Origin of the sequence: Fervidicella metallireducens AeB, assembly GCF_000601455.1 — a bacterium.
Lineage (GTDB): Bacteria > Bacillota > Clostridia > Clostridiales > Caloramatoraceae > Fervidicella > Fervidicella metallireducens.
The window spans coordinates 1-53,565 of sequence record NZ_AZQP01000016.1 but is presented as its reverse complement, the minus strand read 5'-3'; the positions used below and the strand labels follow the sequence as shown (position 1 = coordinate 53,565).

Here is a 53,565-nt window from a genome sequence, read left to right as displayed (position 1 = left end):
TTTTTAAATGATTAATGCTGCTGATATAGCAAAGGTAAAGCAAAGTATATTATACTCTTATCCCTCTGTTAAATATTTTAATGAATTTTTTAATATGAGATCCCTGCTACTAAACAGCCTGGATGAAAAAGGAATTGAAAACATTTTAAGTAACGAAAAAAGCGGGGTTCAATCTGAATTAAATAAGGTTATAAAAAACCTTATGGGTGATAGAGAAGTAATAGATGGTTTAAAAGAGGAACATAAAGTTCTGCCAGATTTTGCACAGGAAATTGTCTCAAACATAAAGGTTGAAGAAGTTTTAGAATGTATATACGCTTCATTCCCATTATCAGGACTATTTGATATTGTTCAAAAGGGTTATAGAAGCTGCTGTATTGAAACAGTATCAGTTACTGTTTCTCCTGATTCCCGTTTTCAATTTAAAAATGATTTATTAACCTACGGTAAAGAAAAATATTCTATAGCCTTTAAGGGCAAAGATTTTTGGATAGCCTTTTCCTTGGTTCCTTCTGATGAAGGTAGAAAGGGTACCAGTAAATTCGTGGTTATATATGTAGATAATAATTCTTACATTGTGGATGATGTGGATAAATATATAGACGCATCCTTATTTAAAAAGAATACTTCTGTTTAAACAAATAAACCAAGCCTTAGGACTTGGTTTATTTGTTAGTATATAAAGATGTTTCTAATCTGGAGCTGGAAAAGGGACTTGAACCCTCGACCTACGCATTACGAGTGCGTCGCTCTGCCAACTGAGCTATTCCAGCTTAAATCATAATTGAATAGTTTTATCTAATTCCATATTATCACGCTTTCATTTTATGTCAATATTGTATTTTTATGTATTTTATATGATGTTTCTGATTATTATGCTATAATGTTTTATTATTAACATAGTTTTGGGGGATATTCGATGGAAAATAAGATTAATTTTGAATTATACTCCTTTTACAATCTTGCTAGATACTTATTTTTGAAGCTAGAATACACACATAACTTAGACATTGAGGAACACGGATTAACTCTTCCCCAGTTAAGGGTTTTATGGATTTTAAAGTGTTTTCCTGGTATATCTCAGGAAAACATCTCAAAAATAGGCTGTTGGTCACCACCTACAGTATCAAGTATTATAAAACTATTAATGCAAAAAGGTTATATATATAATGAAGAAACAATTAACAAAAAAACTTATAATTTAAAACTTACCACCCTTGGAGAAAATAAACTTTCAGATGTAAAGATAACTAGAACTTCTTCAGCAGCAATTTTGAAGTTATTAAACCAAATTTCATATGATGACATAAATTTACTGGTTAAAACCTTAAAGAAGCTTATTATTTCAGGAGAAAACAATTATGTTCCTGAATATATTGATAAACTCAATCAGTATGAGCTAAAATTTGATTTTAATGAGTTTAATTTTAGTGACTCTAACTACATTAAAACTCTCACTACGGTATATAATCTTTTAAGAATTTTCGTGCTTACTGTTGAACGCAAACACTCTAATATGCTTGCAAATGTTGGACTTACTTATCCTCAGCTTAGAGCACTTAATATAATAAAGGCATTCCCTGGAATAAATTCAGCAGAGCTTAGCACTTTAGGATTTTGGTCCCGTTCAACTGCCAATCTTATTGTTAATAATTTACATAAAAAAGGTTTTCTATTAAAAGAGAGGGGAAATATAAAAAATTCAATAAATTTATTTGTTACCAGCACTGGGGAATCTATACTAAGTTACGATATTAAAAATAATCTTCGAAACATCGATATGCTAAATACACTAAAAGCAAATACCTATGAAAATTTAGTTTATATTAATTCTATCCTTTATAAAATGAATTTATTAGTAGGAAATGACATTATTGATATCTTTATTAACAAAACCTACGAAAGTATAAATAATAACCCATGATTATACATGGGTTATTATTTATATTCTATCTATTAATTTTAACAGTCCAAAAATTATTGCCTGTGGTGAAGGAGGGCATCCAGGAATAACTAAATCAACTGGGACTATATCCTTCAAGCTTTTAAAGTTTCCATACCCATCTTTAAATACTCCTCCATCATAAGCACAACTACCAAGGGCAATTACAATTCTTGGCTGAGGCATAGCATAATACGTTTTTATTAATGCTTCTTTCATGTTTATAGTTACTGGACCTGTAATAACTAATCCATCTGCATGTCTTGGAGATGCAGCAAAATTAATTCCGTACCTTGATAAGGAATAATATGTGTTTGTTGTTGCTGACAATTCTAACATACAGGCATTACATGAACCAGTGTCAACGGATCTTAAAATCAAAGATCTATTGAATCTCTTAAAGATTTTATTTTTAAGCTCCTCTCCTGCCGTTTCAATTTCGCTAAGTTTATAATCGTTATTCATTTTTATTGCTCCTGCCTCGCAGCTATTTAAACATTCCCTGCAATATATACATTTTTTATTGGCAATTTCTATTTTTTCATGGAAAGTTATAGCCCCTACAAGGCATTGCTTTAAACAATTTTTGCAACCAATACACTTATTCATGTCAACTGTAACTTTCCCATATGAATATCCATTTTCGTAAAAAGGATCTTTTATCGTTTCATTTCCATTTTTTATCCTGTCTATTAAAAATTTCATATTAATCCCTACCTATCATTTTCAGAATATGACATGTTAAAACTCTTGTTGCAAAGTGGAAAATCCGGCACAATTTCTCCTAAAACAGCATAGGTCAGCCCATTCCAATTGGTAAATGAAGGAGTTTTAAAATACACCCTGTCCATCTTGTTGTTTTCACCCGTCCTGGCAAAAACAATTAATTCTCCTTTCACCGTTTCAACAACTGCAAAGCCTTCTTTACCTGACTCAATATCTATCCATTGTTTTTTCTTTTCTACATCTCCCTTTATTAAAGTCAGGGATGTTTTTATATATTTGAAAGCATCCCTTATTTCTGCAATTTTGACATTATATCTTTCAAAAACTCCGCCAATTTCTTCAAAGTTTATAGATTTTTTTAATTGTCTGTATACTTCATAAGGAAAACTTTTTCTAACATCGTACTGTATCCCGCTTGCCCTTGCAACTACACCTGTCATGTTAAGCTCTTTAGCTATTGCTTTTTCAACTATACCAGTATGCTCAACCCTATCTAAAAAGGAAACTGTATTCAATGTCATTTCAACAATTTCATTAAACCTTTTTTCTACTATATCTATTGTTTTAACTACATCTTCCCTTTGAATTTCAGTAAAATCAATATTACTTCCATATGGAATTATAGCATTCCTTAAAAATCTGCTTCCTGTTATTCTCTCACAAAGCTGATGTATTAACTCTGACATATAACCAAATTTTTTAGCGGGATAACTAAACCCAACGTCTACACAAATTCCTGCTATGTCATCAAGGAAATTATATATCCTTTCAAGTTCTAAAAGAATAACCCTCAGTGCCATAATACTCTCACAAACTTTGAAATCACTTATCTTTTCAATAAGCTGTGCAAAAGCTTCGCCATAAGCTGCAGAGGATTCCCCTGCCACCCTTTCAAATATTAAATTTAATTTATTTAAATCTACGTTTTCGCAAATTTTTTCTATACCTCTATGCTTATACATTAGTCTTATTTCTAAATTTTCTATTAACTCCCCTATAACACTGAATCTGAAATGTCCTGGCTCAATTATTCCTGCATGAACTGGGCCTACTGGTATCTGAAAACCGCCATCTGTAATAACTTCTTTAAACTTGTATTCTTCAGTCTCACATAAGTCCTTAACTCTCTGTCCATATAAAAAATCCTTTCTGAGTGGATGTATACCATTTTCCCATATTTCGTGCTTAACTATATTTCTTTTATCTTCTCCATCAGCTATTTCAAGACCAAACAAATCACTTATTTCTCTTTCAAACAAATTGCTTTGATTAGCAATTCCCTGTAATGATACTATCTCATTTTCAGTTTTATATCTTAAAATTATAAGGTACCCATTTTTTCTATCCGTTAAAATAACATTTATTATAAAATCTTTGTCCTGGAGACAAAACTGACCTGAAAAATATAATTTATATTTTTTAAACATTGTCTCAAGTATTTTTTTTACATCATCCTTGTCAATGTCAACATACAGTTCATTTTTATTTTTTATTTCTATTTTTATAGGGAAACCAAGTTTTTCAATATCCTTTTTTAAATCTTCTATTTTCATTTTTTCACTTCCTTAAATACCTATTATTAAAACTGCCTTGCTAAGTATTGGGTAAAGGATGTTATTAAATGTTAATGTTACAAATACAACATAAATTAAAGAAATGATTACTGGTACAATATTTTCACTATCCTTATCAAATCTTTTATATTCCTCTTCATCTCCCTTAACAAAAATCATTCTTATAAACACATTTAATAAAGCTGCAAATGCTATTAAAATACATAAAGCATACAAGGTTACTGCAAAGTAATATCCCTTATTTATTCCTTCCATTAAAATATTAAATTCACTAAAGAAAGAGCCAAATGGAGGTGCTCCAGTTACAATCAGCATCCCCAATATTAGAAACACACCATTCATTGGCATAGTTTTAATCAGTTTATGAATTTTATCAATTCGCTTAGTTCTATAAACCGACACTAGATTACCAGCCACCAAGAACAGTAAGGTTTTTCCAAAGGAATGTATTATTGAGTGAAGCAATCCACCAAAAATTCCAAGATGACCTCCAAAACCAATTCCTAGTGATATTATCCCCATGTTTTCAATAGAAGAAAAAGCAAGAAGTCTTTTGTAGTTAGTTTGTTTCAGCATAGTAAATGCAGAAACCAGTAAAGATATCATTGCAAAAATAATAAATAAATATTTAACATTCTCTATTCCTGAAACCATTTTTATAATTATATAAAATCTGACAATAACATATAGAGCAATGTTTAAAAGTATTCCAGATACCATGGCACTAACTGGTGATGGGGCTTCGCTATGGCCATCTGAAAACCATGCATGCATAGGAACAAAACCAGCCTTTGTTCCAATTCCTATAAATATTAGCGTAAATGCAATTTTTGCCATATCAATATTTATTGGTTTATATGAATTCAATAAATTTGTCCAATTTAATGATAGAACAGTTGTTTCTTGTCCTGCTGAATACAGCATAAGTATTATACCTATGAACCCAATTCCTATACCGATTGAACATAGGATTACATATTTCCATGCAGCCTCTAAAGATAATTTGTTTTTTTCAAGACCAATAAGAAATGTTGTGGCAATGGTTGTCCCCTCTAATCCTATCCACATACCCATAATGTTATTACTTATACATATTATTAATAAAGATATTACAAAGGCGTTAAATAAAGTAAAAAACACCCTGGCTCTTCTTTCTGATATAATTTCATCCCTTAATTCATTCAATACATATCTATATGAATATATAGCTGTTATGAATGTAACTCCCGAACCGACGAACATCTGTATTATGCTTAATGAATCTATATATATTGAATTATTCATGTAAGAAAGAAAACCTATGGAATTTATACGGAACATTAAATATATAACTACTGCAACATTTATTACTGAGGAAATAATATTTATTATTGCAGTTTTCTTAATATCTTTTGTAAAAATAGAAAAAATCATTGTTGTTATTAAAAGCGAAAACATCAGGATAAATTCCATCATATCACCTGCTATTCTTTTATATTTGAAAGATAATCAGTATTAACTGTGTCAAAGGCCTTATTGATATAGAAAACCATAACTCCCATTATTACTGAAAGCATTAACACTTCTAAAATAATAAGTATTTCAATAATCAATGTCATTTTAATCATTGATATTTCAAATAACACTAGCCCGTTTTCCATAACCAAAAATCCAATCATCTGGCTTATTGCTTTTTTTCTTCCTATAAGTATAATTCCTCCAAGAACCATTAAAACGAATCCTGCTTTTACAAAGTCATTGTTAAAATTATCGAGAAATACATAGGTAGTAGCAATTGAAAGAGCTGTTAAAATACTTGACCAATATCCATCTATTATAAGTTTCATTTCTCTATTTATCTTTAATTCCCTGACAGATTTGCTTGCTACAATAGGAATTATAAGGGTTTTTACCAAAAGAGTTAATGCACCAATTATATAATAATGTACCTCCCCTGTTTTAAATCCTAATGTAAAACATACAAGAGAAATTGCTAAAGATTGGACTGAAAATCCCCTGATTAATAAGTTTACCCTTCTTAAACTGGACATTATTATTGCAGATATTAAAATTACTGCTGACAATATTTCAAGCATAAACTCACCACCTAACTGAAGTACATCATTGATATTGCTGCAATAGCAAAGGAGAACGAAGCTGCAATAAGTTCTGGAACCCTGAATAATCTAAACTTTGCAATGGAAATCTCTACTATAGCAATTATAAGCAAAAATACAAGCATCTTTATTAAATATAAAATAACTGCCTTTATTAATGCTGCTGCTGACAAACTTACTGCCATTCCAAAGGGTAAAAATATGTTAATAAATATTGTTAGAAAAATAGCCAATTTTATTGCTGATGCAAGTTCTATATAAGCTAAGTCTCTTCCCGAAATATCAAGAATCATTGCTTCATGAACCATTGTAAGTTCTAAATGAGTTTCAGGATTATCAACTGGCATTCTGGCATTCTCTGCAATCAACCATATTAGAAAAGCTATAGCTGCAACTATATGAGCTGATGATATATCAGTTCTAACAGCATTTAATTTTGCAATCTTATATATATTAAAGCTCTTTGTTTCAAAATATACAAAAGCAAGAATTAAAAAAACAACTGGCTCTGCAAACATATATATAAACATTTCCCTGCTACTTCCCATTCCACCAAAGGTGCATGCACAATCAAGACCTATTAAGGTATTGAAGAATTTGATTATGGATAGTATAAAGATTAATATAAACATATTTCCAATTAATTCATTTCCTGCTGTAAAGAAAACAGGAGTTAAAAAGGCTGAAAGGATAGCTGCTGAAAGGATTATTATTGGTCCAACTGTTGTAATGAATGAACTGCTTTTTGATATAACCCTTTCTTTGGATAAAAGCTTTTTAATGTCAAAGTATGGTTGAAGCACAGGTGCACCTTCATATCCTCTTAATATTGCCTTTATTCTTTTAAGTATTCCTGAAAATAAAGGTGCTGCAATTATTAATATCATGCTTTGAATAATATTTATAATCATTCACTCACCCCCTAAACAAGCTTTAGAACAAGTATTACTGATATAATCAGTGTAATAAATATATAAGATATATATATCTGTATTTTTCCGTAATGTATTTTAACAATCCTGCCCGAAATAAATGTAATAAAATCAACCACAGGATTATATAATTGTCTTTCTATGACATCATGAACTCTTTGCTTAAGTGTAATTGTATCTTTAATAATTACTTCTTTTTTATATCCACCAACAAATCCAAAATATCTTGCTGCTGGCTGACTATAACCATCTCCTGAATACTGCATATTAGGCTTAAAATTATTAAAACCACAAGCCCAGGTTTCATAAGTTTCGGTTTTATTTTTTCTATCTAAAATTCTGGATACAATGGTTATTAAGGTAATAATTACAATAAACATAATAGAGATAAAAATAGTCTCATATCCTATGAAATTTAATCTATATTCTTTTATAAATATATATTGGGCTGTATATTTAGAAATAAAATTTATAATAAATGGTGAAAAAACTCCTAAAATAATAGAATAAAGAGATAAAATCGCCATACCAACATTCATAGATATTGGTATTCTGTGAATGTTTTCAGCTTTTTTGCTTCTCGCCTCACCAAGATATGTTATCCCATATGCTTTTACAGCAGAATATATAGCTCCTCCTGCAACTAAAGCAAGGGCAGTACCACAAATTACAATCATTAAAACAAAAGCCTTACTTTTAATAGCTATAACAGATTTTATAAAGGACATAAATATAAGACTTTCACTAGCAAAACCATTTAATGGTGGTATTGCTGCTATTGCTGCGGTTCCAATTAAAACACATATAGATGTAAATTTTATCTTTCTATGAAGACCACCTAATTCATTCATGTTTTTAGTTCCAGTAGCATAAAGGACACTTCCTGCCCCTGTAAACAATAAACTTTTGAAGACTCCATGGTTTAAGCAGTGAAAAAGTCCTGCTGTTAAAGCCATTATTGATGATTCATACAGTTTAAGACTGTTTAGTATAATAGATAATCCTAGTATAGAAAAAATTAATCCTATATTTTCAGCACTTGAATATGCTAATAATTTCTTTATATCATTTTGAAGAAGAGCATTAATTATGGTATACAGAGCTGTTAATGTTCCTGTAAATAAAAGTATAAAACCATATTTATAAGAAACTCCCCCTAACAAAACAAAAACTACCCTTATAAATCCGTAAACCGCTACTTTAAGCATTACCCCTGACATCAAAGCTGAAATGTTTGATGGAGCTGATGGATGTGCCTTTGGTAGCCATGGATGAAGTGGAACAAGACCAGCTTTGGCACCAAACCCTAATAAAGCAAATATAAATATTATTCCCTTGTGTGTCTCTAGATTACTATACATTTGGGTTATTTTTATAAAATTTGTCTGACCTGTATATTTATATATAAATCCAAACATAAACATTAAAAATAAACCGCTAATATGTGTCATCACAAAATAAAGGATTCCTGATTTTAAATTTTCCTTATTTTTATATTCATATATAACAAGAAAAAAGGATGTTATAGACATGATTTCCCAAAATACCATAAATAATATGCTGTTTGATGATAATACTACCCCTATCATTGAAAGTAAAAATAAGATAAGCATAGACCAATGGTATTTTACTGAATAATTTTTTCTATATTCTCCTATATATCCCCCAGAATAAATAAGCACTGGAATAGAAATAAATATAATTATAAAAATGAAAAACAAAGACAAGAAGTCCTTCATAATACCAAAGGAAAAATCCAAAAACATAAAACCAATTCAACTCCATTCTTAAATTATTAGTATTCGAATATTAAAATTACACATTAATTTTATCAAACTAACCTTATCTAATCAACAATTCTACGGAAAATTCAGCAAATATTTACAAACTTATGATAGAACATAGGTACTAATGATTTATTTCTAGAAAATGTAAAAATGTATTGTAGCCCTAGCTATTATATGCTAGGGCTACAATACATTAAACATTGTGATATCTGTCTAAATTACCAAACTTAGTGAATTGTCCAAGCCAAGCCAGCTCAACTGTACCAGTAGGGCCATTTCTCTGCTTAGCTATTATTACTTCTGCAATATTTTTCTTTTCAGTTTCCTTGTTGTAATATTCATCTCTATATAAAAACATTACAAGGTCAGCGTCCTGCTCAATTGACCCTGATTCTCTAAGGTCAGATAGAATTGGTCTGTGGTCTGCCCTCTGTTCAGGAGCACGTGACAACTGAGACAATGCTATAACAGGAGCTTCCATTTCCTTGGCAATAGCTTTAAGGACCTTGAAATCTCTGCAACTTCCTGCTGCCTACTGTCTGACCTTCCACTTCCAGACATAAGCTGCAGGTAGTCTATCATTATTAAATCAAGGCCTTTTTCTATTTTTAGCCTTCTACACTTTGAACGAAGCTCTGAAACTGAGACACCAGGTGTATCATCAATAAATATTTTTGAATTTGCCATAGGACCTGCTGCCCTGGCAAGTCTTACCCAATCTTCATCATCAAGATCTCCTGTTCTAAGCTTCTGCATATCTACATTTGCTTCGGAACATATCATTCTGTATGCTAACTGTTCCTTTGACATTTCTAAACTGAATATAGCAACACTTTTTCCTGCTCTTAATGCCGCATGGAGGGCAAGGTTCAATGTAAATGCAGTCTTTCCCATTGATGGTCTTGCTGCAACAAGAACCATATCTCCCTTTTGAAAACCAGAGGTTTTTCTATCGAGATCAGTAAATCCTGAAGGAATTCCCGTAACCTGTCCCTTATTCTTGTAAAGATTTTCAAAATCCTCAAAACTCTTTGTTATGGTTACACTTATATGCTCAAAATCCTGCTTGTTTTTCTTCTGAGATATGTCAAATATCTTTTTTTCAGCATCACCAATTACAGCTTCAACTTCTTCCTGTTCTGTATAGCATTTGTCAATTATTTCACTGGAAGAAATTATCAACCTTCTTAATGTAAACTTTTCATCTACAATTTTTGCATGGGCCTTAACATTTGAAGTTGTAGCAACTGAGGCAACTAATGAGGATATATAAGAAACCCCTCCAACAGCTTCAAGATGATTTTTATTTTTAAGAAGTTCCACTAAAGTTATCATATCAACGGGTTCATCATTATCATAAAGCTCTTTTATTGCATCAAAAAGAATTTTATGAGACTCTTTATAAAATTCTACCCCCACTAAAACTTCCATTACCTCGGCAATTGCATTTCTATCAAGCATCATTGCTCCTAAAACCGATTGTTCTGCTTCAATATTGTGAGGGGGAACTCTTATAGCACCTTCCATTACATCACCTCCTAAAATACCAATTCAAGAACTTCATTTATGTGTGAAACCGGTATTATTTCTATTCCTTCTACACAGGATGGAATGTCTTTTTTATTTTTTTCAGGAATTAAAACAGTTTTAATTCCTGCCTGTATAGCTCCATGTATCTTTTCAATAATTCCACCAACGGGCTTTATATTTCCTGTTAAGGATATTTCTCCTGTTACAGCTACATCCTGTCTTACTGGTTTTCCAGTTACTGCACTCAGCATTGCCACGGTTATTGCTGCTCCTGCTGATGGTCCATCAACATTTCCTCCACCGACTATATTAACATGAATATCGTATGCTGATATATCTTCATCAATAATTTTTCTAATTACTGATGAAGCATTAAATACAGAGTCCTTTGCCATAGAACCTGCTGTATCGTTAAATCTTATCTTACCGTCGTTATTTTTATTTCTAAAAGCTACAGCTTCTATTTCAAGGGTTGAACCAATAAACCCGTTGACTCCTAGTCCAAAGATACTTCCTGTTTCTTTTTTATTAAAAGCTTTTTTTATACAATGTGGTATAAGTCTTGATAAGGCAAGTGCATTAAATGCATCCTTTTCTGTTATGTTAATATTATCATTTCCCCTATTGTATACTACATAGCCGTAAATATCTGCAAGTATATTAACAGCCTTTCTTCCTTCCATAGTATATTGACTTATAATTTCAGGAACATTCTCATCCATTGTTATTTTTAACTTCTCTGCAGCATTTTTAACTATCTGTATTATATCCTTTTTACTCAATGGCTGAAAATATACTTCCATGCATCTTGAACGCAAAGCTGGATTTATTTCCTCTGGTGAACGTGTTGTTGCACCTATTAAAATAAAATCTGCAGGTGCACCTTCATTAAACAGTTTTTTTATATAAGCAGGGACATTTTCATCATCTGGGTCATAGTATGATGAAGAAAAATTAACTCTCTTGTCCTCTAAAACTTTTAAAAGTTTGTTCTGAAGCATAATATCCAATTCACCTATTTCGTCAATAAACAAGACACCTCCATGGGCATCAGTAACTAAACCTGTTTTGGGTTCTGGTATTCCACCCTCAGCCAGATCTCTCTTAGCTCCCATATATATAGGATCGTGTACTGATCCTAACAAAGGATTCATAATCTCCCTTGGATCCCATCTTAATGTTGTTCCATCAACCTCTATAAAAGGTGAGTTTTTTCTAAAGGGCGTATATTTTATTTTTTTAGTTATATCAAGTGCTAATCTTGCTGCCGTTGTTTTTCCTACCCCTGGAGGTCCATAAAGCAGAATGTGTTGTGGGTAGGGGGAAGCAAGTTTCGATAAAATGCATTTCACTGCAATATCTTGTCCAATAATTTCATTTAACCTTGCAGGCCTCATAATTTCCATTATAGATTTTGAAAGCTTTACTTTTTCTAATTTTTGAAGTTCCTCTAATTTTTTAATGGTTTTTGAGTTTTCGCCGCCTCTTTGTTTTTTTATAATATTTAATCTAATCTCGTCTATAAATTTTTCTTGTTTTTCCTCAAGATATCTTTCAACATCTTCTTCTATCTTGTTTTCTATATGGGTTCTGGCAACTAATAAAGCTATTTCCTTTTCTATTCTGTTTAGAGCATCTATTGGATCATCAATATAATTATCCTCATCAAGTATCATTTTTTGTAAAGCATAAATTTTATCCTCAATAGAGTCACTTTCTATTTCTTTTGATAAATCCTTCTCTTCTACAGTTTTTTCTATAAATTCTTCTCCCCATATTTTCTTAACTAACTCAATTATTGCATCTATTTGAATTGAAATCTCTTTGTAACATTTATCGATATTTTCCTCTTCATATACTGCCGCATTGTTTACTACTTTTTTCACTAATATACTCCTCTCTTAAAGGGGTTGAATCATTACTTTAAGTTTAGCTGAAACTTCTGGATAGACCTTAACATCAACCATGAATGTACCTGCTACTTTTATTGCTTCGTTTAATGCAATCTTTTTCTTATCTATATCAATTCCATGCTGCTTCTTTAGTTCTTCTGCTATATCCTTTGAAGTAATTGAACCAAATAATTTACCATTTTCCCCTGATTTAACTTTTAAGCTGACACTAACTTCAGATATTTTATTGGCAAGTTCCTTTGCATTTTTAAGTTCCTCTTCTTTTTTCTTTGCCTGACTTGCTTTTTGTGCTTCATATATCTTCATATTTCCTTCATTTGCCTCAATAGCAAGACCTCTTGGAAATAAAAAGTTTCTTGCATACCCATCTGAAGCATTTATTATTTCACCTTTTTTTCCAACACCTTTAATATCTGCCTTTAAAATTACTTTCATTTCTTGTCACTCTCCTCCAAGTATTTGTTTATAGAATCTATCAATATACTCTTTGCTTCATTTATAGAAATATTGGAAAGTCTAGCTCCTGCTATAGTCATGTGACCTCCTCCGCCAATACTCTCAAGAATCAGTTGTACATTTATATCACCAAAGGACCTCCCACTTATCATTATATCATTTTCTACTGTGGCAAGTACAAATGATGCTTCAATTCCATTTATTTTCAGAAGCTCGTCTGCAGCTTGTGGAACAATTAAAGTATTTTTAATCTCTCCTTCATGAAGGGCAATAGCAATGTTATTGTTGTAAATTTCTGCTTTGCTTACAAGGGTTGTTCTTTCTATATAGGTTTCAAGGTCATCTGAAAATAATTTTTTAATCTCAATTAAATCCGCTCCAAGCCTTCTTAAAAAACCTGCTGCTTCAAAAGTTCTTACACCTGTTTTAAAGGTAAAGTTCTTTGTATCTACATATATTCCAGCCATAAGTGCCTGAGCTTCTATTTCGTGAAGTTTCGGTTTTTCAATTAAATACTGAAGTATTTCTGTTACCAGTTCACAGGTTGAAGATGCATATGTCTCTATATAAGAAATAGTTGCATTATCTATAAAATCAGCACTTTTTCTATGATGATCTATTATTACTTTATTTGTTATTTTATCTACTAAGTCGGGAAATTCAACAAAATTTCGCCTGTGAACATCAAGGATTACTAAGAGAGGATTTCTTTGAATTTTCTGCATTGCAGTTTCATTATTTATGAATATACCTTGATGTTCCTCACTTTTGTTTATCTTATCAACTATTTTTTCAATTGATTTATTAGTTTTATTCAGAAGTATATAGGCATTTTTCTGTTTAAGCCTGCAGCCTCTATATATACCTAAAGCTGCACCTAAACAGTCTATATCTGGTACATCATGTCCCATAATTATAACTTCACTGCTTTGGTCAATTAAATCACCTATTGCATGGGCAATTACCCTTGCCTTTACCTTAGTTCTCTTCTCCACTTCCTTGGATTTACCACCAAAAAATGAGAGTCTGTCGCCATCCTTTATTACCGCCTGATCACCACCTCTACCTAGGGCTAAATCTTTAGCAGCAATTGCATATTGATGTAGTTTATATAGGTTCTCACTATTTTTACCTATTCCTATGCTTAAAGTAACAGGAAGCTTGTTACCTACGTCTATATCCCTTAAGTTGTCAAGTATATCAAATTTCTTCTCAATCAAATGATTTAGATTTTTATTTTCAAATATAACTATATATTTATTATCATCGTATTTTCTTATAACACCCTCAAGTTCAGTTGCAAAGGTGTTTATCCTTCTATCCACCTCTGCTATCAGTAATGGTCTGTTTGCTTCTTCAGTACTTTTGATTACATCATCATAATTATCTACTTCTATAAGAGCTGTTATTGGCTTTTTATCGTTATACATCTCATAAAGAGTATGATAATCTGTTTTGTTTATGAAATACAGTATTATAATGTATTTCTTATCTTGCTTTTTAACATTGTTTTCAATGGGGCTTACTAAAACATTATATATTTCTCCGTTTATCTCTACTTTTTCAAAACTGTTTATCTTTTTTTCAATTATCTTCTGTATGGAAAAATCCTTAATTATCGTATTTATTTCTTTACCATACATATTTTGATTAACTATACTGTTAAATAAATTGTTCAGCCATATTATTTTGCCTGAATTATTTATTATAACCAGTGGCATGGGTATCTTTGATATTGTATTTCTTCCTGCAACATCAAGATTTTCTGATAAATCACCAACTAACCTATCCCATTCGTCTTTTCTCATTCTATTGTTTCTAATGTTATACCATACAAGATAAATGAATATAAAAAGACCGAAAATTCCAATATATAGGTTATAATAAAATGTAACCCCTATAAGTGATGCTATTATCAGCATATAAATCTTTGTGTTGGGAAAGAAAATTTTAAATCTACTATCCATTTTAAACCCTCCATCTGAGGTATTAATAGTATTTTTCTATTTTTTTAAAAGTGGCCTCCTTGTTTTATCTAGACCCCTGAAATTAAATAGATAATCAAATAAACCTACAAAAAATAAAATTCTTTCTAGTCCAGGATTAATACAGAAAAATATTATAAGTATTCTTAATCCCTTTGCAACTTCTTTCTTTTTCAGGAAACTATCTAAAGCCGCTATACCGTTTATGAAAAATATCGTCATGAACATATATTGTGCATTTATTATATAAGCCTTTGTTTCCGGTCTATACATATACAAGATTATAGAAATTATATATATTATCATTATAGGCATTGCCAGCTGTGCTGATACATACCATTGTGATAATGTTTTTACTTTTTCTAAATTATATCCAAACCTCTGTAATATTTTTCTTGAAATTATATAACTGATAAAAGCTTGAAATACAGCACTAAAAATTAAAGCTGTAGGTATTATTACCTTCATCATTGGAATACTTTTTATGAAATTATCTATGACTTCCAATGATTGTTTAGGTATTCCCATTTTAACATAGGTTTCCCTTGCAAATTTAAAGTTTGATTCCATTACCTTCATCATCTGTTCAATTGAGTCCTGTCCAATTAACAAAGATGTAAGCTTTATCCCTATAATTAATGCAATAAAAATAACAACTGACATATATAATATTGTTGTTGTTGAGCCCTTTTGTTTCTTTATACAATACCCCATTACTAATCCTATCATACTGAATATCACTGCTAATGATATACCACCTAATGGATCTATAGTTATTGCTGATACAGCTGCCACAACGAAGGAAGACATTAGGGCAAATTTAAAACCACTTCTTAAATATATTAACGTAATGGGTAACATACCCATAAATAAGCCTACGAAATAAAAGATAGGTAAATTAATGCTGATAATAACTAATATTACAGCTATTGCAGATAACAGTGCAGACTCCACCATAGCTCTAGTTGAACTTCTTCTGTCCATCCAAAAACCCCCTTTGTACACTTTAAATTATACCCTTATATTTCTTTTCTATCTCTGATGTATGAAATTAATTTTGCATAATCCTGATATTCTCTGTTTATTTTATCATCTTTAGCAGCTCCAACTTTTAATTTTTTAATGATTTTTTCATCTAAGGATGAAAATTTATACCAAGTTTTTTAGCCAATAAATATGATAATATAATAATTTCAGATAGCTCATCACTTATTTCATCCATATTTGATTTACTTTCCTTTGACATAGTCATAAATAAGTCAGCAACTGCAGAAAGCATAAAAGTTTTATAGTTTTCTATAAGTTTAATATTTCCCATTATATCAAAATCCTCATTGTTAAACATCTATTTCCCCCCATGTCTTTTATAATTATAATCCTTAATCAAAATTCCAAAATAATTCCTTTTAATGTAATGCTACAACATAGAAGGACAATTATCAAGTTAAAATAGGACTTGTATAAGCAAAAAAGTGCCTTTCGGCACTTTTATTCAGCGTTATTCTGTTGTGTATGGAAGTAACGCAATATTTCTTGCTCTCTTTATAGCTATAGTAAGCTCTCTTTGGTGCTTAGCACAGTTTCCTGAAATTCTTCTTGGTAAAATCTTACCTCTTTCAGTTATAAACTTCTTAAGCTTAGCTATATCTTTGTAATCGATAGTTTCGGATTTATCCATGCAGAAAGCGCAAACTCTTTTCTTTGCCCTTCTTTGCTTGTTCATTCCGCCCTTTTTTACGTTTGACATCTCTTTCCCTCCTTACCTTAAAGATTAAAATGGAATATCATCATCTCCATCAACTTCGAAGAAACCTGATTCCTGCTCTCTAGAATCTTCAGGGATTGTCGCTCCACCTCTATAGGAAGAACTTCCCTCCTTTGGCCAGTCAAGGAACTTAACTTCGTCTGCCACTACCTCAGTAACATATCTCTTTGAACCGTCCTGGGCTTGATAACTTCTAGTCTCAATTCTTCCAGCAACAGCTACAAGCCTTCCTTTACCAAGGTTGTTAGCAACATGTTCTGCAAGTTTTCTCCAGCATACTATGTTGATAAAATCAGCTTCCCTTTGACCGCTTTGACCAACATAATTCCTGTCAACCGCTAATGAAAAGGTGGCCACAGCATTCCCCGTTCCTGGAGTAAACTTAAGCTCTGGATCACGAGTTAATCTGCCTATTAGAAAAACTTTGTTCATAAATACACCACCTTAAAATTAGTCAAGGTTAACTATAATGTGTCTCATTACGTTGTCAGAGATTCTAAGAACTCTATCTAATTCTTTAGGTAATTCTGGGTTTGATGTGAAGTTGCAAAGAACGTAGTATCCTTCGTTGATCTTGTTGATTTCATAAGCAAGTCTTCTCTTACCCCATTCATCAACGTTATCAACAACACCACCATTGCCTTCAATAACACCCTTAACTCTTTCGATTGCTGCCTTAACTTCTTCTTCAGTTAAAGAAGGAATTAAAACAAATAGTGCTTCGTATCTATTCACGTTGTTCACCTCCTCCCCTCGGACTAACGGCTCATTACTGAGCAGGGATATAACATTAAAATTCTATCACATTATGTTTAATCGGGCAATATTTTTATTTTATTGTTCCTCTGTTTTTTTGATTATTTTTTTAACAGATTTCTCAAATTTTGATCTTTCAAGCATTATTATCCTTCCACATCCACAGCATTTAATTTTTATATCTGCTCCAAGCCTTATTATTTCCCAATTTTTACTGCCACAAGGATGTTGTTTTCTTGTTTCAACTATGTCGCCTAAATTAAAACTCATTATCATATTCATCTCTCCCTGTTTTTATGTATTATTACATTTCTAGGATAAGGTATCTCTATACCTTCCTTATCTAAAGCATATTTTATTCTTCTTCTCAGTTCCATTTCAACATCCCATTGTTTCATTGGAACTGTTTTTGCTATAACTCTTAAGGTTATTCCTGAAGTACCAAGGTTAGTTACTCCTGATACATCCGGTCCTTCAACTATTATATCCTGGTAATCCTTCTTTATTTCCTGACATGTTTCTTTTATTACCTTTACAGCATGATCTATATCCTCTTCATATGCTATGTCCACGTTAACTAAGGCTCTCATATTTCCCCTTGATTTATTTGTAACTTTAACTATTGAACCATTAGGTATGATATGTAAATCTCCTGTAAAATCCCTGAGTTTTGTTACCCTTAAACCAACAACTTCAACAACTCCAGACATATTATCTACGATTATATAATCTCCAACAGCAAATTGATCTTCAAATAAAATAAAAAAACCAGCAATTACATCCTTTACAACGCTCTGTGCACCAAAACCTATAGCAACACCTGCAACACTTGTTAATGTTAAAATTGTCTTTGTACTGTTAGGAAGAATCTGTTCAGCTATCCATAGTATGGAGACAAAATACAGTGCATATCTTACAACACTTTTTAATAACTCACTTAATGTGTCAGCCTTCTTTTCATTTATTGGAAACCTTGAGTTCTTCTGTGTATGAAAGAATTTTTCTATTAATTTATTTACTACTTTTATCAATATTTTTGTTGCAAATATTATAAAAATTATCGTTGCAAACTTAATTATAATATTTATAATTTCATCCTGAGTTATAGTCAAATCCAATACATTAATTCTACCCTTTAAAAAATCTATCCCCTTCAATCTAAAACCTCCTTTTTACTGATTTTAACCATATTATAAAGCTTTTAACGTAAAATGATAAGTTTTTATTATTTAATTTTATATTTTATTTACATAATGGTATGCTTGTCCAATTTTTATCTTCAATAAAAACGGTTATCTTTTTAATTTTTTAGAATTCCATTTTAACTTCTTATTTTAAAAAATTACGCATACTGTTTCATAAACTCATATGTAATGTTTTTATAAAAGCTTCTCATTAAAAGTAAAGGTAAATCCTTTGACTAAAAATCCTTGGCATAATAATACATCTCTCTTCAAAGTTTATTTTGCAATTAGCTTTTCCTTTGAAGAGAGATGTTATTTATTTGTTTATAACACTACTTTAATTTCTCTTTTTAACTGCTGTGAGACGAGCTTTGGATTTTCTGCTGCCATAATTGAAGACATTACCGCTATCCCATCCGCTCCAGCATTCATCACTTTTTTTGCATTTTCTTTATTTATGCCGCCTAGTGCTATTACTGGTATATTAACATTAGATTTAATTGTTTTTATAAAATCTAGTCCCTTAGGTTCTAAACCTTTTTTGCAATCTGTCCAAAAAATATGACTTACCATTATATAATCAGCACCTTTGCGTTGTGCCTCAATAGACTCCTCAAGGTATGTACTGAAACCCCTATAAATCCGCAAAATTTTGGTCTTTCTCTTATGAAAACTTCAAAGCTGCAGTGATATCCCTCTGCATTTACAATCTTTGCTGCTTCAAAATTGCTGTTTATAATCAGTTTTGCTCCTGTATCTTTTATTCTATTTTTTATATCATATACCATTGGTAGAAGTTCTTCTGTTGAAAGATCCTTTTCCCTTAGTATTACTGCATCTACTCCACCTTTAACAGCCTCTTCAATAACATCAGTTAAACTGCCATTTTTAATTAAATTCCTATTGGTTATTAAGTAGAGCATTTTGCTCTCTCCCCTTCATCATTATCTAATATCTTTGATTAATTGTCCTCTCTTAAAATATTTATGTTCTTTCCATTCATTATTTTATTCATATTTCTCATTGAGCACATTTTTCCACACATTGTACAACTATCCTCATGTTCCGGTAAAGATTCTTTTCTATATCTTCTTGCTTTTTCTGGATCCATAGCAAGATTAAACATTTTTTCCCAGTTAAGTTCCTGTCTTGCTTTACTCATTTCATTATCCCATTCTCTTGCCCCATTAACTTTTTTGGCAATATCTGCTGCATGGGCAGCTATTTTAGATGCAATTATTCCTTCTTTCATATCCTCTAGGCTGGGAAGTCTTAAATGCTCAGCTGGAGTAACATAACAAAGGAAATCCGCTCCATTTGCTGCTGCCACTGCTCCTCCTATTGCACTAGTTATATGATCATATCCCGGGGCTACATCTGTAACTATTGGCCCTAATACATAAAAGGGAGCTCCATGACAAAGTCTCTTTTCAAGTATCATATTTGCTGCAATTTCATTTAACGCCATATGTCCCGGTCCTTCAATCATAACCTGAACGTTTCTTCTCCATGCCCTAAGTGTAAGTTCTCCAAGTATCATGAGTTCCTTTATTTGACAGGCATCTGTTGAGTCATTTATACTTCCAGGTCTGCATGCATCTCCAAGACTTAGAGTCAAATCATATTTTTCACATATATCAAGAAGTCTGTCGTAGTGCTCAAAAAATGGATTTTCTGCATTGTTTAGCTCCATCCATGCATACATCAAAGATCCACCTCTTGAAACTATATTTGTTATCCTCTTATTTCTCTTAAAAACTTCTATTGTTTCTCTGTTTAATCCTGCATGTATTGTTACAAAATCAACACCATCCTCAGCATGTTTTTCTACTACATCAAAAAACTCATCAACTGTTATGTCAGATAGTTCTTTATCATAAAATCCAACTGCGTCATATACCGGAACCGTACCTATCATTGCAGGTGACATATCTATAAGATTTTTTCTAAATTCTGATGTTTTACCATAGGAACTTAGATCCATTATTGACTCTACCTTCATTTCAAGTGCAACTTTAACCTTTTTCATTTCTTTTTCAAAACTTTTACAATCCTTTGAAACTCCAAGATTTACATTTATCTTTGTTCTTAATCCTTCCCCAATCCCTTCTGGACTTAATGATTTGTGATTCTTATTTGCGGGTATAACCACCTTACCCTCTGCTAAGAGCTTTCTTAAAATTTCTTTATCAATATTTTCCTTCTCTGCTACTATCTTCATTTCATTTGTTATTATACCTTTTCTCGCTGCATCCATTTGAGTTGTATAATTCATTTTGTCATCCTCCTCTTATAATCTAAACCAATCCTTAAATATAGGTTGATATCCCATTTTTATAATTGCTTCTTTTATTTGATTAACACTTCTTTTATCAGATATTTCAAATTGCCCATTTCCATTATTTGAAGAAGTATGTCCTCCAACCTCCGTTGAAACACCTGCTGACATTTTTGTGACTCCTAAAGGAATTAACTTATCCCTGAATTCATCTCTTTCTCGGGTTGAAACATTTATACCTGAATATGGTAAAAATATTCTATATGCAAGCATTACTTGTACCAGGTCTTTATCACTAACAGGATAAACATCCTGAAATATTCCTACATGGGGTCTTATCCTTGGAATTGCCATGGCTATCTCAACATCTGTATATCTATCCTGAAGATATTTTCCATGAAGACCTGACATAAAAGCCTCTATTCTCCAATTATTCAAACCTAAAAGAGCACCAATGCTTATACTTTTAAATTTTGCTTTGCAACCCCTTTCTGGAGCATCAAGTCTGAACTTGTAATTTTTCTTTGGACCAGCAATGTGAACCCTATCGTATACAGACTCATCATATACTTCTTGATATATTGTCAACCCATCTGCCCCTGATTCCACTATTTCTTTATACTCATTTTCTGTTAATGGATAAATTTCAATGGTAATTGATTCAAAATATTTTTTTAATATATTTATAGCATCTTTTATATATGAAATTGGGGTTTCCTTTTTTGACTCACCAGTTAATAAAAGAATATGTCTAAGTCCTGTTTTTGCTATAGTATTTGCTTCTGCATCAATCTCTTCCAATGTAAGCTGCCTTCTTTGTATGTTATTATCTAAATTAAAGCTGCAGTAAGCACACCTGTTTACACAATAATTGGATATATATAAGGGGGTATATAAAAGGATAGTTTTGCCAAAATGCCTGACAGAAAGCATATGTGCCCTTTGTGCAATAATTTCAAGGACTTTTTCAGCTGCTGGTGATAAAAGGCGAAGAAAATCCATTTCTCCTACCTTATTTTTATTTAGAACCTTTAAAACATCCTCTTTTGTTACGCTGTTGAAAAAACCTTCAAAATCAAAATTACTATAACGAAGATATTCTTCATAAAAACTCATTTTTTATCACCTTCAAATAGAAATCCTGTTAATGGTGAGGAAGCATTTGCATATTTTTTTTCTTCTCCAAGCTTAGCATTATAAGCAAGTCTTCCCGCCTTAACTGCTAAAGAAAAAGCTTCAGCCATTTTTATTGGATTTTCCGACGATGCAATTGCCGTATTAACTAATACTGCAGCTGCACCCATTTCCATTGCTTCTGCTGCTTCCGATGGTTTTCCTATTCCTGCGTCAACTATTATTGGAAGATTTATTTCATCTATAAGTATTTGAACAAGTTCCTTTGTTCTAATACCTCTGTTAGTTCCTATTGGTGCGCCAAGTGGCATTACTGCTGCAGCACCTGCATCCACAAACCTTTTAGCTGCCATCAGATCTGGACTCATGTAAGGAAGAACAACAAAGCCTTCCTTTGCAAGTATCTCCGTTGCTTTAATCGTTTCAAAGTTATCTGGTAATAGATATTTATTATCTGAAATCACTTCAATTTTAACCCAATTTCCACATCCCATTGCCCTTGCCAACCTTGCAATCCTTACTGCTTCCTCTGCATTTCTAGCTCCTGATGTGTTTGGAAGAAGTATTATATCCTTAGGTATGTACTCTAAAATATTCTCATCTTTATTATCTAAGTCAACTCTTCTGACTGCCATTGTAACTATTTGGGTTCCACATGCCCTAATTACATCTGGCATAATTTTATTACTGCAATATTTTCCTGTTCCTATAAGTAATCTGCTGTTTAATTCAACTCCGCCAATTATTAACTTATCCATAAAAACACCCCTTTTAAACATCCATCTCTCCAAGTATTAATCTCATAACTGTATTTGCCTGATGATTTGCAGCTATTGCTACCCTTGGTGCCATTAAACCACAACCTATCTTGGCTTCTGAAATATCGTCGCCTATTAGATAAAATCTGTCGGTTACTTTTTTTGTTACTATTGTATTGTTTGAAAAGTATCCTGCCATACCTGATGCTGCAACAACTATCTTATCTTCCATTTGTGTTAAAACAGTTGTTGTAATTTCTGCTTTGCACTTGGGATTATCAAAGGCTTCAACAATTATATCTACATCACTGAATATGCTTTTTACATTTGACTTATCAAGATATACATCCTTTGTTTCAATCTTAATAAATGGATTTATTTCTTTTAAAATCTCCTTCAATGCTTCCGTTTTCTTCATTCCTATATGTCTTATAAAATACTGTTGTCTATTTAAATTACTTGGCTCAACTACATCAAAATCAACTAAAATGAGTTTTCCTACTCCTATCCTTGCAAGTGATACTGCCACGTTGGAGCCTAGACCTCCAAGACCAGCGATGCCAACACTAGCTTTCTTTAACTTTTCATGTATTCCTGGAGTATGGCGAGAAACTAAAAATCCTTCCAAATCCTCCTCTGATGGTATTTCTCCCCTCTTAATCAGGCTTAGTTTATCATTTTCTTTTAACATTTTATCCTCATTAATGATAAATCCATTTAATACAACTATGTCAGCATCTTTTTTTATTCTTTCCCTTACCATATAAGCTGTTTCATTGTTCTCTATCTCAATGGACTTTTCGTTTACAAATACATTCAAATCAACCACCCCCAACAAAACTGACTATTTCAAGCTTATCTTCCTTGTTTAAAACTATTTGCGAAAATTTTTCCTTTGGTATTATTTCATAATTAAGCTCTACAACAACCTTATCCTCTGAAAGATTGAACTTTTTAAGCAATTCCATGATATTAATACCATTATCAAACTCCATGTTTTTACCATTAATAATCATTATTTATCCCTCCTTTCTCTATACATTGATAGTAAATCACTTTATAACATGAAATTCTTAAATAGCCCTGTTAAAGCACTTTAAACATACTTCTTTTTTATTTAGTGATTTCAATAATCCTTCTATACTTAAATATCCAATGCTATCTGCTCCTATACTCTTTTTTATTTCATCTATACTTTTATCTGAACCTAAAAGTTCACTATGCTTTGACATATTAATTCCTAAAAAGCACGGAGATTTAATTATGGGTGATGCTATTCTGAAATGTATCTCCCTTGCTCCGGCATACCTGAGCTTTTCAACTATAGCTCTACTTGTTGTACCCCTTACTAATGAATCATCCACAACAACTACCCTTTTTCCTTTTATATTTGACTCAATAACATTTAACTTTAAAGCCGCATTCTTTTTTCTTTTCCATTCATGAGGTTCTATAAAAGTTCTTCCAATATATTTATTTTTAACTAAGCCTAAATCATATGGTATTCCTGATGCCCTTGAAAATCCAATTGCTGCTGGTATTCCCGAATCTGGAACGCCAATAACTATATCTGCATCTGTTTTATTTTCCTTATAAAGTTCTACTCCTGATGATATTCTAAAGTTATAAACATCAATTTTATCAATTATGCTGTCATGTCTGGCAAAATATATATATTCAAAAACACATGTCATCTGCTTTTCATTTTTTTCAAAGATTTCTGATTTCATTCCATATTTATCTATTATTACTATTTCACCTGGCTTAACGTCCCTTACTAATTGGGCTCCTATTGCCTTTAGTGAACAGCTTTCCGATGCCAGAATAAATGAATCCTTTAGTTTTCCAATGCACATTGGTCTTATTCCTCTAGGATCTCTAAATCCTATAAGTTTATCTTTTATTTGCATCAGCACACTATATGAACCTTTAATTTTTGTCATAGTCTCTTTTATTGATTTCACCACATCCTCTTTATCTCCATTCAATATAAGCCTTAAAATAATTTCTGAATCTGTGGTTGTAACAAAATTTATTCCTTTTTTTAACAAATCTTCTTTTAATTCATTTGCATTGGTTATATTGCCGTTGTGTGCCATTGAAATTTGGTTTTTCTCATCCAATAAAGGTTGGGCATTATTTATGTTACTTTCTCCATAGGTTGAATATCTTACATGACCAAGTGCTGTAAAACCCTTGACTTTTTTTATGATATCTTTTTTAAAAACCTCGGATACCAGTCCCATTCCTTTTATACATTGAAGTTTTTCTCCATTCCAAAATGATATACCACAGCTTTCCTGACCTCTATGTTGAAGCATTAAAAGGCCTGTATAACAATTAGAAGATAAATCCAAGTATTTATCTGCTATTATTCCAAATACACCGCATTCCTCTTTTAACTTGTCAGCAAAGTAATCAAACTCCATATATTACCTCCATATTTCTTAAAATTCACCATTCAGTAGAAACCCTAGCTTTTGACGACTGTTATCCAATCTCAATCCCATAGCAAACTTTCACTCTTAAGCTGTCGCCCATGCCCGGTGCACTTCAAAAAATCCTCACCCTGATAAGGGTGAGGATTTTTCCTTAAAACCTTGATTAAAAACCAACTAAGCAAGTTAACTGAAATATTGAGGTATTGTATTAATAAAAAAAGCTTGCCAATGGCAAGCTGTATCTCAGTTATAATATACTAAAGCTCAGCTTCCCTACGATGGTTCTAACCACATCAGGTTCAAAGGGTTAGGATATCTCCTTCTCAGCTTTTCAGCACCCCTAGCATTTGTTTGAAATATTCATCTGCTCAAATTATACTCTTTTTATTTTATTGTGTAAATATATAAAATATTATTATATATAATTAAAATTTGAAGCCTCTCTATGCTAAATGATGACTTCTATATAAAAAATTATTGTTATAATCATATTAATCCCTTTTTATTTATTGTTTTCTGTCTCCCCATTCCAATTATTTCGTAAATATCTTTATTCCTTATACGTTTTGTTTTTATTAATTCTATAACTTTATCAAGATATTTATCTGATGTTCTGATTGATATGCCACAGCTCAGTGTTATCTCCCTTGGTGTGGGCATTATTTGGTAATCTATTTTTTCTGTTTTCAGAACAACTTCACACTGCATCGCAAAATTAATACTTTCAAAGGTTATAACAATGTATTTTTCCATATACTCTCCTAAATTGTAATAGTTTTGTCTGCATTATTCATTTTTTCTATGATTGTATACATGTTTGTGACATTTCCAATGATTAATTTATCCTTTAACCCATAAAAATCTAAACAAGTACCACAGGATAAAATTTCAACTCCTTTTGACTCTAGGTTTTTTAAACTTTCCAATACCTCAGAGCCTTCAGTTGTAAGTTTAACTCCTCCATTTAAAAACATAATTGTTTTGGGTTTTATTTCACTCTCTGTAAGTGCATATATATAACTTTTCATCAAAACATTACCAAGTTTATCATCACCTGCACCTAATTTATCACTACCAACAACTATAACTAAGTTCTTTTCATTTTCAAAGTTCATTAAACTACACTCAGCTACTTCATTATTTCCTTTCTTTATCAAAATATAATATAAGTTTTCTTTCTGGTTAACAGTAAAATCCAGCCCTATGCTTTTAGCATATTTAGATACGTTCTCCTTTGCAGCAAAATTATCTACAATTACTTCCAGCTCACCATTTTCGATATTTTCTAGTTCTTTTTTTGTCATGATAACAGGTTTTGGACAGGGCAATCCTGCACAATTTATAGTTTTCATTGTTAATTAAGCCTCCTTCAGTTTCTTTATGTTAAATTAAATAGTAAATTTTTGAATCCACGGTATAATAAAGTTACCTAAATAAAAATACTTTGCAAGTTTTGATGTTCCAATTGCAGTTATTAATTCACTGTTTTGAGGTATTATTCCCATTATGGGAGTAATAACTGCAAATATTATAAATAAAAACACCAGGGATTTTGTTATACCCAATATTAATCCACCTAGTTTATCAATACTTTTGAAGATCCCTTTTCTGATTTTTTTTCTTATTATTTCATTTATTATATTCATTAATATTGTGGAAATAAAATATATACAAAGGAAAACAGCAACATTTATAAATGCATTAGTAATCATTTCATTTACTGAATTTAAATCATAATTTAATAACTTAAAGATGTTTAATGTTATTGGATTTAACGTACTCGATCTTTTTGAAAATATTTTACTCAGGTTTTCAAAGATTTTTGTGTTATCAATTATAAAACTTGTGACAAATGGTGTTAACCTTTTAGCTGCTAGCAGAGAAATTATCAAATTTACAATATTTAAAATAGATATTAAAAATCCCTTCAGCATTCCCTCTAATGCACCATAAAGGATAATACACAAAATAACCAAATCAAGCCAATTAAGATCCACACTACCCCCCTGAGAAATTTGTTTATATATATTAATATTACTCCTATTGTTATTCTACCACAAATAAAAGTTATAAGTTACATTGCAGCTACTAAAAAAATAACTGGCTCAGTTTCAGTAAACTTAAGCCAGTTATACTTTTATAATTTTAACATTCAATATTAACTATATTTTTCTCTACCATTATATTTAATATAACTTTGTCTGTTTGTACCATTCCTTCAGCACAGACTCTTCCTAAGTTCTTTATAGTATCATCCATTGTCATTCCAACTACTCCGTTATCAAAAGGAACAAATGAACCATTCATTGCAAGTAGTGCTGCCTTTAACGCTGCTCCTGCTGCAGTTGATAGTTTTATTGCACAACCAGCCTTAGCACCATCACATATCATTCCTGTTACATCTCCTACCATATTGCTTATGGTATTCTTAAATTCCTTTTCCCATCCTCCAAGTAGATAACAAATTGCTACTGCTGCACCTGTTGCCGCAGCAACTCCACAACCACATATTGCAGATAATCTTCCTGTATATTGTTTTATATAAATTGTAGTTATATGTGATATAGCCAGTGCCTTTGCTAATTCTTCATCTTTCTTATTTAGCTTTTGCGCAACAACTGCCACTGGTATTATTGCTGTTAAACCATGATTTCCTGAACCTGCACTGCTCATAACCGGCATAAAGTGTCCAGACATTCTTGCATCTGAACCTGCTGCTGTCATCATTACAACATTATGATATAAATCGTCCGCTAAAATTCCTTTTTCTATTAAATTTTTTATATTTTTTCCTATTCTCATGCCAAAGTTATGTTCTAATCCAACTTTAGCGATTTCCATATTCATTTTTGCTCCATCAAGCATAAACAACAACTCTTCATAATCCATTTCTTTTATTGTATTTAACGCGTCCATTAAATTATATTCCTTTAATTTTGGACTTAAAGCAGTTGTTGATGTTACTGCTGTTTCATTGTTTTCGAAGATTACTTTATTATCAGCAGCTAAGTATACTATATTAGAGTGGCTGTTTTTTATATGACAAACTCCCACGCCACTGCTTGTCTCTACATTACAGCCTATAAAGAAGTTTCCCATATTTTCTTCTACTGATACTACTACTTTTCTTTCTTCGATTAGTTTAAGACAGGCTGTTTTATGCTCATCTTTTACATCATTTAATACTTGTAGTTTTAGTTGAGGATTCCCCCCTACAGCTCCTAAAGCTGCAGCAAAATTTAATCCAACGTTATCGATTCCAGGTATGCCTACGCTCATTCCATTTTTATAAATATTTGGACTTACTTTAACATCAATCTTTTTTATATCTCCCTTTACAGTTTGATAAGCTGCAGCTGCACATAGAGCAACAGCTACTGGTTCTGTACATCCTAAAGCAGGTACTACTTCTTGTTTTAAAATGTTTACTATTAAGTTCTTATCCACGATAATACCTCCAGTTAATATAATAAATTTTCTTTGACTTTTGCTGTTATTTTATTACCTTTCAAAGAATATATCTTGCAAGTTCTATGCCAACTTTATTCTTGTCTTTAAAATACCTGATAAGTCTTAATTTTTTTGATTTTTAAATAAGTTTATTTTGTTAAGTTAATATCAAAATGATACTTATTTAATTGAATGTATTCTATTTTGCTTAATTTTATTGGTTTCAAAATAAAAGTATCAGAATGATACTTAATCTCATTCTGATACTTTTATTTTATATTCCTTTATTTTTCGGAAAAGTGTAGCCCTTCCTATCCCCAAAATCTTTGCAGCTTCATCTCTATTTTTATATTTTCTAAGTACTTGTTCTATTGCCTTTTTTTCTAAGTATCTTAAGTTACAATTGTCATAATCATTTTTTTCATCTTCTTTAATCCTTATTGGCAGACTGAAAGGAGTTAAATATTCCCCTGTTTCCATATTTACTGCATATTCAATTACATTTTCCAGTTCCCTCACATTTCCAAACCAAGAATATTTCATAAGCATATTGTATGCCTCTTCATCTATGCCCTTTATATTCTTTGAAAGCTTTTTTTTGCATTTTTCTAATATATGCTGAGTTAGTATCTTGATATCTTCTTTTCTCTGCCTTAATGGTGGAATCTTTATAGGTATTACATTTATTCTATAATATAAATCCTGACGAAATTCTCCATTGGTAACCATGTTCTCTAAATCTTTATGAGTAGCTGCTATTATTCTGACATCTATTGGGATATTAATGGTTGAACCTATTTTCTCTATACTTCTATCCTGTATTACCCTTAATAGCTTTGTTTGTAAATGGAGAGGCATATCCCCTATTTCATCTAAAAATATTGTACCTCCATTTGCTAGTTCAAATTTACCTATTTTACCACCTTTCTTTGCTCCCGTAAATGCACCTTCTTCATAACCAAAGAGCTCACTCTCAAGCAAACTTTCAGGTATTGCTGCACAGTTTATTGCTATAAATGGTTTATCTTTTCTTTTGCTGCAATTGTGAATTGCCCTTGCAAATAGTTCTTTTCCTGTTCCACTTTCTCCTAAAATTAAAATCGTTGAATTTCCCTGAGAAGCTTTTTTCGCTTTATCCTTAATCTCATTTATTTCCTTTGAAATTCCTATAATATCGTTAAATTCTGTATAAATCCCAGTTATTGAGATATCGTTAATTATTCTGTTTATATCCTTTATAGTTCTTAGCACCACAACTGCACCTATTATTTTTTTTTCTAATTCAATAGGTTTAGCATTTATTACCACTCTTATATTTTCATATGTTACCTGCAGATTCTTTATTTCTTTTCCAAACTGCAGTACTCTATTTATATCTGCTTCTTCTATCAGTTTCCTTAAAGTTAGATTTTTCTTTATATTAGATCCACCTAATATTTCTTCAACCTTTTTATTTATGTAAATTATATCTTTATTTTCCCCTAAAGCAATAATACCATCATCAATAGAATTAATTATGGTTTCTATCTGTTTTAATAATATTTTTTGTTTTTCCTGATTCATAGCTTCCCAAAGTTTTGTAGAAAGTAAGTCGCCCATTTTTTTTAAAAATTCAAGTAAATTGTCAACATTGCTTTCTAAAGCTTTTTTTTGTTCCAAGGAAAAGGCAACTAGACCAATTACACCGATAACTTTTTTGTCCATTACAATTGGGCTGCACACTTCTGAAAACTCAATACATGTATTTTTGTTTGGGCATTCATAGCACACTTCTTCGTACTTTGGATTTTTAACTATATAACTTTTGTTTTCAATCATAGATTTTGTGAAAACCGATTTTTTTACTAGTTTTTGACCTATTTTTTCTTTATATTTTCCTGTACCAGCAACTCTTATATTGTTTCTATCAACTATGGTAACATCGACACCAATTACACTGGCAATTGTATCTGCAATAATCTGGACATAGTCCTGTATATAAATTAGGCCATTCAAAGCTATCTGCTCCCCCACTTTATTTTACATCCTTTTTATTTAAATCTAATATTTTTGAAATAATTTCCCTTGTTATATCACTAGATATACTATAATTTATTTCAAGACCATTTCTATTGCCTTTTATAATTCCTTTATTTCTTAGCACCGCTAAATGCTGTGATACTGTTGATTGGGGCAGTTTCAGACATTCCTGCATTGTTGTAACATTTTTTTCTCCTTCACTATAAAGACCACATAAAATACACAGTCTTACTGGATGTGCCAGTGCTTTCAATATTTCTGAATATTCTTCAAGATTTTTAAGTAATATATTTTCTTTCATCAATTACACCTCTATACTTAATTTAACTAAATTGTAGAACAACTATTTTCTAGTGTCAATTAGAGAGATTTTTATGGTATAATAATACAACAAAGGAGGTTGTTTTATGTTTGATGAAAAATTTATACGTAAGTTAGATAAATTTTCTATTTTTCTTCTCATATATACTTTAATCTTTATAGTGTTTTTTTCAACATTACCCTACACTTTACCCTTTGTTGCAGCTCTCATTATTGCTGCAATAACAAAACCATTCACTAGGTTTTTAAAAAATAAACTAAAAATCTCAGTGAGCATTGCTTCTCTGATATCTACTCTGACAGTCTTTATATTTTTACTTTTAATTGTTACTACTATAGTATTTAAAATAACTTATGAAGCACGACAGCTCTTAATGTCTGTACCAGATGTAAATACATTGAAGCCAATTATTATTAAATATTTCGACCAGGTTATGGTTTATTTCAACCAAATAGATCCTTCTATAGTAACTAAAATTCAAGCACAAGTTTTATCTGTTTTGTCAACAACTTTTAACGTGACAGTAATTGTTTTAAATAAACTTGTATCAATAGCCATTAGTTTACCCGTAGTTTTAATGATTGTTTTTATTACACTTTTGGCTACTTATTTCTTTTCAAGGGACATGACTGATATGAAGGATAAGTTTATGGGAATTTTTTCTCCATATAGCAGGGGCAAGTTTCATGAGATTTGGGATGAAACAATCAAGATGATTTTTAATTACTTGAAAGCATATTCTCTGATAATTTTTATTACTTTCCTTGAAACCTTTATTGGATTTTCAATTTTAAAAATAAAATACACCTTTATGTTAAGTTTATTAAGTGCATTTTTAGATATCCTTCCTATCCTGGGAATAGGTTCTTTATATATACCTCTTATTATTTATAACATCATTATTAAGAATTATTTTACAGCAATAGGACTTGGTGTTTTATATATTTTAATTACTGTTATTAGACAAATAATAGAACCAAAATTGGTTTCTTCATCATTGGATCTCCATCCTGTTGCCGTTCTTGCAGCTATATTTATTGGATTGAAGGCATATGGTTTTCTTGGAATGTTTTATTTAATTCTTTTGATGATACTCTACAAGGTTTTAGTTAAAATTAAAATTATATAAAATAACATAATTAGAATATTTAACCTCCATTTTGGATAAACTTTTTATATAAAGTTAACAAAGGGAGGTTAATTTATGCTTGAAACAAAGCCTCTACAATATACCATAAGCAGTTTAAAACCTAACGCTTTTTTTGAGCTTTCACAGGAAATTACAAACCTTCTAGAAAACAGTTTACATAGTTATTCTAATATAGTTGTTCTTTGTATTGGTACTGATCGCTCAACTGGAGATTGCTTAGGTCCTAGTGGGGGAAAAACTTACAAAATATTATTCTCTTCGACATATAAATATTTTCGGAACCTTAGATGATCCGGTTCATGCAAAAAATTTAAGCGAAAAAATAGACTATATATATAGTCATGTAAATAATCCATTTGTAATAGCAATAGATGCTTCATTAGGAAAACACGAAAATGTTGGAAATATAAATCTTTTTAATGGGCCATTAAGTCCGGGTGCAGGTGTTAATAAAACCCTCCCTTCAGTTGGTGATATCAGCCTTACTGGGGTTGTGAATATATCTGGCTTTATGGAATATGTAGTGCTTCAGAACACCCGTTTATCACTGGTCATGAAAATTGCAGATGTTATGTCATTAAGTTTATATATTTCACTGAAAAAATTTAATAACTATAACAAAATGTCGGTGTAAATACATAAAAGCCCATAAGTTCATATTAATTATGGGCTTTTTGTATTAACTTTGACTCTTCTTTTATATACTTTTTATACTTCCCTGTAATCCTGGTGTTGTTTAAACAAATCAATTATTTCTTCTTCCGTAACATCTGAAAAATCTTTATAATAAAAGCCAATTGCAATTAAATCTGAATCAATTATGTTGTAGAATATTTCTTTACACTGATTTTTTAATAAATCATGTGCTTCTTGTGAAATTACTGGTGTTGCAATATAAACCTCATTGCCTTTTGTTTTTAAAGTTTTAACTGCAGCCCAAACTGTATATCCTGTAGCAATTCCATCATCAACAATTAAAACACTTTTATTACTTGGTATGTTATAGTTAAATTTTTCATTCTGTTTTATTAAATATTCAATTTTACTTTCTATTTCAGATTTTAAATAACTTTTATTGATATTGTATCTTTCTATTATTTTTTCATTTAAATAATATTCTCCGGTTATAGAAACTGCACCAATGGCAATTTCTTTATTCCAAGGCGCTCCTATTTTTTTCGTCAATATCCCTGTATAAGGAATATGCATTTTATCTGCAATAATTTTTGCTATTACCATTCCACCCTTTGGAATACCAACGATATTTTGAAATTCGTTATTTTTTATTATTTCATATAATTTATCAGCTGCATCATTCCTATCTTTAAACATATTTCCTCCTAAAATAAAGGTGAATATAGCTTATGATTTATTTCATATTCTATTTCTTCATAGTCTTTTCCATCAGCGTTGATAATAAAAGAACCATCTTCTGTTGCTTTAATTGAATTATATAGATTAAATAACCCTCTTTTATTTTCAGAGTAAATATATACATTACTTGGAACATTTTCTTCTATATCGTAAACCTCATATCCTTTGTTTATTAAAAATTGCTTTACATCAGCCAGTTTATGGTCACATGAAATAATCATACAATCACTCCTTGGATTTATTATCCCATTTAAAAGTAGCTCTTATTCTTAATTTCAATAAAAAAAGAGCTGTTGCACTAACATCTAAAAATATTAGTGCAACACCCCTCTTTAAACATTTATTGCGTTTTTTATAGCTAGTTTTTCCTCTTCTGAAAGATCGTATTTTGATATTCCATTTTCAATTGGCTTTGCAAATGTTGTACATTCATTTCGACCATATATACCAGTAACCACAACCCCTGCATTATTTTCATCGAGAAGAGCTATAGAAAAGCTAAGATCACTTCCAACGTCATCAAAGGCTCTATACCTTACAATACCTACTCTTTGTATACATTTTTTAAGTCTTTCGTCTACGTTTTTATAAATTTCTTCTATATTTTTAGACACTTCAAGGGCATCCTCAACTTTTTGATTATATTCTATAATCATATCTTCTATATTTTTTCCTGAAGAACCTTTCATAAGTTTTTTATATCTCTTTTCTAATCTATTTATCTCTACTTTATTCATAATAATTATAAAAAATAGTATTACTATCACAACGATTAATCCAAATATAATAAAGATCTGATTGTTATTTATTATATCTATAATATATTCCATACTTTCTCTCCTTCTTTGTTTAATAACCTCTATATCTAATATTTAGTATAATGTTTCACGTGAAACATTATACGTTAAACATATCTATAATTCTTTCTAAATCTTCATCTGAATAATACTCAATTTCAATTTTTCCTTTTTTTCTACCCTTGTTAATAGTTACTTTAGTGCCTAAGATATGTTTAAGCCTATCTTCAATATCCTTTATAAAAATTTCTTTTTTAGGTTTTGTTGTTGATTTTTTATTTTTATTGTGTAGTGAACTAATGAGTTTCTCTGTTTGTCTTACATTTAAATTTTCATCAATTATTTTTTTCGCTAACTCATATTGAAGCTTTTTATCTTCAATACTAACTAAAACCCTTCCATGACCTTCAGATAAGGTTCCATCAATTAAATATTCCATTACTTTACCATCTAAATTTAATAATCTTAATGAATTGGCAATTGCAGGTCTTGATTTTCCTATTCTATTTGCGATTTTTTCCTGGGTAAAACCAAAGTCATCTATTAACTTTTTATATGCGATTGCTTCTTCAATTGGATTTAAGTCTTCTCTTTGTAGATTTTCAATTAGTGATATTTCCATTGTTTCTGTTTCTGACAATTCTTTCTCTATTACAGGTATTTTTTTTAATCCTGCTATTCTAGCAGCTCTCCATCTTCTCTCCCCTGCTATTATTTTATAATACTCCCCTTCTTTTTTAACTAAAACAGGTTGTATTATGCCGTGATCTTTTATTGATTGTGCCAGCAAATTCAATTTCTCATCATCAAAATTCTTTCTGGGTTGTTCTTCATTTGGGCAGATATGATTTATATCAATTTCCTTCACACTATTTATATTTTCTTCTTGTACAGTATTTTCAATCTCAGGAATCAATGCACCTAAACCTTTTCCTAAAGCACTCTTTTTTGCTGTCATTAGTAATCACCATCCTCATCAAGATCAATAAATTCCTCTGCAAGCTCTTTATAACATTCTGCTCCTCTGCAGTTCTTGTCATACAACATAATTGGAAGTCCATGGCTTGGTGACTCAGCTAATCTAATATTTCGGGGAATTATTGTAGAATAAACCTTCCCTTTAAAGTATTTTTTAACTTCTTCAACTACTTCGATAGATAAATTAGTTCTTCCATCAAACATACTCATAACTACACCTTGAATTTCTAGAGAATTGTTCAGGCTCTTCTTTACAAGTTGTATTGTATTCATTAGTTGTCCTACTCCTTCTAATGCATAAAACTCACATTGGATTGGTATTAGAACACTATCAGATGCAGTTAAGGCATTTATAGTTAATAGTCCTAAAGAAGGTGGACAATCTATAAATATATAGTCATATTTATCTTTTATTTTACTTAATGCTTCTTTTACCTTGTTCTCTCTGTTTAATTTGGCAGTCAGCTCTATTTCGGCTCCTGCTAATTCAACACTAGCTGGTATTATATCCATATTTTCAACTACAGTGTTAAGTATAGCTTTTTCAGGCGATATCCCCATTATAACATCATACATCGAATATTCAAGTTCATTCTTATCTACACCTAATCCACTTGTTGTATTACCTTGGGGATCTATATCAACAGTTAAAACCTTTTTACCTAAACTAGCTATATATGAAGACAAATTAATGTTTGTTGTTGTTTTTCCTACTCCACCCTTTTGGTTGAATATAGAAATGATTTTGCCCATTTTTCCACCTCCTCGTATATTTTTCACCTTTTCCTAATATATATTTTACAGTAACAATCTTTTATATTAAATACCTAAGGAGGATTTTATGCTAAAAATTATTATTTCTACTTTTCTTCTTGTGTTTATAGCTGAATTAGGTGACAAAACACAACTAACAACTATGTTATTATCTGCCCAGTCAAATTCAAAATTGGCAGTTTTAATTGGATCTTCTCTGGCTTTAATCTGTTCTTCTATAGTTGGTGTTCTCGTTGGCTCTTATATTAATAAGTATATACCTCAAAATATTATTCAAACCGCAGCAGCAATAGCATTTTTAATAATTGGATTTCTCCTTCTTTTTAATAAAATATAATCCTTTCTTACACTTTTTGCACAATAAAAAATCAGGATATTGCTCCTGATTTTTATTGTTATTTTTACTTTTTAGGTATTCTCACAATAATCTCCATATAATCATCTTTTTCTTTATGGCTGTACTCAGCTTCTATTCCGTTTTTATCCATTATCTGTCTCAAGGTATTTGTTATTATCTTTGGATTTATTGACCATTTATATTTTGCTTTTGGGTTGTTTTTGTTATCTTCTGTTTCAGAAATTTTTTCTATTTCTCTTTCGACAAGTTCTTCAGTCTTTTTTACGTTTAAACCTTTTTTTACAATTTCATCTATAATTTTTAACTGTATCTCTTCATCCGACAATTTTAATAATGCTCTAGCATGTCTTTCAGTTAAATTGTTTTTTAATATATTTTGCTTTACATTTTCTGACAATTTAAGTATTCTAAGCTTATTTGCTATTGTTGATTGCTTTTTACCAATTTTTTCCGCAAGCTCCTCTTGGGTAAATCCATGCTCCTTTATTAAATTACTATATCCCTCTGCTTCTTCGATAAAATTTAAATCTTCTCTTTGTAAATTTTCTATCAATGCTAACACAGCTGATTCCTGATCTGTCATATCTACCACAATTGCTGGTATTTCTGTTAAACCTGCTAATTGTGAAGCCCTTAGTCTTCTTTCACCAGCTACCAATTCAAAATAGTTATTTATTTTTCTAACACTTATAGGTTGCAGAACCCCATATTCTCGTATTGATTGTGATAACTCATATATTGCCTCTTGATTGAAAAACTTTCTTGGCTGATAACTATTTGGTTTTATAAGATTAATTGATATATTTCTAACTTCCTTTTCAGCCCTCATTCACACCATCCCTCTACATTCTTTTATTACTAAATTCTATACTTTTCTTCCTTTTCCTGCTATTTCCCATCATAAATCGTACAACATAATAATTTACTTTTTTATTAACCTCGTCATTTAATTGGCTTTTTTTCTATTTGTCCAGCTTTTCTTGGGTATTTTTCAGAAATTTTATTTATTTTTTCGACAACTACAATTTTATGCTGCATATCTTCCTCAGGAATTTCAGTATCCATTACCCCTATAAGTTTTCCACCTAGGGTTCCAATTGCATTTTTTGCATCTATAACTTCTTCATTTGCTGATGGTCCCTTTAATGCAATAAAATACCCTCCTTGCTTTACGTATGGCATACAATATTCACTTAATACTGTCAAATTAGCTACTGCCCTTGCCGTTGCGATATCAAAATTTTCCCTAAAACCTTCTTTTCTACCAAAATCCTCTGCCCTACCGTGAACAGTTTCTATATTCTTAAGCCCAAGTTCGTTAATTACAGTATTTAAAAAGTTTATTCTTTTGTTTAATGAATCCAATAATACTACCTGTATATCTGGTCTAATTATCTTTACAACCATACCGGGAAAACCAGCACCTGTTCCAACATCAATAAGTCTTATATTTTCCTTTAATTTTCCTGATTTAATAATTGAAACCGAGTCTATAAAATGCTTTTTTGCAACTTCTATTTCCTCAGTTATTCCAGTAAGGTTCATCTTTTCATTCCACTCTGCAAGAAGCTCCCTATATTTTCTAAATTGATCAATTTGTGTATCACTTAAATGTATACCATACAAACTGCAACCTTTTATTAAAATCTCTTTAAAATCCATTTTTTACTCTCCTTTTTTTCTTCGAAGCTGCTCAAGATGTATTAAAAGAACTGATATATCTGCAGGTGAAACACCAGATATCCTTGATGCCTGGCCAATATTATCCGGCTTAATTTGTGATAATTTTTGCTTTGCTTCTAATCTTAAGCCATTAATTTCGTTGTAATCTAAATCCTTAGGTATCTTTCTTTCTTCCATCTTCTTAAACTGTCTTACCTGCTGCAGCTGTTTTTCTATGTATCCCTCATATTTAATTTCAATTTCAACAGCTTCACATATTTCTCTTCTTAGTGGTTTTCTTTCCTTATCTATTTCAGCTAAAATAAAATATCCTAGTTCAGGTCTTTTAATTAATTCATAAAGGGTTATTCCACTTTTAATCTCAGCACTATTGTTTTTTTCTAGAAATGCTAAAACTTCCTCTGTTGGAGACACTCTTGTTGTCTTCATTCTTTCTATTTCTTTTTCTATAGTTTCCCTTTTTTCCAAATATCTTTTGTATCTTTCTTCTGTAACTAATCCAATTTCATAACCCCTAGGTGTAAGTCTGGCATCTGCATTATCTTGTCTTAGTAATAATCTATACTCAGATCTTGAAGTCATCATTCTGTAAGGTTCATTAGTTCCCTTTGTAACTAGATCATCAATTAAAACTCCAATATACGCATCTGATCTATCTAAAATAAATGGTTCTTTGTTTTTACATTTTAGTGCAGCATTAATTCCTGCTATTATTCCCTGAGCAGCTGCTTCTTCATATCCTGAACTTCCATTTATTTGTCCTGCGAAGAATAATCCCTGTATTTTTTTTAGTTCTAAGCTGCGATCAAGCTGAGTAGGATCTATGCAATCGTATTCGATTGCATATGCAGTCCTTGATATCTCACAATTTTCTAATCCAATCATAGATCTATACATCTTTATCTGCACATCTTCCGGCAAAGAACTAGACATACCTTGAATGTACATTTCCTCAGTATCTTCACCTTCAGGCTCAACAAATATCTGATGCTTTTCTTTATCAGGAAACCTCATCACTTTATCCTCTATTGAAGGACAATATCTTGGTCCGATCCCTTCTATTACACCAGTGTAAAGTGGTGATCTATGCATATTTTCCTGTATTATTTTTTTCGTTTCCTCTGTTGTGTATGTTAAATAGCATGGTATCTGTTCTCTTTCTATATTGTCTGACATAAATGAAAATGGAGTTACAACTTCATCCCCTGGCTGAATTACCATTTTACTAAAATCAATAGTTCTTCTGTTTATTCTTGCTGGAGTTCCTGTTTTAAACCTTCTTAATGCAACTCCTAAATCAAGGAGACTTTTGGATAATTCATTTGCAGGAAATAAGCCATTAGGACCTCCGCTATAATTCACTTCTCCAATTATTATTCTGCTCCTTAAATATGTCCCTGTAGTTATAACAGCTGCTTTACATTCATAGTAGGCTCCATTTCTTGTTTTTAAACCTACAATCTTATTCTCCTTTACATCTAATTCAACAACTTCATCTTCTTTTATCGTTACATTTTCTTCCAATTCTAGTGTGTGTTTCATAGTAAACTGATATTTCTTTTTATCAGCTTGAGCTCTTAAAGAATGCACTGCTGGACCCTTAGCAGTATTAAGCATTCTTGACTGAATGTAAGTTTTATCAATGTTTATACCCATCTGTCCACCTAGGGCATCAACTTCCCTTACTAAATGTCCCTTTGCTGTTCCCCCTATCGCAGGATTACATGGCATAAGGGCAATACTGTCAAGATTTAGTGTTATTAAAAGTGTTTTACAACCCATTCTTGCTGCCGCAAGAACAGCCTCACATCCTGCATGGCCTGCTCCTACAACAATTACATCATAAGTACCTGCATTATACATATCTTTCCTCCAATCATTTTCCTATACAAAATTCAGTAAATATTTTATCTATTATGTCGTCAGCAACCGTATCCCCTGTTATCTCACCAAGCTTTAAATATGCATCTTTTAAATCTATTGATGCACAATCTATAGGAAAACCTGATGATAATGTTTCTATTCCCTTGTTTATACTTTCTAAAGCTTTTGTTAAAATATCCTTATGTCTTACATTTGTTATATAAACATCCTTTACAGTAACATCACCTTTAAAGAAAAGTTCAACAATCTTATCTTCTATCTGTTCTACACCTTCTTCAGTATTAACAGATGTATATATTATTGGATGATTTATTAAATTATTTTTTATATAATCCATGTCTATTACCATTGGCAAGTCAGATTTATTGATTACAACAATAACCCTTTTATTTTCTAACATTTTTATTATTTCTTTATCTTCATTATCCAGTTCTCTGCTTCCATCAAGCATAAAAATGATTAGATCAGCAATATCAATATACTCTTTACTTTTCTCAACTCCGATTTTTTCAACTAAATCCTCAGTTTTTCTGATCCCTGCAGTATCAACTATTTTTACAGGAATACCCTTTATGTTTATATATTCCTCGATTACATCTCTAGTGGTCCCAGGTATATCTGTTACTATTGCCCTTGCCTCTTCAAGTAAAGCATTAAGCAATGATGATTTTCCAACGTTAGGTTTACCAACTATAGCTGTATTCAAACCTTCCCTTAGTAATTTTCCTGTTTCAGCATTCTTAATTAAACCTTCTATTTCAGTTACAATCTCTTTACCATCATTTATTACACTTTTTGAAACAACATCTTCTATGTCATCCTCAGGAAAATCTACCGCAGCTTCAATATGAGCAAGCATTTTTAACAGTTTATCCATAAGATGCTTTATCTTTGTTGATAATTTTCCCTTTGTCTGTTCTAGTGCAATTTTCATGCTTTCATCTGTCTTAGCCCTGATTAAATCTATTACTGCCTCTGCCTGGGATAGATCTATTCGTCCATTTAAAAAAGCTCTTTTTGTAAACTCCCCTGGCTCTGCTAGTCTTGCACCATTGTTTAGTAAAGTAGCAAGTATTCTTTTAACTGCTACCATTCCACCATGGCAGTTAATTTCCACAACATCTTCCCTTGTATATGTATTTGGTGCTTTCATATAACTTACTATAACTTCGTCTATTATTTCATCAGTTTCAGGATTAACAATATGACCATACCTTAGTGTGTAACTTTTCATATTCATAGTATCTTTATTTTTATAGCTTCTAAATACCTTATTTAAAATATTTAATGAGTCTTCTCCTGTCATTCTTACTATTCCAATTCCGCCTTCACCTATTGCCGTTGAAATCGCCGCTATTGTGTCGTCAATTATCATTTCATCCACCTCTTAATATATATCATTCCAAAAAAAACAAACTTATTTCATTTTAGATCAATTCTTTTCATCAATATGTATTGACTTAATATTTTTTATGAAATATGTTTATATGCAGATATTTAACTATTTCATTATACCAAAAAAGTGTCAAAACAACTAATTAATCCAAGTTATTAAAATACTTTTAATATTTAGCAATGTACCATATAAAAAAGCCTGTAAAAATACAGGCTTTAAGGCAAATTTTCATATCCTAGGTTCAACTACAACTTTTCTAAATGGTTCCTCTCCCTCACTATGAGTTTTGACATTTGGATTATTCTGAAGTGCAGCATGAATTATTCTTCTCTCATATGGGTTCATGGGTTCTAATGTAATACTCTTATTATATCTTTTTACCTTATAGGCTAACCTATCTGCTAATCTTATAAGTGTTTCTTCTCTCTTTTTTCTATAGTTTTCTGTATCTAAAATTACCTTCTTGTATTCATTTTCTTTGTTATTTTTATTTACAACAAGGCTTAGAAGATACTGAAGTGAATCTAAGGTTTCTCCCCTGTAGCCTATTAGAATTCCCATCCTAGGTCCTACAAGGTTTACCTTTAAGGTATCATCCTCATCCTTTATATGAATCTCACACTTAATTTTCATTTTATCTAATACTTCTCTTAAAAAATTTCTTGCAATAGATTCATAGTCATCTTTTAATTGAATTTTTACCTTGGCTGGTTTAAATCCAAAACGACCAAATATCCCCTTACTACCTTGTTCTATAACTTCAATTTCAACTTTATCCCTTGTGGTTCCCAATTCTTTTAGACCATTTTCTATTGCTTCTTCTATTGACTTACCCATAACTTCTATTGTTTTCACAGGTTACACCACCTTACTCAGCAAGCTTAGCCTCTTCCTTGTGCTTAATCTTATTTATAATGAAATATTGAATAAGCACTTGAATGAGATTACTTATTATCCAATATAAAACAAGAGCTGCCTTAAACTTATAACTCATATAGATAAAAAATACCGACATAAATATATTCATTTGTTTCTGGGTTTTAGCTGATGGATCATCTCCCTTTGGAGACATCATTACACCAGATAAATATGTAGTTAAACCTGATAGAATAGGAAGTACAAAAGTTTTATCAGGCTCTCCTAAACTTTTCATCCATAAAAAACCAACATCATTAAATCCTGAATAACCATATATTACCCAATACATTGCAATAAACACTGGCATCTGCACCAGCAATGGAAGACAGCCAGCAAGAGGATTAACTCCCATTTCTTTATATAATGCCATTTGTTTTTGTTGCAATGTTTGAGGATCATTTTTATATTTTTCTTGAAGTTTCTTCATCTCAGGCTGAATCTTGCTCATCATAACAGTAGATCTTGTTTGCTTAATGGTAAGTGGAAGTAAAATCAGTTTTATCAATGCAGTAAAAATGAAGATATCGAAGAAATATGCCAAGCTAAGATTTCCTGTACCTATTAAACTGGTTACTCCACTATGTATTAGATTAAATAAATTAGTTAGCGGTTTTAATAAAAAATTATTCAAATTTTAACCCTCCTTATTATGGCACTGGGTCGTACCCCCCAGGATGAAAGGGGTGACATTTTAATATACGCCTAATAGCCAAAAAACTTCCTTTGATGGCTCCATATTTTTCTATAGCATCAATAGCATACTGTGAGCATGTTGGTATAAACCTGCATGAAGGTGGTTTCATAGGTGATATATATTTTCTATATATCTTTATTAAAATTATTAAAAATTTTTTCAAAATTATTCACCTTCTTTTAATAAACCACCTTTTTTCATCAAATTTATCTGTGATTTTAAAATTTCGTGATAATTAGATTTTGAACACCTTGCCCTAGCAACAAAGATTAAGTCATATCCCCTTCTATATTTTTCTTTATTAGTTCTATAACTCTCCCTTATAAGCCTCTTTACTCTGTTCCTAGTAACACTATTTCCAACCTTTTTACTTACAGATATACCTATTCTATTGATATTCTTATTGTTTTTAAATATGTATAACACCAATAATGAATCACTAATTGATTTGCCACGATTATATATGTACCTAAACTGCGAATTTTTCTTTATCTTTTCATCGCTTTTCATCTATTTTCCCCTTCTTGATAAAAGGATAAAATTGCAGAAAAAGGCCACTAAAGCGGCCTCTTATGCTGTCAATCTCTTTCTTCCTTTTCTTCTTCTTCTTTGAAGAACAAGTCTTCCTCCACGAGTCTTCATTCTCTTTCTGAATCCATGTTCCTTTTTTCTTTGTCTTTTCTTTGGCTGATATGTTCTTAGCACGAGACTGCACCTCCTTTTACATATATATGACAATATCTTATCATCTCAATATTAATAAATAAACGTACTATAAAGATTATATAGTTATGTATTAAAACTGTCAAGAAATAGATACGATTACTTATATTGTTGATATTTTTATCCACATATATGTTTTTTGTGGATAAGTGTTGCTTGTGGATTAATTATTTGATAATATATTTATGCTATGTGAATAACTTGTTTTTATCTTTTATATTTTTTGAGGATTAAAGTCAACTTATACACAATTGTGGATAAGCTTGTGTATAAGTTGTTAAATTTATTTTTGTTTTTTATTTGAATAATTGATTTTCTTTGATTTTTTTCTTGTTTATTTTGTTAATATGGATTTGTTGATAAAAAATAATTTTCTTTTTTACCATATAAATTATTAACATAATAACATTACTGTGAATAATTTTATCAACTATTTTAGTTTATTATTCATTATTTTTTAATCTTGTTGATAACTTTGTTGACAATTAAATTTTGAACTAATAAAATTTTTTTATTTTATATTTTACGAATAGGAGGAAATTTTATGGGGAACCAGATTACCGACTTGTGGGAGAAAACCCTTAACATAATAAAGGCGGAATTAACTGAAGTTGGTTTTAATACATGGATTAAATGTATTGAACCAATAAGAATTTCTCAAGATACAATTATACTTGCGGTTCCTAATGATTTTACCAAGGGAATATTAGAAGCTCGATATAAAGATTTAATTGGAAATGCAATTAAGTTAGTCTCATCTAAAAAGTATGATATAAAATTTCTTCTTCCATCTGATGATGAAATGCATAATAACAATGAAACTTCTAATAAAATTGAGAAAAAAGAAAATAATACTGAAAAAAAATCTAACGATGAGCTGACTACATCAACTTTAAATCCAAAATATACCTTTGATACTTTTGTTATTGGTAATAGTAATAGATTTGCCCATGCTGCATCCTTAGCCGTTGCTGAAACTCCTGCCAGGGCATATAATCCTTTATTTATATATGGTGGAGTTGGACTTGGAAAGACGCATCTTATGCATGCAATAGGGCATTATATACTCAGTGGTAATCCCAGTGCACGAGTTGTTTATGTTTCATCAGAAAAATTTACAAATGAATTAATAAACTCAATTAAAGATGATAAAAACGTGGAATTCAGAAATAAATACAGAAATGTAGATGTACTATTGGTTGACGATATACAGTTTATAGCTGGTAAAGAAAGAACTCAGGAAGAATTTTTCCATACTTTTAATGCTCTGCACGAAGCTAATAAACAAATAATTATATCAAGTGATAGACCGCCAAAGGAAATACCAACTTTAGAAGATAGATTAAGATCAAGATTTGAATGGGGATTAATTGCTGATATTCAGCCACCGGATTACGAAACAAGAATTGCCATACTAAAGAAAAAGGCAGATGTTGAAAATCTAAATATTCCTAATGAAGTCATGGTATATATCGCAAATAAAATTCAATCAAATATAAGAGAATTAGAAGGTGCTCTGATTAGAATTGTTGCATATTCTTCATTGGCAAATAGAGAAATCAGCGTTGATTTAGCCTCAGAGGCTTTAAAAGATATAATTTCAAAAAAGAATTCTAAGCAGATAACAATTGATTTGATTCAAGACGTTGTATCTAGCTACTACAATCTAAGAATTGAAGATTTTAAATCTAAAAGAAGGACTAAGAATGTTGCTTTTCCGAGACAGATTGCTATGTATCTTGCCAGAAAACTTACAGACCTTTCATTACCAAAAATAGGTGAGGAGTTCGGTGGAAGAGATCATACAACAGTTATACATGCTTATGAAAAAATTTCAGCAGATCTAGAAAATGATGAAAGTTTAAAGCAAACAATAGATGAAATAACAAAAAAATTCAGCAAAAATAATCCACAGATGTGTATTTTTTATTTTAATAACATGTAGATAATTTTTTTACGAATTTTTTGTTGAATATTGTGGATAACTTGTACCAAAAATCAGACAACTTATCCACAATTATTTTTATTGAAGAATATTGATTTTTTCATGGCTGTATGGGTTATCAACAAATTCACAGCCCCTACTACTATTACTACTAAAAAACTATTTATTTATCTCTTATATATATATTAATTTTCCTATGTGGATAAAAGGAGGATCTGATATGTGGTTTACTTGTGAAAAGGACGTTCTGCAAGAGGCAATTAATATTGTTCAAAAAGCTGCATCAAATAAAACTACATTTCCAATTTTGGAAGGGATTTTGATTACTGTTGAAAAGGATAGAGTTATACTTTCAGCAACAGATTTAGATCTTGGTATTGAAACTTATGTAAATGCGGATATTCATCAGGTTGGTTCAGTTGTTTTAAATTCAAAGATTTTAGGTGAATTTATAAGAAAACTTCCAAATGATGTTATTACAGTAAAAAAAGAAAATAATGATGTTTATATTACTTGCTTAAAATCTGAGTTTGTTCTTGTTGGAAATAATCCAGAAGAATTTCCAAAACTTCCTGTAATTAATGAAAATACAATGTACGAGATTTCACAAGATTTATTACGTAATTTTATTAAACAAACAATTTTTGCTGTGGCTACGGATGAAACTAGACCTATTCTAACAGGAGTTTTGTTTGAAGTTAGGAATGAAGTTTTAAGTTTTGTTGCACTTGATGGTTATAGATTAGCTTTGAAATCATATGAAATTGGAAATAAGGATAATATAAGCGCTGTAATTCCTGGGAAAACATTAATAGAGATATCAAAAATACTAGAACCAATAAATGAACCAGTAAAAATTACATTCACTCCTAATCATATTTTATTTAATCTAGGAGATACAAAAATAATATCAAGATTACTTGATGGAGAATTCATTAATTACAGACAAATAATTCCAGATGAATATAGGATGAAGGTGAAGGTAAAAACTAATGAATTGATGGAGAGTATTGAGCGTGCATCATTACTTGCAAGGGAAGGAAAGACAAATTTAATAAAATTTGAAATAAAAGAAGATAAAATGGTGATAACGTCTAATTCACAAATGGGTAAAGTTTATGAAGAAGTTAATATAGAGCTTGAAGGAGAAGGTTTGAAAATTGCCTTTAATTCAAAATATTTTCTAGATGTATTGAGAATAATAGATTCTGAAGAGATATATCTTGAATTTTCAAGTAATGTAAGTCCTTGTTTAGTAAAAAAGGTTGATTCTAAGGACTATATTTACTTAGTACTACCAGTAAGACTTGTTGATACCGTATAACCACCTGATACAGGTGGTTTTGTAACGATTGTACTAATACAGATAGGAGGTATCTTATGGATAAAATTCAAATTAATACGGAATTTATTAAGCTGGACCAATTTTTAAAGTGGGCAGGTATTGCGGACACGGGTACTATAGCTAAATTGATAATTAATAATGGTGATGTTAAAGTTAATGGTGAAGTTGTTCTTCAAAGGGGTAAAAAGCTTTACAAAGGAAATATAGTTGAAGTTGCTGATGTTGGAATTTTTGAAGTCGTGTAGAGGATAAAAATATGCATGTAAAAAACCTTGAACTTAAAAATTATAGAAATTATTCAAGTTTAAGTTTAAATTTAAACAAGGGATTAAATATATTTGTTGGTGAAAATGCTCAGGGAAAAACGAATATAGTTGAATCAATATATTATTTAAGTGGTGTTAAATCACATAGAACAAGCAGAGATTCTGAATTAATAAAATGGGATAAAGATAGGGCTTATATAAAAGCTGATGTTGTTAAAGCTATCTCAGATTATACAATGGAGTTTCTTTTAAGTAATGAGGAAAAGAAGGCTATTAAAGTCAATGGAATAAGAATTAATAAAATATCTGAAGTATTAGGAACGGTAAATGTTGTAATATTTTCTCCTGAGGATTTAAAATTGGTTAAAGAAGGTCCGGCTTTCAGAAGGAAATTTATTGATAATGAGTTGAATCAAATCAGACCTAAATATCATCATGCACTTTTACAGTATAATCGTGTGCTTATGCAGAGAAATAATCTTTTGAAATCAATAAAGTTTTCACCTTCAAATAGAATAACAGCAGAGGTTTTCAGTGAACAATTAGCTGAATACGGTAGTTTTCTCTGTGACGCTAGAAATGAATTTATTAAAAAATTATCTTTAATTGCTAGACTTATTCATAGAAAAATTACCAATGGTAAAGAAGAGCTGGAAATAATATACGATTGTAGTATTGGTAAATATAAAAATAAACAGGAGACTAAGAAATGGCTGTTAAAATACTATATTGAAGAAATGGATACTGATATTGAAAGAGGTGTAACCCTGAAAGGGCCACATAGGGATGATTTAATAATAAAAATTAATGGATTTGATACAAAAATTTACGGTTCACAGGGTCAGCAGAGAACTGCAGCGTTATCATTAAAACTATCTGAAATTGAAATAATTAAGTCTGAGGTTTCTGAATATCCGATACTAATACTTGATGATGTGATGTCTGAATTAGACTTAAACAGACAAAAATTTCTTCTAGAATCATTAAAAGATGTTCAGACTATTCTAACATGTACAAGCTTAAATGATATAAATGCTTTTCATTTTGATAACAAGGATGTTTTTATTGTAAAAAACGGAAATATTTCAAAATTAAAGGATATTAATAATAATGAAATATACAATTCATAAACAAAAGGTTATAATTTATTTATGTGAATGATAAAGGGAGGAATTTTGTGTGTTTTTGCATTTGGGAGAAAATGTTGTTATTCCACTTAAAGAGGTTATAGCTATTTTCGATATAAATTCTACAACTAGCATAGATACAAGACAATTTCTAAAGACAGCTGAGGAAGAGGGGTTTATTAAAAGAATTACTAAAGATGAGCCAAAATCTTTTGTGGTTACTGAAAGAGAAAAGAAAAGTATAATATATCTTTCACCCATATCCTCTGTAACTTTGTCTAAAAGAAGTGGTTTTGTAGATGAACTGTAAGTGGTAGAGAGGAGGATTTAAATGACAAATAATAATAACTATGAAGCAGAGCAAATACAGGTCTTAGAAGGCCTTGAAGCTGTTAGAAAAAGACCAGGTATGTATATAGGGAGTACAGGACTTAAGGGGCTTCATCATCTTGTTTACGAAATAGTTGATAATGCTATTGATGAGGCACTTGCAGGTTTTTGTAAGAATATTGATGTTATAATTCATGAAGATAACTCTATTACTGTAGTTGATGATGGTAGAGGTATTCCAGTTGGTTTGCATCCGAAATTGAATAAACCAGCAGTTGAAGTTGTTTACACTGTGCTGCATGCAGGTGGAAAGTTCGGCGGTGGAGGATATAAGGTATCTGGGGGTCTTCATGGTGTTGGTGCATCAGTTGTAAATGCACTTTCAGAGTGGCTTGAAGTTAAAGTAAAAAGAGATGGTCATATTCATATGCAAAGATATGAAAGGGGTAAGGTAATAGCTCCACTGACTATAATAGGAGATACAAAAGATACAGGTACAATTGTTACATTTAAACCTGATTATCAGATATTTGAAACGTTAGTGTATGAATTTGAAGTGCTTTCTCAAAGATTAAGAGAGCTTGCCTTTTTGAACAAAGGTATTAGAATAACTTTAAGTGATGAAAGAGATGGAAAAAAAGATGTATATCATTATGAAGGTGGTATATTAGAGTTTGTTAAATATCTTAATAGAAACAAAGAGGTACTTCATCCAGAACCAATTTATATAGAAGGATATAAGGATGATACTTTAGTTGAAATTTCTCTTCAGTATAATGATGGTTATAGTGAAGGTATTTTTTCTTTTGCCAATAACATTGATACAACTGAAGGTGGTACGCATGTTGTTGGTTTTAAAACAGCTCTAACAAGAGTTGTTAATGATTATGCAAGAAAATACGGATTTTTAAAGGAAAATGATAAAAATTTAGCCGGAGAAGATACAAGAGAAGGTTTAACTGCTGTAATTTCAGTTAAAGTTACTAATCCTCAATTTGAAGGTCAGACTAAAACAAAGCTAGGAAATACAGAGGTTAGAAGTATAGTAGATGTTATAGTTGGTGATAAAGTAGCATCATTCCTTGAAGAAAATCCTCATGTTTCAAAAATTATAGTTGATAAGTGCTTAACTGCGGCAAGAGCAAGGGAAGCTGCAAGAAAAGCAAGAGAACTTACAAGAAGAAAGAGTGTTCTTGAAAGCATGTCTCTTCCAGGTAAACTTGCAGATTGTTCAGAAAAGGATGCTAAACTTTGTGAAATATATCTTGTTGAGGGAGACTCTGCAGGAGGATCAGCAAAACAAGGAAGGGATAGAAGGTTTCAAGCTATTTTACCCCTTAGAGGTAAAATAATGAACGTTGAAAAGCAAAGATTAGATAAGATACTTGCTTATCAAGAAATAAGAGCCATGATAACTGCCTTTGGTGCGGGGATTGATGAAGAATTTGATGTTAGCAAGATTAGATATGATAAAATAATAATAATGACCGATGCTGATGTTGATGGTGCACATATAAGAACACTTATACTTACATTCTTCTTTAGGTATATGAAGCCATTAATTGAAGAGGGACATGTATATATAGCCCAGCCACCTCTTTATAAGATTTCAAAGGGTAAGGCTATATATTATGCATATTCAGATAAAGAGCTAGAAGCTAAGTTAAATGAAATTGGAAGAGATAATGTTTCTATACAAAGATATAAAGGGCTAGGAGAAATGAACCCAGAGCAGTTATGGGAAACAACTATGAATCCAGAAACAAGAACGTTACTTCAGGTTACAATCGAAGATGCTATTGCAGCAGATGAGATTTTTACCGTTCTTATGGGTGATAAGGTTGAACCTAGACGTGAATTTATACAGGAAAATGCTAAAAAGGTGCAAAACTTAGACATATAGTTCTAAAAAGTACGAATGAGGTGAACATATGGATGAAAGAAACGGTACAATTTTAAATGTTGACATTAAAGATGAAATGAAAAGATGTTATATAGATTATGCTATGAGTGTTATTGTTGGTCGTGCTCTTCCAGATGTACGAGATGGTTTAAAGCCTGTACACAGAAGAATTCTATATTCAATGCATGAATTAGGAATACACCCAGATAAACAACATAGAAAAAGTGCCAGAATCGTCGGGGATGTACTAGGTAAATATCATCCACATGGTGATTCTGCTGTTTATGATGCTATGGTAAGATTAGCACAGGATTTTTCCACGAGATATCCTTTAGTTGATGGACATGGAAATTTTGGTTCAGTTGATGGCGATGGTGCAGCTGCAATGCGTTATACAGAAGCAAGACTTTCTAAAATTGCCATGGAAATGATGAGAGACATAAATAAGAACACAATAGATTATGTTGATAACTTTGATGGAACTGAAAAAGAGCCATCAGTTTTACCTTCAAGATACCCAAATCTTTTGGTAAATGGTTCATCGGGGATAGCTGTTGGTATGGCAACTAACATACCACCACATAACTTAGGTGAGATAATAGAGGGAACAATAAGACTAATAGATAATCCAGATATCACCATAAAAGAATTAATGGGTGTAATTAAAGGACCTGATTTTCCAACAGCAGGAAATATATTAGGAACATCAGGTATCAGACAGGCTTACGAAACAGGTAGGGGAAGGGTAATAGTAAGAGCAGAGGCAACAATTGAAGAAGAAAGAGGAAAAAACAGAATAGTAGTAACAGAGCTTCCATACCAAGTTAATAAAGCAAAATTAATAGAGAGTATCGCTGAGCTTGTTAAAGATAAAAAAATAGAAGGAATTTCAGATCTTAGAGATGAATCAGATAGACAAGGTATGAGAATCGTCATTGAGCTGAAAAGGGATGCTAATGCAAACATAGTTCTAAACTTGCTATATAAACATACCAAAATGCAGGATACCTTTGGAATAATAAATCTGGCACTTGTTGATGGAGAGCCTAAAATATTAAATCTAAAGGAAATATTGTATCATTATGTTGAATTTCAAAAAGAAGTCATAAGAAGAAGAACACAATATGATTTAGACAAGGCTGAAGCAAGGGCCCATATTTTAGAAGGATTAAGGATTGCTCTTGATCATATAGATGAAGTAATTGCATTAATCAGAGCATCTAAAAATACAGATGAAGCAAGAAACGGGCTGATGGTTAAGTTTGGCTTATCAGAGAAACAAGCTCAGGCTATTCTGGATATGAGACTTAACAGACTTACAGGATTAGAGAGAGAAAAGTTAGAGAGTGAATATGTAGAACTTATTAAGCTGATAAATTACTTAAAGGAAGTACTTGCAAACGAACACCTAGTTCTTCAAATAATAAAGGATGAATTAACTGAGATAAAAACAAAATATAGTGATACAAGAAGAACAAGAATTACAAATAACAACGATGAAATAGATATAGAGGATTTAATACAAGAAGAAGAAGTTGCGGTAACTATAACACATGCTGGATATATTAAAAGAATACCAAGTGACACTTATAAGAGTCAAAAAAGAGGTGGAAAGGGAATACAAGGACTTTCAACGAGGGAAGATGATTTTGTTGAAAACTTATTTAATACCTCAACACATAATAATATTATATTTTTCACTAATTTTGGAAGAGCATACAAACTAAAAGCTTATGAAATACCTGAAGCTGGAAGAACTGCAAGGGGAACAAATATAGTAAACATTCTACCGTTAAACCCTAATGAAAAAATACAGACTGTAATTACAATAAAAGAATTCAATGATGACCAATATCTTGTTTTTGCTACAAAGAATGGTCAAATTAAAAAAACAAAGCTAAGTGAATTTAGTTCCATGAGAAAATCTGGAATAAATGCAATTAATTTAAAAACTGAAGATGAATTGATGTGTGTTAAATTAACAGATGGAAATCAAAAAATTGTAATAGTAACTAAGAATGGCTACTCAATAACTTTTGATGAAAATGATGTAAGACCAATGGGAAGAACAGCCGCAGGGGTTAAGGCTATTACTTTAAGAGAAGGCGATGTTGCTGTAAGTATGGAAGTTGTTGATGATGATTCAGAATTACTTGTTGTAAGTGAGAACGGATTTGGAAAAAGAACAAGTTTTTCTGAATATAGTGTGCAAGGTCGTGGAGGTAAAGGAATAATTACTTACAAGGTTACTAAAAAAACTGGTAGTATAGTTGGTGCGAAAGCAGTTAAAGATGATGATGAAATAATGCTAATAAACAGCAACGGAATAATAATAAGGTTACAAGTAAAAGATATTTCATGTACCGGAAGAAATGCTATGGGTGTAACATTAATGAAATCAGGTGAAAATGATAGAATAGTCTCTGTATCAAAAATAAATTGTAATGATGAAGATACAGAGAAAACGGATATGGAGGAATAAAAAATACTCTGATAGGTATTAAAATTTATATTAAATAAGCAAGGTAATTAATAAAAAACTCACTGGTTAATAGACAAATTACTTGGAAGTTCTGTACTTTGTTTTATTGGAAACAAAGATTTTTTGAAAGATTATTTAGTCTAGGTATTTCAAAAATTCTATTGTTATCGGAATAAAATAAGGGAAGGACTTCCTCTGTTTTTTTGTATATGATTTAGAAATTCAGGGTTATATAAGTGTTGTAAAAATAAATAAAATAAATTGTTGACAATAAAAAGTTAAGATGGTATTATAATTAAGCGTCGTGAGTTCACGACAAATAAAATTTTAAATAAGTGTTGACACAAAAAAAGATGTGTGATAAAATACTTATTGTCGTCAAGATAAATT

General features: G+C 31.0%; 53 protein-coding genes, 1 tRNA gene, 3 pseudogenes and 1 riboswitch. Of the genes and pseudogenes, 12 read left to right on the top strand and 45 right to left on the bottom strand.

All coding sequences use genetic code 11. The features are described from left to right. Positions 1 to 94 precede the first annotated feature (94 nt). Complete coding sequence (locus Q428_RS06665) at positions 95 to 637, top strand: hypothetical protein (RefSeq protein WP_152539081.1); 543 nt, start codon at positions 95 to 97, stop codon at positions 635 to 637. Between the two features lie 60 nt (positions 638 to 697). Here the strand turns inward: Q428_RS06665 and Q428_RS06660 are convergent. Next, positions 698 to 773: transfer RNA gene (locus Q428_RS06660), tRNA-Thr, on the bottom strand. Between the two features lie 146 nt (positions 774 to 919). Between Q428_RS06660 and Q428_RS06655 the strand changes: the two genes are divergently transcribed. Continuing rightward, complete coding sequence (locus Q428_RS06655; RefSeq protein ID WP_035379347.1) at positions 920 to 1,924, top strand: MarR family winged helix-turn-helix transcriptional regulator; 1,005 nt, start codon at positions 920 to 922, stop codon at positions 1,922 to 1,924. 18 nt (positions 1,925 to 1,942) lie between these two features. On the opposite strand, the gene nuoB is transcribed toward Q428_RS06655, so the two are convergent. The 30 genes and pseudogenes from nuoB to Q428_RS06505 form a co-directional block, all read right to left on the bottom strand. Continuing rightward, entirely contained in the window at positions 1,943 to 2,647 is a 705-nt protein-coding gene (gene nuoB / locus Q428_RS06650) for an NADH-quinone oxidoreductase subunit NuoB (protein ID WP_035379345.1), read from the bottom strand. Between the two features lie 8 nt (positions 2,648 to 2,655). Continuing rightward, positions 2,656 to 4,221: an NADH-quinone oxidoreductase subunit D-related protein gene (locus Q428_RS06645; protein ID WP_035379343.1), complete on the bottom strand. Its 1,566-nt coding sequence runs from the start codon at positions 4,219 to 4,221 to the stop codon at positions 2,656 to 2,658. A gap of 12 nt (positions 4,222 to 4,233) precedes the next feature. Beyond that, on the bottom strand, positions 4,234 to 5,679 hold the full coding sequence (locus Q428_RS06640; RefSeq protein WP_161633601.1) for a proton-conducting transporter transmembrane domain-containing protein: 1,446 nt from the start codon (positions 5,677 to 5,679) through the stop codon (positions 4,234 to 4,236). Between the two features lie 26 nt (positions 5,680 to 5,705). Then, the gene (locus Q428_RS06635) at positions 5,706 to 6,317 is read right to left on the bottom strand and encodes a hydrogenase (RefSeq protein WP_035379342.1); all 612 of its coding nucleotides are present in this window, start codon (positions 6,315 to 6,317) and stop codon (positions 5,706 to 5,708) included. Positions 6,318 to 6,328: 11 nt separating this feature from the next. Then, a complete protein-coding gene (locus Q428_RS06630; RefSeq protein WP_035379340.1) occupies positions 6,329 to 7,249 on the bottom strand; it encodes a respiratory chain complex I subunit 1 family protein in 921 nt (306 codons plus the stop codon). Positions 7,250 to 7,260: 11 nt separating this feature from the next. After that, positions 7,261 to 9,036: a proton-conducting transporter transmembrane domain-containing protein gene (locus Q428_RS06625; protein ID WP_035379338.1), complete on the bottom strand. Its 1,776-nt coding sequence runs from the start codon at positions 9,034 to 9,036 to the stop codon at positions 7,261 to 7,263. A 214-nt stretch (positions 9,037 to 9,250) separates the two neighbouring features. Then, a pseudogene (locus tag Q428_RS06620) lies at positions 9,251 to 10,584 on the bottom strand (replicative DNA helicase). A gap of 11 nt (positions 10,585 to 10,595) precedes the next feature. After that, entirely contained in the window at positions 10,596 to 12,473 is a 1,878-nt protein-coding gene (gene lonC, locus Q428_RS06615) for a Lon family ATP-dependent protease (RefSeq protein ID WP_084478183.1), read from the bottom strand. 15 nt (positions 12,474 to 12,488) lie between these two features. Then, entirely contained in the window at positions 12,489 to 12,935 is a 447-nt protein-coding gene (gene rplI, locus Q428_RS06610) for a 50S ribosomal protein L9 (protein WP_035379336.1), read from the bottom strand. Further along, positions 12,932 to 14,923: a DHH family phosphoesterase gene (locus Q428_RS06605; RefSeq protein ID WP_035379334.1), complete on the bottom strand. Its 1,992-nt coding sequence runs from the start codon at positions 14,921 to 14,923 to the stop codon at positions 12,932 to 12,934. The genes rplI and Q428_RS06605 overlap by 4 nt, the downstream gene beginning before the upstream one ends. Before the next feature lie 36 nt (positions 14,924 to 14,959). After that, a complete protein-coding gene (locus tag Q428_RS06600) occupies positions 14,960 to 15,925 on the bottom strand; it encodes a YybS family protein (RefSeq protein ID WP_035379332.1) in 966 nt (321 codons plus the stop codon). Positions 15,926 to 16,076: 151 nt separating this feature from the next. Next, entirely contained in the window at positions 16,077 to 16,286 is a 210-nt protein-coding gene (locus tag Q428_RS14470; protein WP_051515015.1) for a MazG-like family protein, read from the bottom strand. Between the two features lie 153 nt (positions 16,287 to 16,439). Beyond that, positions 16,440 to 16,688 carry a 30S ribosomal protein S18 gene (rpsR, locus tag Q428_RS06590; protein ID WP_035379330.1) on the bottom strand — a complete coding sequence of 83 codons (249 nt, stop codon included), beginning with the start codon at positions 16,686 to 16,688 and terminating at the stop codon, positions 16,440 to 16,442. 24 nt (positions 16,689 to 16,712) lie between these two features. Next, the gene (locus Q428_RS06585) at positions 16,713 to 17,138 is read right to left on the bottom strand and encodes a single-stranded DNA-binding protein (protein ID WP_035379328.1); all 426 of its coding nucleotides are present in this window, start codon (positions 17,136 to 17,138) and stop codon (positions 16,713 to 16,715) included. A gap of 18 nt (positions 17,139 to 17,156) precedes the next feature. Further along, positions 17,157 to 17,441: a 30S ribosomal protein S6 gene (rpsF, locus tag Q428_RS06580; RefSeq protein ID WP_035379326.1), complete on the bottom strand. Its 285-nt coding sequence runs from the start codon at positions 17,439 to 17,441 to the stop codon at positions 17,157 to 17,159. Positions 17,442 to 17,540: 99 nt separating this feature from the next. Then, entirely contained in the window at positions 17,541 to 17,738 is a 198-nt protein-coding gene (locus Q428_RS06575; RefSeq protein ID WP_035379324.1) for a DUF951 domain-containing protein, read from the bottom strand. A gap of 2 nt (positions 17,739 to 17,740) precedes the next feature. Next, positions 17,741 to 18,619, bottom strand: a complete 879-nt coding sequence (locus Q428_RS06570) for a mechanosensitive ion channel family protein (protein WP_035379322.1) — start codon at positions 18,617 to 18,619, stop codon at positions 17,741 to 17,743. A 351-nt stretch (positions 18,620 to 18,970) separates the two neighbouring features. Further along, a pseudogene (locus tag Q428_RS06565) lies at positions 18,971 to 19,569 on the bottom strand (thiamine phosphate synthase). A gap of 38 nt (positions 19,570 to 19,607) precedes the next feature. Next, on the bottom strand, positions 19,608 to 20,921 hold the full coding sequence (gene thiC, locus Q428_RS06560) for a phosphomethylpyrimidine synthase ThiC (protein WP_035379320.1): 1,314 nt from the start codon (positions 20,919 to 20,921) through the stop codon (positions 19,608 to 19,610). 15 nt (positions 20,922 to 20,936) lie between these two features. Continuing rightward, positions 20,937 to 22,040: a 2-iminoacetate synthase ThiH gene (gene thiH, locus Q428_RS06555; RefSeq protein WP_035379318.1), complete on the bottom strand. Its 1,104-nt coding sequence runs from the start codon at positions 22,038 to 22,040 to the stop codon at positions 20,937 to 20,939. Beyond that, positions 22,037 to 22,816, bottom strand: coding sequence for a thiazole synthase (locus Q428_RS06550; RefSeq protein WP_035379357.1), 780 nt, complete (start codon positions 22,814 to 22,816; stop codon positions 22,037 to 22,039). Before Q428_RS06550 ends, thiH begins: the two co-directional genes overlap by 4 nt. 13 nt (positions 22,817 to 22,829) lie before the next feature. Continuing rightward, positions 22,830 to 23,636, bottom strand: coding sequence for a sulfur carrier protein ThiS adenylyltransferase ThiF (thiF, locus tag Q428_RS06545; protein ID WP_035379316.1), 807 nt, complete (start codon positions 23,634 to 23,636; stop codon positions 22,830 to 22,832). 1 nt (position 23,637) lies between these two features. Then, positions 23,638 to 23,832, bottom strand: coding sequence for a sulfur carrier protein ThiS (thiS, locus tag Q428_RS06540; RefSeq protein WP_035379314.1), 195 nt, complete (start codon positions 23,830 to 23,832; stop codon positions 23,638 to 23,640). Positions 23,833 to 23,889: 57 nt separating this feature from the next. Further along, positions 23,890 to 25,245 (bottom strand): amidophosphoribosyltransferase, encoded by a 1,356-nt coding sequence (purF, locus tag Q428_RS06535; RefSeq protein WP_035379313.1) that lies wholly within the window; start codon positions 25,243 to 25,245, stop codon positions 23,890 to 23,892. Positions 25,246 to 25,510: 265 nt separating this feature from the next. Next, a riboswitch (TPP riboswitch) is annotated at positions 25,511 to 25,609 on the bottom strand. A gap of 134 nt (positions 25,610 to 25,743) precedes the next feature. Then, positions 25,744 to 26,010: a putative Se/S carrier protein gene (locus Q428_RS06530; protein ID WP_035379311.1), complete on the bottom strand. Its 267-nt coding sequence runs from the start codon at positions 26,008 to 26,010 to the stop codon at positions 25,744 to 25,746. An 8-nt stretch (positions 26,011 to 26,018) separates the two neighbouring features. Beyond that, positions 26,019 to 26,609, bottom strand: a complete 591-nt coding sequence (yedF, locus tag Q428_RS06525) for a sulfurtransferase-like selenium metabolism protein YedF (RefSeq protein WP_035379309.1) — start codon at positions 26,607 to 26,609, stop codon at positions 26,019 to 26,021. A 36-nt stretch (positions 26,610 to 26,645) separates the two neighbouring features. Beyond that, positions 26,646 to 27,254, bottom strand: coding sequence for a CvpA family protein (locus Q428_RS06520; RefSeq protein WP_035379308.1), 609 nt, complete (start codon positions 27,252 to 27,254; stop codon positions 26,646 to 26,648). Between the two features lie 148 nt (positions 27,255 to 27,402). Continuing rightward, positions 27,403 to 28,704 carry an L-cysteine desulfidase family protein gene (locus tag Q428_RS06515; protein WP_051515014.1) on the bottom strand — a complete coding sequence of 434 codons (1,302 nt, stop codon included), beginning with the start codon at positions 28,702 to 28,704 and terminating at the stop codon, positions 27,403 to 27,405. A 258-nt stretch (positions 28,705 to 28,962) separates the two neighbouring features. Further along, the gene (locus tag Q428_RS06510; RefSeq protein ID WP_035379356.1) at positions 28,963 to 30,702 is read right to left on the bottom strand and encodes a sigma 54-interacting transcriptional regulator; all 1,740 of its coding nucleotides are present in this window, start codon (positions 30,700 to 30,702) and stop codon (positions 28,963 to 28,965) included. 19 nt (positions 30,703 to 30,721) lie between these two features. Next, complete coding sequence (locus tag Q428_RS06505; RefSeq protein WP_035379304.1) at positions 30,722 to 31,027, bottom strand: ArsR/SmtB family transcription factor; 306 nt, start codon at positions 31,025 to 31,027, stop codon at positions 30,722 to 30,724. Between the two features lie 106 nt (positions 31,028 to 31,133). On the opposite strand from Q428_RS06505, the gene ytvI reads away from it, so the two are divergent. Beyond that, positions 31,134 to 32,177: a sporulation integral membrane protein YtvI gene (gene ytvI, locus Q428_RS06500; protein ID WP_035379302.1), complete on the top strand. Its 1,044-nt coding sequence runs from the start codon at positions 31,134 to 31,136 to the stop codon at positions 32,175 to 32,177. 75 nt (positions 32,178 to 32,252) lie between these two features. Further along, positions 32,253 to 32,832: pseudogene (yyaC, locus tag Q428_RS06495) on the top strand (spore protease YyaC). A 74-nt stretch (positions 32,833 to 32,906) separates the two neighbouring features. Here the strand turns inward: yyaC and Q428_RS06490 are convergent. The 5 genes from Q428_RS06490 to Q428_RS06470 form a co-directional block, all read right to left on the bottom strand. Next, the gene (locus Q428_RS06490) at positions 32,907 to 33,530 is read right to left on the bottom strand and encodes a phosphoribosyltransferase (protein WP_051515013.1); all 624 of its coding nucleotides are present in this window, start codon (positions 33,528 to 33,530) and stop codon (positions 32,907 to 32,909) included. Between the two features lie 8 nt (positions 33,531 to 33,538). After that, positions 33,539 to 33,793, bottom strand: coding sequence for a YkuS family protein (locus tag Q428_RS06485; RefSeq protein ID WP_035379301.1), 255 nt, complete (start codon positions 33,791 to 33,793; stop codon positions 33,539 to 33,541). A gap of 111 nt (positions 33,794 to 33,904) precedes the next feature. Further along, positions 33,905 to 34,402: a DUF4446 family protein gene (locus tag Q428_RS06480; RefSeq protein ID WP_035379299.1), complete on the bottom strand. Its 498-nt coding sequence runs from the start codon at positions 34,400 to 34,402 to the stop codon at positions 33,905 to 33,907. Between the two features lie 67 nt (positions 34,403 to 34,469). Continuing rightward, entirely contained in the window at positions 34,470 to 35,327 is an 858-nt protein-coding gene (locus Q428_RS06475; RefSeq protein WP_035379297.1) for a ParB/RepB/Spo0J family partition protein, read from the bottom strand. Next, positions 35,327 to 36,100, bottom strand: coding sequence for a ParA family protein (locus tag Q428_RS06470; RefSeq protein WP_035379295.1), 774 nt, complete (start codon positions 36,098 to 36,100; stop codon positions 35,327 to 35,329). The genes Q428_RS06475 and Q428_RS06470 overlap by 1 nt, the downstream gene beginning before the upstream one ends. A gap of 88 nt (positions 36,101 to 36,188) precedes the next feature. On the opposite strand from Q428_RS06470, the gene Q428_RS06465 reads away from it, so the two are divergent. Next, positions 36,189 to 36,458 (top strand): TMEM165/GDT1 family protein, encoded by a 270-nt coding sequence (locus tag Q428_RS06465; RefSeq protein WP_035379294.1) that lies wholly within the window; start codon positions 36,189 to 36,191, stop codon positions 36,456 to 36,458. 64 nt (positions 36,459 to 36,522) lie between these two features. Here Q428_RS06465 and noc read toward each other — a convergent pair whose 3' ends face one another. From noc to rpmH, 9 genes are all read right to left on the bottom strand, one after another. Further along, positions 36,523 to 37,308: a nucleoid occlusion protein gene (gene noc / locus Q428_RS06460; protein ID WP_035379292.1), complete on the bottom strand. Its 786-nt coding sequence runs from the start codon at positions 37,306 to 37,308 to the stop codon at positions 36,523 to 36,525. A 113-nt stretch (positions 37,309 to 37,421) separates the two neighbouring features. Then, complete coding sequence (gene rsmG / locus Q428_RS06455) at positions 37,422 to 38,141, bottom strand: 16S rRNA (guanine(527)-N(7))-methyltransferase RsmG (protein ID WP_035379291.1); 720 nt, start codon at positions 38,139 to 38,141, stop codon at positions 37,422 to 37,424. A gap of 3 nt (positions 38,142 to 38,144) precedes the next feature. Then, positions 38,145 to 40,025 carry a tRNA uridine-5-carboxymethylaminomethyl(34) synthesis enzyme MnmG gene (mnmG, locus tag Q428_RS06450; protein ID WP_035379289.1) on the bottom strand — a complete coding sequence of 627 codons (1,881 nt, stop codon included), beginning with the start codon at positions 40,023 to 40,025 and terminating at the stop codon, positions 38,145 to 38,147. A 13-nt stretch (positions 40,026 to 40,038) separates the two neighbouring features. Beyond that, a complete protein-coding gene (mnmE, locus tag Q428_RS06445; protein ID WP_035379287.1) occupies positions 40,039 to 41,421 on the bottom strand; it encodes a tRNA uridine-5-carboxymethylaminomethyl(34) synthesis GTPase MnmE in 1,383 nt (460 codons plus the stop codon). 249 nt (positions 41,422 to 41,670) lie between these two features. After that, the gene (gene jag / locus Q428_RS06440; protein ID WP_035379284.1) at positions 41,671 to 42,297 is read right to left on the bottom strand and encodes an RNA-binding cell elongation regulator Jag/EloR; all 627 of its coding nucleotides are present in this window, start codon (positions 42,295 to 42,297) and stop codon (positions 41,671 to 41,673) included. Positions 42,298 to 42,310: 13 nt separating this feature from the next. Further along, positions 42,311 to 42,991 (bottom strand): membrane protein insertase YidC, encoded by a 681-nt coding sequence (gene yidC, locus Q428_RS06435; protein WP_035379282.1) that lies wholly within the window; start codon positions 42,989 to 42,991, stop codon positions 42,311 to 42,313. A gap of 16 nt (positions 42,992 to 43,007) precedes the next feature. Beyond that, positions 43,008 to 43,217 carry a membrane protein insertion efficiency factor YidD gene (gene yidD, locus Q428_RS06430; protein ID WP_035379280.1) on the bottom strand — a complete coding sequence of 70 codons (210 nt, stop codon included), beginning with the start codon at positions 43,215 to 43,217 and terminating at the stop codon, positions 43,008 to 43,010. 2 nt (positions 43,218 to 43,219) lie between these two features. Further along, a complete protein-coding gene (rnpA, locus tag Q428_RS06425; RefSeq protein WP_035379278.1) occupies positions 43,220 to 43,564 on the bottom strand; it encodes a ribonuclease P protein component in 345 nt (114 codons plus the stop codon). 60 nt (positions 43,565 to 43,624) lie between these two features. Next, positions 43,625 to 43,759 (bottom strand): 50S ribosomal protein L34, encoded by a 135-nt coding sequence (gene rpmH, locus Q428_RS06420; RefSeq protein WP_035379276.1) that lies wholly within the window; start codon positions 43,757 to 43,759, stop codon positions 43,625 to 43,627. 562 nt (positions 43,760 to 44,321) lie between these two features. Here rpmH and dnaA point away from each other — a divergent pair. The 7 genes from dnaA to gyrA all read left to right on the top strand — a co-directional run bounded on the left by dnaA (position 44,322) and on the right by gyrA (position 53,175). Further along, positions 44,322 to 45,722 (top strand): chromosomal replication initiator protein DnaA, encoded by a 1,401-nt coding sequence (gene dnaA / locus Q428_RS06415; protein ID WP_051515012.1) that lies wholly within the window; start codon positions 44,322 to 44,324, stop codon positions 45,720 to 45,722. A 220-nt stretch (positions 45,723 to 45,942) separates the two neighbouring features. Beyond that, the gene (dnaN, locus tag Q428_RS06410; protein WP_035379275.1) at positions 45,943 to 47,046 is read left to right on the top strand and encodes a DNA polymerase III subunit beta; all 1,104 of its coding nucleotides are present in this window, start codon (positions 45,943 to 45,945) and stop codon (positions 47,044 to 47,046) included. Positions 47,047 to 47,102: 56 nt separating this feature from the next. Next, positions 47,103 to 47,312 (top strand): RNA-binding S4 domain-containing protein, encoded by a 210-nt coding sequence (locus tag Q428_RS06405; RefSeq protein ID WP_035379273.1) that lies wholly within the window; start codon positions 47,103 to 47,105, stop codon positions 47,310 to 47,312. An 11-nt stretch (positions 47,313 to 47,323) separates the two neighbouring features. Further along, entirely contained in the window at positions 47,324 to 48,463 is a 1,140-nt protein-coding gene (recF, locus tag Q428_RS06400; RefSeq protein ID WP_035379271.1) for a DNA replication/repair protein RecF, read from the top strand. A gap of 49 nt (positions 48,464 to 48,512) precedes the next feature. Continuing rightward, positions 48,513 to 48,770: an extracellular matrix regulator RemB gene (gene remB / locus Q428_RS06395; protein ID WP_035379270.1), complete on the top strand. Its 258-nt coding sequence runs from the start codon at positions 48,513 to 48,515 to the stop codon at positions 48,768 to 48,770. 21 nt (positions 48,771 to 48,791) lie between these two features. Next, positions 48,792 to 50,693 (top strand): DNA topoisomerase (ATP-hydrolyzing) subunit B, encoded by a 1,902-nt coding sequence (gene gyrB / locus Q428_RS06390; protein ID WP_035379269.1) that lies wholly within the window; start codon positions 48,792 to 48,794, stop codon positions 50,691 to 50,693. A 28-nt stretch (positions 50,694 to 50,721) separates the two neighbouring features. Beyond that, positions 50,722 to 53,175, top strand: coding sequence for a DNA gyrase subunit A (gene gyrA, locus Q428_RS06385; RefSeq protein ID WP_035379268.1), 2,454 nt, complete (start codon positions 50,722 to 50,724; stop codon positions 53,173 to 53,175). Positions 53,176 to 53,565: the final 390 nt, after the last annotated feature.

Bases quoted from the DNA above. Each gene is read 5' to 3' on its own strand.
- Q428_RS06665 (WP_152539081.1), top strand. From the start codon at position 95: ATGAGATCCCTGCTACTAAACAGCCTGGATGAAAAAGGAATTGAAAAC.
- Q428_RS06655 (WP_035379347.1), top strand. From the start codon at position 920: ATGGAAAATAAGATTAATTTTGAATTATACTCCTTTTACAATCTTGCT.
- nuoB (WP_035379345.1), bottom strand. From the start codon at position 2,647: ATGAAATTTTTAATAGACAGGATAAAAAATGGAAATGAAACGATAAAA.
- Q428_RS06645 (WP_035379343.1), bottom strand. From the start codon at position 4,221: ATGAAAATAGAAGATTTAAAAAAGGATATTGAAAAACTTGGTTTCCCT.
- Q428_RS06640 (WP_161633601.1), bottom strand. From the start codon at position 5,679: ATGTTTTCGCTTTTAATAACAACAATGATTTTTTCTATTTTTACAAAA.
- Q428_RS06635 (WP_035379342.1), bottom strand. From the start codon at position 6,317: ATGCTTGAAATATTGTCAGCAGTAATTTTAATATCTGCAATAATAATG.
- Q428_RS06630 (WP_035379340.1), bottom strand. From the start codon at position 7,249: ATGATTATAAATATTATTCAAAGCATGATATTAATAATTGCAGCACCT.
- Q428_RS06625 (WP_035379338.1), bottom strand. From the start codon at position 9,036: ATGTTTTTGGATTTTTCCTTTGGTATTATGAAGGACTTCTTGTCTTTG.
- rplI (WP_035379336.1), bottom strand. From the start codon at position 12,935: ATGAAAGTAATTTTAAAGGCAGATATTAAAGGTGTTGGAAAAAAAGGT.
- Q428_RS06605 (WP_035379334.1), bottom strand. From the start codon at position 14,923: ATGGATAGTAGATTTAAAATTTTCTTTCCCAACACAAAGATTTATATG.
- Q428_RS06600 (WP_035379332.1), bottom strand. From the start codon at position 15,925: ATGGACAGAAGAAGTTCAACTAGAGCTATGGTGGAGTCTGCACTGTTA.
- Q428_RS14470 (WP_051515015.1), bottom strand. From the start codon at position 16,286: ATGTTTAACAATGAGGATTTTGATATAATGGGAAATATTAAACTTATA.
- rpsR (WP_035379330.1), bottom strand. From the start codon at position 16,688: ATGTCAAACGTAAAAAAGGGCGGAATGAACAAGCAAAGAAGGGCAAAG.
- Q428_RS06585 (WP_035379328.1), bottom strand. From the start codon at position 17,138: ATGAACAAAGTTTTTCTAATAGGCAGATTAACTCGTGATCCAGAGCTT.
- Q428_RS06575 (WP_035379324.1), bottom strand. From the start codon at position 17,738: ATGATAATGAGTTTTAATTTAGGCGACATAGTTGAAACAAGAAAACAA.
- thiC (WP_035379320.1), bottom strand. From the start codon at position 20,921: ATGAATTATACAACTCAAATGGATGCAGCGAGAAAAGGTATAATAACA.
- thiH (WP_035379318.1), bottom strand. From the start codon at position 22,040: ATGAGTTTTTATGAAGAATATCTTCGTTATAGTAATTTTGATTTTGAA.
- Q428_RS06550 (WP_035379357.1), bottom strand. From the start codon at position 22,816: ATGGATAAGTTAATAATTGGCGGAGTTGAATTAAACAGCAGATTACTT.
- thiS (WP_035379314.1), bottom strand. From the start codon at position 23,832: ATGATTATTAATGGTAAAAACATGGAGTTTGATAATGGTATTAATATC.
- purF (WP_035379313.1), bottom strand. From the start codon at position 25,245: ATGGAGTTTGATTACTTTGCTGACAAGTTAAAAGAGGAATGCGGTGTA.
- Q428_RS06530 (WP_035379311.1), bottom strand. From the start codon at position 26,010: ATGGAAAAATACATTGTTATAACCTTTGAAAGTATTAATTTTGCGATG.
- yedF (WP_035379309.1), bottom strand. From the start codon at position 26,609: ATGAAAACTATAAATTGTGCAGGATTGCCCTGTCCAAAACCTGTTATC.
- Q428_RS06505 (WP_035379304.1), bottom strand. From the start codon at position 31,027: ATGAAAGAAAATATATTACTTAAAAATCTTGAAGAATATTCAGAAATA.
- ytvI (WP_035379302.1), top strand. From the start codon at position 31,134: ATGTTTGATGAAAAATTTATACGTAAGTTAGATAAATTTTCTATTTTT.
- Q428_RS06490 (WP_051515013.1), bottom strand. From the start codon at position 33,530: ATGTTTAAAGATAGGAATGATGCAGCTGATAAATTATATGAAATAATA.
- Q428_RS06485 (WP_035379301.1), bottom strand. From the start codon at position 33,793: ATGATTATTTCATGTGACCATAAACTGGCTGATGTAAAGCAATTTTTA.
- Q428_RS06480 (WP_035379299.1), bottom strand. From the start codon at position 34,402: ATGGAATATATTATAGATATAATAAATAACAATCAGATCTTTATTATA.
- Q428_RS06475 (WP_035379297.1), bottom strand. From the start codon at position 35,327: ATGACAGCAAAAAAGAGTGCTTTAGGAAAAGGTTTAGGTGCATTGATT.
- Q428_RS06470 (WP_035379295.1), bottom strand. From the start codon at position 36,100: ATGGGCAAAATCATTTCTATATTCAACCAAAAGGGTGGAGTAGGAAAA.
- Q428_RS06465 (WP_035379294.1), top strand. From the start codon at position 36,189: ATGCTAAAAATTATTATTTCTACTTTTCTTCTTGTGTTTATAGCTGAA.
- noc (WP_035379292.1), bottom strand. From the start codon at position 37,308: ATGAGGGCTGAAAAGGAAGTTAGAAATATATCAATTAATCTTATAAAA.
- rsmG (WP_035379291.1), bottom strand. From the start codon at position 38,141: ATGGATTTTAAAGAGATTTTAATAAAAGGTTGCAGTTTGTATGGTATA.
- mnmG (WP_035379289.1), bottom strand. From the start codon at position 40,025: ATGTATAATGCAGGTACTTATGATGTAATTGTTGTAGGAGCAGGCCAT.
- mnmE (WP_035379287.1), bottom strand. From the start codon at position 41,421: ATGATAATTGACGACACAATAGCGGCGATTTCAACGGCAATAGGTGAA.
- rnpA (WP_035379278.1), bottom strand. From the start codon at position 43,564: ATGAAAAGCGATGAAAAGATAAAGAAAAATTCGCAGTTTAGGTACATA.
- dnaA (WP_051515012.1), top strand. From the start codon at position 44,322: ATGGGGAACCAGATTACCGACTTGTGGGAGAAAACCCTTAACATAATA.
- dnaN (WP_035379275.1), top strand. From the start codon at position 45,943: ATGTGGTTTACTTGTGAAAAGGACGTTCTGCAAGAGGCAATTAATATT.
- Q428_RS06405 (WP_035379273.1), top strand. From the start codon at position 47,103: ATGGATAAAATTCAAATTAATACGGAATTTATTAAGCTGGACCAATTT.
- recF (WP_035379271.1), top strand. From the start codon at position 47,324: ATGCATGTAAAAAACCTTGAACTTAAAAATTATAGAAATTATTCAAGT.
- gyrB (WP_035379269.1), top strand. From the start codon at position 48,792: ATGACAAATAATAATAACTATGAAGCAGAGCAAATACAGGTCTTAGAA.
- gyrA (WP_035379268.1), top strand. From the start codon at position 50,722: ATGGATGAAAGAAACGGTACAATTTTAAATGTTGACATTAAAGATGAA.